Below are 57,315 nucleotides of genomic sequence, written 5' to 3'. Positions count from 1 at the left end.
CATCGGGCCGCCTCCTGCCCGGACCCGGACGCTGCCGTGGCGGCGGAGCTGGAACGGACCGCCGGCCGGGCCCGTCGGCGCGGCGGTTACGCGGCGGCGGCCAAGGCGCTGCAGCGCGCCGCGGAGCTGGCACCGGAGCGCGAGGGCGGTGCCCGGCTGCTGGTCGAAGCCGCTCGGGCGGCCGTGTTCACCGGGGATCTCGCCTGGGTCGAGGAACTGGCCGCCGCGGTACGGGCGCGCACGGACGACGCGTCGCTGCTGACCGCCGCGACGGTACAGGCCGGGCGGCTGGCGGCCCTGACCGTACGCCACACGGCCGTATTCTCCCGACTCGCCGACGCGGCCGACCAGTTGGCCGCCGCCCGCCCTACCACCGCTCTGGACCTCCTGGCCGGCGCCGCCGTGGTCCGCTTCTACTCCGGCGAGGACGCCCAGCGGCACCGTATCCAGGCCCTCCTGCGACGCCTCCCCGAAGACGCCGCGTACCTGGGCCTGCGCACCTGGGTACAGACCGTTTCCGACCCTTCTGGCAACCGTCCCCACCTCGCCTCCCTCCTCCCCCGGTTGTCTGCCGATGCGGAGACCCGCCCGGAACGGCTCGTCGCGGTCGGCATCATGGCGTGGCTCCTGGACGAAACCCCACAGGCCGTCCGCGCCTTCGACGCGGCCTTCGGCCGCTGGGAGTTGCGGGGGCCGCTGCCGGAGGGGCTGGGCGGCGCGGTGGCCTGGGCCTATGTCGAGCGGGGGCGGTGGGGGCAGGCCCGCGAGGGCTGCGCCCGTATCACCGCGGTCGGCCGGTCCGCCGGCCTCGACCACGCCGTGGCCTGCGCGGCCGCGGTGGACGCCACCGTACTGGCCTATCAGGGCGATTCGGCGGCAGCGCGCACCCGGGCCGAGGACGCGCTCGCCCTGATCGATCCACTGGAAAGCCGCTCGGTCGCCGTCTACGCCCGCCGCGCGCTCGGTGCCGCGTCGGCCGCGGAAGGTGCGTACGAGAGTGCGTACGGCCAACTGCGCATGGCCTTCACGGCGGACGGCGCGCCCCTGCACTACCACGCGTCCTACCCATCCCTCGCAGATCTGGCCGCCGCCGCTGTACGTACCGGCCGCCACAAGGAGGCCACGCACATCGTCGAACGAGCCGCCCGCGCGCTTGCGGGCAACGCCTCGCCCCGGCTGCGCGCGCTGATAAGCCGGGCCCGCGGCCTCCTGGCGGACCCCGAGGACGCCGAGCCGCACTTTCGGGCGGCCCTCGCGGACCCCGTACTTGAGAACTGGCCCTTTGAACGCGCGCAGACCTTGCTGGACTTCGCCGAATGGCTGCGCCGCCGCCGGCGCATCGCGGAGGCGCGGGCTCCGCTCACCGAGGCCCTGGAGACCTTCCGGCGCCTCGGCGCCCGCCCGTGGATCGAACGCGCCCGCGCCGAATCACGCGCCGCCGGTCTCCATGTGACGGACACACCCCCCGACGCGCTCGCCGAACTCACCCCGCAACAACAACAGATCATCCGGCTCGCCGCCCGCGGGCTCACCAACCGCGAGATCGCCGAGAAGCTCTTCCTCTCCCCCCGCACGGTCGGCTCCCACCTCTACCGCAGCTTCCCCAAACTGGGCATCACCGCCCGCTCCCAACTGCGCGACCTCCTCGAAGGATTCGCCACGCCATTGATTAGCCCCACGGAAACGGGCTGCTAAACAATGCGCGGTGCGGTGAAGTGGAGGTATCCGTGTCCCGGCCTGGTGCCCGCGTCACCGCGGGCGGCCGACGGCGCACGGACGCACCGGGGTGCGGACGGGCACCCTCACGGGGGTGGGGTGCCCGGCGCCCGTTCCCGGCTCCGGTGATCAGACGGTGAGTGAGGTCTGCGGAGGCGGCGCGGGAGCCAGAGTGTGGCGTACGTACCACTCGGTGGCCAACAGCCGCTCCCGGGCCTCCGGCGCGAGACCGGCGATCAGCCCCGGCAGGGCTCCCCGCTCCACTTCGCTGCGGTGCGCCAGTACGGCGGCGGTCTTCTGCCCGACCCAGGGGCCGACATCGACGGTCGCGGTGACCCGTTCGTCCGGAACGCTGTACACCGCTTTGCGCGCGCCGATCAGGTCCCTCAGCGCCGGCACCGCCGAGTGCGGGTGCGTGGCCAGGTAGAGGGCGCGCGGCTGCCAGGGGGCGCCGGCCTCGGGGTAGAGCTGTTCGAGCCCGGCCGCCTGGGCCGCCAGCGTGGTCACCCGGTGGGTGTGCACGTGGTCCGGATGGCCGGGCAGCCCGCCGTACGCGTCATGCGTGACGACGATGTCCGGACGGAACTCCCGGATGTGCGCCACCACGCGTCGCACCGCCTCGTCGAGCGGCGCGTCCAGAAACCGCGCGCTACCCGGAGCCGACCACGGCACCCGCGCGTCGGCGTACCCCAGCATCCGCGGCTCACCCGCCCCGAGAACGCGCAGCGCCTCGGCCAATTCCGCGGCACGCGGGGAGTCCGCGGCCCAGGTCGCCGTGACGACCGCGGTCCGCGCGCCCTCGGCGGCGTGCCGGGCGAGCACACCGCCCGCCGCCAGGGACTCGTCGTCCGGGTGGGCGAAGACTCCGAGCAGACTCGGCACGGACATGGCCGACTCACCTTCCGATAGGAGACGGCCCCACGATCACCCCCATGGGGCCGGGGGCCGCACACCCGCCCCCCATCACGTCAACCGCATCCCATGAGCCGTGACAACCACGTCGTAAGCCCCCTTGAGGCCCCCCTCGCCCACATAGCACCGGTAGCCGGAAGGCTTGTCGAGCGGGACCAGGCGGACCTTGGGGACCTTGTCGCAGCGCAGTGACCTGGCGGCCTTGCCGCCGTAGATCCCGTACTGCTTCCACGCCCGGGCGCGGACGCCCTCGTCGGTGACCACGCCGCCCTTCGTCGGGGTGGCCGTATACTGCATCAGAATGAAGCCGCCCTTGGTCTCGACGTTGAAGGGCACGTCGACGCCCAGGTATTTGACGGTGCACGTGAACTTCTGCGGCGTGTTGCCGACTTCGGCGGTGTCGCAGGAGGTGACGGTCTGCTGGGGCACGCCGCCGCCCATGGCCAGGACGCGGCTCTCCAGGTCGTACTTGATCTGGTCCAGCACCGGTGCCTTCTTGCCGGGCGCGGGATGCTGGGGCGCGGCCTTCCCGGACGGTGTGGCCGTCGGGCTCGGTACGGGGGTGCCGTTGGTGAGCAGCGGGTCCGGTGACGACCCGCACGCGCTCGCCGCCGCGACCACCAGGCCCACTGTTGCCGCCGTACGTATCCACTTGTTGCGCTGCACTGCTGCTGCCCCGTTTCCCCGTTATGCGTTGATCATCGAGCGTCGTCCTGCGGGGCTGCCCGCCGGACGTCGCCCGATCATAGGGTTCGGGGGCGGAAGCGGAGTGGGCGGGGCCTTGGCAGCAGGGCCTATGCCTTGAGGTGGCCGCTCATCCACTCCAAGGCGGCGGGTATCTCACGGCGCCAGGTGTCGAAATTGTGGCCGCCGCTGTCGAGGATGATCGACGCGATCCGGCCCGGGGATTTGGTCTGCCGGATGAACCGCAAGGTGTTCCGGTAATTCGACTCGCCCTGCTTGCTGGTGGTGACGAGGAGGTTCACCGGTGCCGCGGGGAGGTTTTTCTGCCGCCACATGAGGTCGTTCTCCCGCTCCAGTTGCTTGTCGCCGCCGAACAGTGCGCCGGTGTCGCGATCCAGCGGGGCCTTGTAGTCACCGGAGAGGGCCACGCCGGTGGAGAACGCCTTCGGGTAGCGCATCGGCATTTTCAGAGCGCAGTAGCCGCCCGTGGAGTCCCCTATGACACCCCAGTTCTTGGCGTCGGTGCCGACCCGGTAGTGGCTGGCTATGTCGTCGCGTACGTCATGGGTGAAGAACGTCTCGGTCTGGGGTCCGTTCGGGACGTCCACGCACTCGGTGTCCCTCGGCGGCGCCACGGTCGGGCTCATCATGACGAATATGGTCGGCTGCATCTTCTTCTTGCCGACCAGGTCGTGCTGCGTCTGCGGGTAGTCCAGCTTCTTGTAGAGGGCTTGCTTGGTACCCGGGTGGCCGGTCAGCACCACGGACACCGGGAAGCGTTTCTTCGCGTACTCCGACTGGAAGTACTGCGGCGGCAGATACACGAACGCCTCGCTATTGATCTTGGATTTTTCACCCTTGAGCGCGACCTTCTCGATCCGGCCGGCGTCCCGGGGCTTGGAACCGCCGGGGAGGCCCGCGCGCTCGATGCCGAGCACCTTCACCTTCGCGCCGCCGGGGCCGGCGCTCGCGAGATCCTGCTGGATGCCGAGCAATTCCCCCCAGGAACCGAAGAAAAGGTACGCATTGTTCGCGAGGAGGCCGATCAACGCGAAGATGGACACCTGGGTGGCCAGCAGCAGGCCGATGCGGCCGAGGACCGTGCGCCAGTTCTGCCTGGACAGGCGCGGCCACAGCCAGATGGTGAGGACAAAGAGTGCTACCGCGCAAAGGACGGCCAGGAGCAGCACTTTCTTGCTGGTCAGACCCATGTGGCGCTTTCTTACGGGCGGCCGGTCAGCCGGGCCGCGGGTGCCGCCCCGGGCCCTGATACACCGTCGTACAGGGCGCGGAAGCCGAGATACCGCGGCTCACACACACGCGTTCTCCCGACCGGGGCGGCGAGGCAGTGATGTCTTCAGGCTAGATGGAGAAAAGCCCGGGAGGGTTGCGTGGCGTCCGCACTGAAAAAGCGCCGGCCGTGCCGCGGACGGGAAAAGCCTCAGCCCGACCGGGCCAGCCGGAATCCGAGGTCGTCGATGCGCAGCGTCGGATGGCTTTTGCGGCGGCAGGCGGCGCGGCAGCCCCGGGGCCGGTCCAGCCAGCCGCCGCCGCGGAATGTGCGGTACGGGCCGTAGACCTGGGCGTCGTAGATGTCCCAGCACCACTCCCACACGTTGCCGATCATGTCGTACAGGCCCCAGGCGTTGGGGGTTCTGGTGGCCACGTCATGCACCTCGCCACCGGAGTTGTCCCGGTACCAGGCGATCTCGTCCAGCTCGCCGTAGCGGACACCGGAGGTCCCGGCCCGGCACGCGTACTCCCATTCCGCCTCGGTCGGCAGGCGGTAGCCGTCGGCCCGCCAGTCGCAGACGACATCCTGTGCGTCGGGGTCGGTGCCCGTCGTGTAGCAGGGCTGCCGGCCCGTCGCGCGGGAGAGCAGGTTGCAGAACCGTACGGCGTCCAGCCAGGAGACCTCGGTCACCGGCGTCCGGGGTCCCGCCGGGCCGGCGGGCGCCGCGCCCACCACGGCTCGGTACAGCTCACGGGTGACCGGGTACGGCGCCAGCCGGAAGGCCGCGACCTCGGCCCGCCGGTCCGTCTTCGCGGCCTCGTCCCGGAGGACGACCTCGCCCGCCGGTATCGCGGTCAGGGGCCCGGCCGTCAGCCGGGGTGTTGTCGTGTCGGAGCTTGTCACCAGGGTGTTCTACCGGACCGGGGGCGGTTGGCAAGGCCGCTCCGGAGCGGCGGCCCTACGGGGGCACGGGGCATGCCGTACGGCCGTCACGCGATCTTCATGCGCGGACACGGTGCGGACATGACACCGATACAACCGCATACCGCCGCCACCGCACCGAACCCGGATGGCGCAAAGCGCCGCGATGTGCGGCCCGGCGCGTGTAGGGCGACGCCGGAGGGTTACCCATGCGGTACCCCGGCGGGGTTCGCCGGGAGTCCTCCGAGTGAGGGGCCCTCGATGTCGCTGCTGTCCGGTGTGCCCGGCCTGTCCGGGATCCGCGTGCCCCACGTACCGAAGCCGTCGCTGCCGCTGCCCGGCCCGGTGGTACGGGGCGTGCGGGCAGGTGCCCGAGGGGCCCTGGAGGTGGTCTGGCAGCTGGCGGGAGTGCCCGGCCGGGCGGTGTGGTCGCGGCCGGGGCGCTGTTACATCGCGGTGCACGGGGTGCAGACGGCAGGCGGGGAGCGGGTCGCGCGGCGGGTGGAAGAGGTCCTGGAGCGGCAGCCGGGGGTGGAGTGGGCGCGGGTGAACAGCCCGTCCGGGCGGGTGGTGGTCGCGCTGGGGGCGGGGGCACCGCGGCAGCGGGAGCTGATCGCCCTGGTGGCGGAGGCCGAGGCGGGCGCGGAAGCGCGTACGGATGCGGAGTGCGACAAGCACGGCGAGTGGTGCCAGGAGCCGCACCACCCCTGCGAGGGGCCGCGGACCCGCCAGTCGATGACGGGGCTGGCCGCCGACACGATCGGCCTGGGCATCGTCACACTCGTCCGCCTGACCCCATGGGCCCCGCTGCCCGCCGAGCTGGCCTCGCTGGCAGGGCTGTTCGAGCACCACCCCCGGTTGCGTGCCTGGGTGGCGCGCGGCCTGGCCGGTCCGGCGCAGGCCGAGTCGCTGCTCCCGGCGGTCAGCGCGCTGGCGCAGGGCGTGGCCACCCGGGGTGGTGGGCTGATGCTGGACGCGGTGCAGCGGATCGCCCAGTGGCGGGAGGCCGGCGCGTACAAGAACGCCTGGGAGGCGGTGGAGCCGCAGTTGGTGCGCGGCCCGCAGGACGCCGCCGCGGAGCCGATCGTGGTCGAGCGCCCGGTACCGGCGCCGAAGGACTCGATGGACCGCTACACCGACCGGTCGCTGATCGCCGGGATGGCGGCCGGTGCGGCGGCCGTGCCGTTCGCCGGGCCGCGCCGCGGGCTGGCCGTGGCGCTGGCGGGCATGCCGAAGGCGCCGGAGGCCGGGCGGGAGGGGTTCGCCACGTACCTGGGCCGGTCCCTGGCGCTGCGCGGCGTGGTGGCCATGGACCGTGGTGTGCTGCGGCGGCTCGGTCAGGTGGACTGCGTGGTGCTGGACGGTACCGCGCTGCGCGGCGACCGGTACGACCTCGCCGACCTGGAGCTGCTCGCGGAGGCGGACCCGGACGGGACCACCGCCCGTCTCTTCGAGCTGTTCGACGCCGACGAGCCGCTGGAGACACACCGGTCGGCGGACGGCTGGGTGCTCGGCCCGGCGGCGGACCTGCCCGGCCGGAAGGACGGCGAGCCCGACGGCGCGGCGGAGGACGCCGTGCGCCGGCTGCGGAAGAAGGGCTACGACCATCTGCTGGGCCTGGCGCGGAACGGGAAACCGCAGGCGATCGCGGCGCTGGCGGCGCAGACCGCGCCGGGCGCGCAGGCCGTGGCGGCCGCCGCGCGCCGCGCCGGGGCGCGGATCGTGCTGGCCGCCGACCGCCCGGACACGGAATGCCGATACGCCGACGCCATCCTGCCCGGCGGCAAGCGGCTGGTGGCGTCCGTACGGGAACTCCAGGCCAACGGCGCGGTCGTCCTGCTCGTCTCGGGCAACCGCCGCGCCCTGGGCGCCGCCGACTGCGGCATCGGCGTACACCGCAAGGGGAAGGCGCCGCCCTGGGGCGCGCACCTGCTGGTCGGCGGCGATCTGAGTACGGCCGGGCTGATCGTGGACGCGGTGGCGGTGGCGGCGCAGGTGGACCGGGAGAGCGCGATGCTGGCCGCGGGCGGCAGCGGGGTGGGGGCGGTGGCCGCCGTACAGGCCCGCGCGTTCCGTGCCACCCGCCGCGCCGCGACCGCCGGGCACACCGCCGGATCGGCCGCCTTCTGCCTCGGCGCCTGGCGCGCCCGGCAGTTGCTGGCCCGCCCGCCGCTCCCGGCGGCGCAGAGCACGCCGTGGCATCTGATGCCGGCCTCCCAGGTGCTGGAGCGCCTGGCGGCGACTCCGGACGGGCTGTCGTCCCGCGAGGCCACGGCCCGTTCGTCGCCCGCGCGGCGCACCGACGGCCCGCGGCGCACCGGCCTCGCCACCGCGTTCGTCGAGGAGCTGGCCAACCCGCTCACCCCGGTCCTCGCGGCGGGCGCCGCGCTGTCCGCCGCCGTCGGCTCGCGCACCGACGCGGCGCTCGTGGCCGCGATCACCGGCACCTCGGCGCTCGTCGGCGGCGTCCAGCGGGTACGTACGGAACGGGCGCTGGCCGAGCTGTTCGAGCGCTCCGCGATCAACGCGCGGGTACGGCGGGACGGCGACGAGCGGCAGGTGAGCGCCGGTGACCTGGTCCCCGGGGACGTCATCGTGCTGGGAGGCACCGAGGACGTGGTCCCGGCCGACTGCCGTCTGCTGACGGCCGAGGGCCTGGAGGTGGACGAGTCGTCGCTGACCGGCGAGTCCCTGCCGGTCGCCAAGGACCCCGCACCGGTGGTGGCGGCGCAGCTCGCGGACCGGCGCTCGATGCTGTACGAGGGGACGACGGTGGCCGCGGGCCGGGCCACGGCCGTGGTCGTCGCCACCGGCCCGGCCACGGAGGTCGGGCGCAGTCTGGCCACCGCGCGGCAGGCCGCCCCCACGGCCGGTGTGGAGAAACGGCTGGCGTCGCTGACCAAGGCGAGCCTGCCGATCGCGCTCGGGTCGGCCGCCGCCGTGGCCGGGGCCGGGCTGCTGCACGGCAGGCGCCTGCACCACACGCTGGCCTCGGCGGTGAACCTTGCGGTCGCCTCCGTCCCCGAAGGGCTGCCGTTCCTGGTCAGCGCGGCCCAACTGGCCGCCGCCCGGCGCCTCGCCGAGCACGGGGCGCTGGTGCGCAACCCTCGTACGATCGAGGCGCTCGGCCGCGCCGACGTGCTGTGCTTCGACAAGACCGGCACGCTCACCGAAGGCACCCTGGAGCTCGCGGAGGTCAGCGACGGCGAACGGGCGCTGCCCGCCCGCCGGTTGGACGACGCGCGCCGGAAGATCCTGGCCGCGGCCCTGCGCGCCACCCCGTCCGAGCACTCCTCGGAACCGCTGGCGCACCAGACCGACCGGGCGGTGATGTCCGGGGCCCATCGGCGGCACGTCACCGTAGAGGACGGCGCGCCCGGCTGGCACCGTACCGACGACCTGCCGTTCGAGCCGTCCCGCGCCTATCACGCCACCACCGGGCGGTCCTCGCGCGGCGCGCTGCTCAGCGTGAAGGGCGCGCCCGAGAACGTTCTGGAACGCTGCGCCCGGCGCCGTACCGGCAGCACGGCCGACCGCCCGCTCGACGACCGGGAACGTGCCCGCCTGACCGCGACCGCCGAGGAACTGGCCGGCGCGGGCCGCCGGGTCCTGGCGGTCGCCGAACGCCCGATGGAGCCCGGCGAGTCCCTCGCCGAAGAAGCCGTGGACGGGCTCGTGCTGCTCGGCTTCCTCACCCTGTCCGATCCCGTACGGGCCGGAGCACCGCCCGCCGCCGAGCGGCTGCGCGAGGCCGGTGTTCAGATCGTCATGCTCACCGGGGACCACCCGGCCACCGCCGACGCGATCGCCTCCACCATCAACAACGGCGCCTCCCAGCGCGTGTGCGGCGCCGCCGAACTGGACGAACTGGACGACGACGCGCTCGACGCGCTGCTGCCCCGGGTCGATGTGATCGCCCGGTGCAGCCCGCACCACAAGGTCCGCATCGTGCAGGCGTACCAGCGCATCGGCCGGGTGGTGGCGATGACCGGCGACGGCGCCAACGACGCGCCCGCCATCCGGCTCGCGGACATCGGTATCGCGCTGGGCCGCCGGGGTACCCCGGCCGCCACCGCCGCCGCCGACCTCGTGGTCAGCGACGACCGGCTGGAGACGATCATCGCCGCGCTGATGGAGGGACGGGCGATGTGGACCTCGGTCCGCGCCGCGCTGGCCGTCCTCATCGGCGGCAACCTCGGCGAGATCGGCTTCAGTGTGCTCGCCGCGGCCCTCACCGGCCGCGCCCCGCTGACCGCCCGGCAGATCATGCTGGTCAACCTGCTCACCGACCTGGCACCGGCGCTGGCCATCGCGATCCGCGAACCGTCCGGCGACGGCGGCGAACGCCTGCTGCGTGAGGGCCCCGACCGCTCCCTGGGCACCGCGCTCACCCGGGAGCTGCTGCTGCGCGGCTTCACCACGACCCTCGGCGCGACGCTGGCCTGGGGCGCGGCCCGGCTCACCGGCCGGCGCCGCCGCGCGGGCACCGTCGCGCTGGCCGCGGTGGTCGGCACCCAGCTCGCGCAGACGGTGCTCATCGGTGGGCCGGACCGCAGGGTGCTGATCGCCGGCCTGGGGTCGGCCGCGGTGCTGGCGGCGGTCATCCAGACGCCGGGCGTCAGCCGGTTCTTCGGCTGCACCCCGATGGGCCCGGTGGCCTGGGGCATCACGCTCGGCGCCATCGCCGCGGCCACCCTCGCGGGCACGGCGCTCGCCCCCGTCGTACGACGGATGCCCGCCGCTCAGCCGAAGTCGTAGTCGAAGGTGTACGGAACGGACTCCTGGCCGGGCTCGTGGGTGAACGCGCCGGTGCCGCGCAGCCCGGCCAGTTCCCCGGTGCCCGAGCCCGGCACGACCTGGAAGGCGCAGCGCACGCTCCCCCGCTCGTCGAACGAGCCGCGCTCCTCCACGACGAACGTGCCCCTGTGCCCGTCCACACTCCCGTCCAGCAGTTCCATACCGGTGAACGTGCCGGTCTTCTCCGTGAGGTAGACGATCGTGTACGCGCAGGTCGTCTCCGCCGCCTCGATGCCGCCGGCGAAGGCGTTGGTGACGGCGGCGTGCGCGAGGCCCGGGTACGTGCCCTCCGGGCGGCTCCCGAGGGCGCGTTCCTCCCAGCCGGCATAGGTGAAGTGGCCGGTGAGCCGCGTACGGCGGGCGCTGGACTGCGTGGACATGGTGGTCCTTCCGGTCGTGCGTCGGCGCGGCACCCGTAACCGGTCCGCGCGGCGGTCGATCACAGCCTGACCCCCGTACCTGACACCTCCTGTCAGGTACGGCGCGACAATGACCGCATGCGCGTCGACCGTCTGCTCTCCCTCCTCCTGCTCCTCCAGAACCGCGGCCGGATGACCGCCACCGAACTGGCCGCCGAACTGGAGGTGTCGCCGCGCACGGTCTACCGGGACATCGAAGCCCTCAGCGCCGCGGGCATCCCGGTCCGCTCCGAACGCGGCCCGGACGGCGGCTACTCGCTCATGGACGGCTACCGCACCCGGCTGACCGGACTGTCCGACGCCGAGGCCGAGTCCCTGTTCCTCGCGGGCGTACCCGGTGCCGCCCGCGAACTGGGCCTGGGCGCCGTCCTGGCGACCGCCCAGCTCAAACTCCAGGCCGCACTCCCGCCCGGCCCGGCCGACCGGGCCCGCCGCCTCCAGGACCGCTTCCACCTGGACGCCCCCGCCTGGTTCCGGGACGCCGACCCGGTCCCCCACCTGGCGTCCGTGGCACACGCCGTATGGGAACAGCACACACTGCGCGTCCAGTACCGGGCCTGGGGCGGCACCGTCGCGGAACGGGAACTGCACCCGCTCGGCCTCGTCCTCAAGGGCGGCATCTGGTACGCGGTCGCCACCCCCGCCGGCACACCAACCCCCCGCACGTACCGCATCTCCCGCCTCCTGACCGCCGAAGCAACGCACACCCCCTTCGACCGACCCCCCGCCTTCGACCTGGCCGCCTACTGGACCGACTCCTCCCGCCGCCTCGAATCCCAACTCCACCAGGCCACAGCACGCCTGCGCATCTCCCCCCGCGCCCAACGCCTCCTGCCCATGCAATTCGGCACAGCAGGCACCCAGGCCCTCAAAACCGCCGGCCCACCGGACGACGACGGCTGGACAGAAGTGAACCTCCCGGTCGAAACCCCCTCCGTAGCCGTCGGCGACCTCCTCAGACTCGGCACGGAGGCGGAGGTGCTGGGGCCGGAGGAACTTCGGGGGGAAGTGGGGCGGGTGGCGGCCGAATTGGCGCGGCGGTACGGGGAGTTGACCCCCGACGCGTGAATTCTTCTTCGTCACCGACCGTTGAACGGGAACTCCGGCACCAGCTCCTTCGTCGTACGAGACATGAGCACCAGCACCACCCGGCCCACCGCTCCGGAGCCCGTCGCTCCTGCCCCCACCACGCCCGACGCGTGGCGGGACCTGCTGGACGACTGGGACGACATCCGCAACGGGTACCACCTCGGCGAAGCGGACGAAGCGGTCCTCCAGTGCGTGCATCGCCTCGACGCCGACCCGACGGGCCCGGACGCCCTTCTGTGGACCCTCGGGCTGGTCACGCTGGTTCCATACGTCGCCGCGGCCGCGCCGGGCCCTGGAGTCGAAGCCCGGACGGCCGAGGTGCTCTCCGTGGTGGCCCGCGCGCACGGCGACCGGATGTGCGAGCACGAGAAGCACCCCTTCGAGCCGTACGAAGACGACTTGGACACCCAGCTCGAAGAACTCCCCTCCGCTCTCTCGGCCCTGATATCCCAGGAGGCCGAGGTCCCGGACGAATACGCCCCGGGCCACTGGCACTGCCCGCGCAACATCGCCGGGTTCGCCCGCGCGGCTCTGAGCTACCTCACCATGTGAAGCAGCCCACCCCACCCCACCTTGACCTCAAGTCCGCTTGAGGACCCAGGCTCCTCAGGTGTCACGCACCCGCCTTACGGCGCTCACCACCCGAGGAGAACCAGCCATGACCACAACGGCCGTCGCCGCTTGGATACGGGACCACGCCCATCCGCTCACCATGGCGGACCCCGGCGCCCCGGCCGACGATCTCGCTCCGCTGGACGGCCTCGTCCGGGGCGCGCGGGTCGTCGCGGTCGGTGCGTCGACGCGGCTGTCGCATGAGTTGGCCGGGGTCTCCCACCGGATTCTCCGGTTTCTGGTCGAGCGTCACGGCTTTCGTTCGCTGGCGTTGGAGGGAGACGATGCCGTACGGGCCGGGCTGGACGCGTATGTCCGGACCGGCGCCGGGGATCCGCGGGCGATGCTGGCGCAGGCGCGGCCGTTCTGGCGGATCGAGGAGATCGCTGACGCGGTGGAGTGGATGCGGGCGTACAACGTCGCGCATCCGGATGATCCGGTGCGGTTCGCCGGTGCTCCCGAGGGGCAGCGGGTGCCACAGGGGCCGGGCGGGCTTGCGGACATCGAGCGGGTTCTGGCGGAGGACACCATCCGGTGGCAGCAGCACACCGGCGACAAGGTCGTCTACTGGGGCGGCCTCGCGCACACCGTCAAGGGCGATCCCCGGACCGTCTCCCCCTCGTCGCCCCCGGCGACACACCGCAACGCGGGCGGTTACCTGCGCGAACACTACGGCAGCGGGTACGTCTCGATCGGCCTGACCTTCCACCACGGCTCGGCTCCGATGGCCGTTCCCGCCCCGCCGGAGGAGTTCGCCGAAGCCACACTGGGACGCTCCGGCCTTCCGGACGCGTACCTCTGGAACCTGCGCGCACCGAGCCCGGCGGCCGTACGGGAGTGGCTCACCGCGCCGGTCAGGACGCGGCTGGTCGGGCCGCGCTACGACGCTCGTGACTATGCCGCGCACCATCTGTCCGGCGGCTCCCTCGCGGACTGGTTCGACGCGCTGGTGCACGTCCGGACCGTCTCGTCCGCGCGCTTCCTCTGAAACGCTCACCGCCCCGTCCGCACCACTCCCGCCTCCAGATGCTCCCCCACCACCCTGCCGACCCGCGCCAACGCCCCCGCCTGCGTCATCGCGTGATGGGTGCAGGCGATGTCGTGGCTTTCGATGTGGCCGGTGACCAGGTGGCGCCAGGATTCGGCGGTGGGGGCATGAGGGGGCTTGTTCTCGGTGGCGTGGAAGTAGAGGAGGTCGCCTTCGTAGATGCCTTCGGAGAAGGTCGGGAGGAGTTTGACCGAGTTGGTGAACACCTCGGTGACAGCGGTGAGGCGGTCCTCGCCGAGTGCGGGGTGTTCCTTGAGCGAGTCGAGGAGTTGGCCGCCGCCACTCTGGCTCCGCAGCACAGCTGCCACGCCGGGGACCGTCAGCGGGCGGGGGAACCGGTCCGGGTCGTGGCCCGCCGCCTCCAGAAGGAGGGCGAGGATGTCGTGTTCCGTCACCGCGGTGCCGGTCGCTCCGTGGGGGTCGATGGGGCGCGAGTCGAGCATGGCGAGCAGGCCGACCCGTTCTCCCCTGGCCTGGAGCCGGACGGCGATGGCGTGGGCGAGCGCGCCGCCGAGGGACCAGCCGAGCAGGTGGTAGGGGCCGGTGGGCTGGACGGCGCGGATCTGGCCGACGTAGTCGGCGACCATCTCCTCGAAGGTGGTGGGCAGCATCGTGCGCTGGGCCAGGCCGCGCGCCTGGAGTCCGTACACCGGCAGGTCGGGGCCGAGGTGGCGCAGCAGCCCCGCGTAGCACCAGCTGAGCCCGCCGGAGGGGTGGACGCAGAAGAGCGGAGGCCGGGTGCCCTGGGTGCGCAGCGGCAGCAGCACCTCGAAGCCGTCGGTGCCGTCGCCGGTCTCCAGCGCCTCGGCCAGGTCGGCGACGGTCGGCGCTTCGAACAGGGTGCGGATGGAGAGTTCGGCGCCCAGGGCGGAGCGGATACGGCTGATGAGTTTGGCCGCGAGCAGGGAGTGCCCGCCGAGGGCGAAGAAGTCGTCGTCGATGCCGACCTGCCGCACTCCGAGGGTTTCGGCGAACAGCGCGCACAGCACCTTTTCCCGAGAGCTGCGCGGCGCCCGGCCGTTGCGGGCGGCGGGGGCCTCGGGGACGGGCAACGCGGCGCGGTCGAGCTTGCCGTTCGAGGTCAGGGGCAGCTGGTCCAGGAGGGCGAAGGCGCCGGGGACCATGTATTCGGGCAGGCGGGCGGCGGCCCAGGCGCGCAGGGTCTCGTTGTCGACCTGCGTGGGATCGGGGGACGTACGGCCGTCGGCGCGGCGTGAGGCCGGGATGCGGGTGTGCGCGTCGCGGCCGGGGATTCCGGCGGCGGGGACCACGTACGCGGCCAGGCGCCGGTCGCCGGGGGTGTCCTCCCGTACGGTGACCACCGCGTGGGCGACGCCCGGGTGCCGGGCCAGCGCGGTCTCGATCTCGCCGGGTTCGATGCGGAAGCCGCGTACCTTGACCTGCCCGTCGGCGCGGCCGAGGTATTCGAGGATGCCGTCGGGCGTCCAGCGCGCCCGGTCGCCGGTGCGGTACATGCGTGAGCCCGGCGCACCGCAGGTGCAGGGCACTCCGGGGTCGCCGCAGGTGCCGCCGGCCGATCCGCTGCCCGCGTGGGCGAACGGGTTGGCGACGAACCGCTCCGCGGTCAGCGCGGGCCGGCCGAGGTAGCCGCGGGCGATCTGGTCGCCGGCCAGGTACAGCTCGCCCGGTACCCCGGCCGGCACCGGGTTGAGCGCGGCGTCCAGGACATACGCCTGGACGTTGCGCCCGGGGCGTCCGATGACGGGCTGTCCGTCCTGGTCGGCGATGCGGCAGTACACCGCGTCCACGGTGCACTCGGTCGGCCCGTAGTAGTTGTACGCGGTGGTGCCGGGCAGGGTGCGCAGCTTCTCCCACAGGGCGGTGTCGATGGCCTCGCCGCCCACCATGAGGATGCGCGGGCTGTGCCCTTCGCCGGTGCACAGCCCGGCGGCGAGCAGCTGGTGGAGGTAGGTGGGGGTGAGGTCGAGGAAGTCGATGCGCCGGTCGGTGATGTAGGCGACGAGGGCGGGCGGGTCGAGGCGTACGGCGTCCTCGACCAGGTGGAGTTCGTGGCCGGCGGCCAGGAACAGCGGGCCTTCCCAGGCGGTGTCGAAGGAGAACGCGGCGGTCAGCGCGGCCCGCAGGCGGCGCCGGGCCGCGGCCGTCTCCGGGTCGATCAGTTCGGCCTTGTGGTCGAAGAAGAGGTTCGTCAGCTGGCGGTGTTCCACGACGATGCCCTTGGGCTGCCCGGTGGATCCGGAGGTGTAGCTCACGTAGGCCGGGTGGCCGGGCGTCAGCGGGCTCCGGCGGTCGGCGTCCGTGGGGTCGGTGACCGGCCGGTTTCCCAAGTCCCGCACGGTGGCGGGGTCGTCGAGGCACAGCGCGGTGGCGGTGTCCGGCAGGCGCTCACCGGCCGCCGTCGTGGTGAGTACGCATGCGGGGCGGGTGTCGGCGAGCAGGAAGCGGATGCGCTCGGCGGGCAGCTCCGGGTCGACCGGCACATACGCGGCGCCGGTCTTGAGCACCGCCAGCAGGCCCGCGATGTGCTCGGCCGTGCGCGGCAGCGCCAGCGCCACGCATGTCTCGGGTCCGGCGCCGCGTGCGATCAGCGCGTGCGCCAGCCGGTTGGCGCGGGCATTCAGTTCGGCGTATGTCCAGTTGGTGGCGCCGCAGACGAGCGCGGTGGCGTCGGGTGTGCGGCGCGCCTGCTCCTGGAAGAGGTCGGGCAGGGTGGTGACCGGGACCGTACGGGCGGTGTCGTTCCAGCCGGTGGTCACCCGGCGGCGCTCGACCGCCGGCAGCAGGTCGATGCCGCCGACGGGCTGCTCCGGGTCGACCTCGGCGAGCGTGTCCAGCAGGGCCAGGAAGCGGCGCTGGTGGGCGGCGGTGACCTCGGCGTCGTACAGGCCGGGGTCGGCCTGGAAGTCGATGCGCAGGCTGCCGTCGTCGGTGCGCTCGTAGACGTTGACGCCGAGGCCGGTGACCGGCCCGTTGGAGAGATTGTGCAGGGTGGCCGGGTGCTGCCCGAAGCTCAGCTCCGGGTCGTAGCTCATGATGTTGATGCCCCAGTCGCCGAGGTGGCCGCCGGTGTGCGCGGCGCCCATTTCCTGGACGAGGTACGGCGACGGGTAGCGCTGGTGGCGCAGCAGCCCGCGGGCCCGCTCGGAGGTGTGGCGCACCAGCTCCCGTACGGTCGTGTACGGGCCCAGTCCGACGTGCAGCGGCAGCACGTTGGCGAGCATGCACGGCGTGTTGCGGGGTACGGCGCCGACGCGGCCGGTGACGGTGAGGTCCAGCGTCACGTCGGTGTTGCCGCTCATCCGGTGTACGTACAGCGCGAGGGCGGCCATCGCGACCACGGGCAGCCCGGACCGGGTCTGCCGGGCCAGGGAGCGCAGTCCGTCGGCGGCGGGCGCGGGCAGGTGGGCGGTCTCCCGCACGAAGCGGTGCGGCACGGAGGCCAGGCGGCTCGCGAGATCGGTGTCGGTGGTCCGGCCGGCGAACCGCTCGGCCCAGAACGCGCGGTCGCGGGTGAACCGTTCGGAGGCGTGGTACGCGGCTTCGTCGGCCAGCAGCTCTTCCAGCGTGTTCAGCCGGCACGGGGGAATGTCCTCGCCCGCCTCCAGCGCGGAGTAGACCTCGGCGACGCGCTGGATGAAGAGGGAGAAGCCGTAGCCGTCCAGGACGATGTGGTGCAGGGCCATGTACAGCACGCAGTGGTCGTCGGGCAGCCGCAGCACCGCGAAGCTGAACAGCGGGGAGCGCCGCAGGTCGACGGGCTCGCGCAGGTCGTCCCACATCCATGCCTCGGCCCGGGCGTACGGATCGCGCGGCCCGGCGGTGCCGGGGTCCCGCAGGTCCACGACGGGCAGCGGCCAGTCGTCCGCCAGGTCGGGCACCTGCCACACGCCGCCGTCCTCGTCGGTCTCGAAGCGGACCCGTACGGTGTCGACGCCGGCCACGGTGTGGCGCACCGCGGCGTCGAGCAGGACCAAGTCGACCGGGCCGTGGATGTCCACGTACTCGGCGGCACGGTAGCTCGGGTTCTCCGTGTCCAGCTCCTGGGAGAACCACACTCCCGTCTGCGCGACGGTCAGCGGCATTCGGCGACCGCGGTTGCCTGGCTTCCTGTTCATGCTTGCCGTCTCCTGACGAAGGTGCTGGTCTTCACGGCGGCCGGGCCGGTGGCGTGGCCACCCGACCGGTCGCACCTCACGCGCCATACAGGGCCAACGAGCACACATGACGGGTGTATCGGTTCGTCGGCAAATCTCTTTGGACAGGTGTGCGGAGACGGGTCCGGCGCACGGTGGGCGGACCGTCCGCACGGCCGCTCACCCGCAGCTCACCGGCGGAATTCGGGGTGGAGCGCGGGGCGGCGCCGGGGGCCGGGCGGCGGGCCGGCCCCCGGTCCGGCGGTCACGCGTACGTCGAATACGTGCGCCAAGGCGTGCCGCCGGGGTCACTCTCCGGGGCGTACGAGGTCCGACGGGTCGGTGTTCGCGCCGCACACGACGACGCACACCCGCTCGCCCGGCGCGGGCCGGTACGCGCCCGAGCGGAGCGCGGCGTAGGCGGCCGCCGTACCGTGCTCGACCGCCAGTCTGCGGTCGTCCCACAGGGCGCGGCGCGCGTCGAGGATCGCCTCGTCCGGTACGAGCAGCGAGACCGCCTCGGCGCGCCGGGCCCAGTCCAGGGCCATGTGCGTGACGCGGCGGGCGCCCAGCGAGTCGGCGGCGACGGACCGCACCGGCACGTCGACCACCCGGCCCGCCTCGATCGCCGCGTTCAGCGCCCGGCAGTTCTCCGGTTCGACGGCCACGACCCGTACGCCGTGGTGGTGCGCGGCCGCCGCGACCCCGCTGAACAGGCCACCGCCGCCGACCGCGACCACCACCGTGTCCAGACCGGGCAGCGCGGCGCGGATCTCCTCCAGCAGGGTGCCGGCGCCGGCCGCGATCAGCGGGTGGTCGTACGCATGCGACTCCAGCGCCCCGGTCCGCGCGATGTGTTCGCGGGACGCCTCCAGGGCGGCGGCGTACTCGGTGCCCACCTGGCGTACTTCGGCGCCGAGGCGCCGCAGTTTGGCTACCTTGACCGGCGGCGCGGTCTCCGGCACGAACACGGTCGCCGGGATGCCGTGCCGGGCCGCGGCCCAGGCGCAGGCCAGTCCGGCGTTGCCTCCGGAGGCGATGACCACGCCGGCCTCGGGCATGGTGCCGGCCGCGCGGTGCGCCGCGGTGAAGTTCGCCGCGCCGCGGGCCTTGAAGGAGCCGGTGTGCTGGGTGAACTCGTAGGCGAGCCAGCCGTCGGCGGGCCCGAAGGTGCCGGGGTCGACCGGCGCGACGGTCACCGGGCGCACGTCCCCGGCGATCCGGCCGGCCGCCGCCCGCACGTCCTCGTAGCTGATGCTGCTCATCGCGGACCACTCTCCCGGGTCGAACGTCGTGAACGGTGGTGCCGGCCGGAGGTCCGCCTCGCGCCCGGACCGGTCCAGTTGATCACGCGTCCCCGTGGGCCCCCGCTCGGGCCAGGGGGCGAAAGTCCCGTCCCGTCAGGACTTTCCGCCCATGGCGCACGGGACCGTACGGCGAAATGATCTTGATACGCCGGGCCGGCGGCGCGTCCTGGCCGCCGGCCGACCGAAGGGAAACCTCCGCACGTCATGACATTACGCAAGCCCGCCGTGCTCGCCCCGGCCGCCGCGACAGCCCTGTTCGTGGGGCTGCTCCAGGCACCTGCCGCCCAGGCCGCAGGCGGTCCGCCGTCCTCCGGTGCCCGCGCCCTGGACAACGTGCTGTGCATCTACAGCACCGAGATCACCGACCGCACCACCGGCGGTTACGTATGGGACGTCGCCAAGCGGGCCCACGCGCTGTGGAAGAGCGAGGACTTCCAGCGCACGTACGGGAAGCTCTCCTACGCCGAGCAGATGAACAAGCTGCTGTACGAATTGAACGTGAGTCAGCACGTGTTCGGCCACAGCTGGCTCGTGCACTTCAACTCCGGCGGCGCGCTGCACCGGAAACTCGACGGGGGCGAAGAGGCCCGCTACGACACCTATTCGTTCCAGCCTAACGACCCGGACGGCACCAACGGCGACGGTTCGCCGGTCGACGGCATGTCCGTCAATTACACCGGCTACGACATCAACGTCCCGGGCAAGCCCCTGGTCGAATGGGACCGGCCGAGCCGCAAGCAGGACCAGGGCCAGGCGTATTCGCCGCGCGCCGCACACTGCAAGAAGCTGACCGGCACCCAGCAGAAGGCATTCGACCAGGAAATCCGGCGGCGGGCGGACATCAACGAGAAATACACGCTCCTGCCGAGCTGGAACTTCGTCCTCACCGGTGGCTGGGCGGGCACGTCGGCGCGCAACTGCACCACCTTCGCCCTCCAGGTCTGGGACGCGACGATGAAGGACGCCCCGTCCGAGCGTCTCGACGCGTCCGGCGGCCTGCCCGCGGCCGACATCAACAAGCTGGGCGGCGAGGTGCCGGGCGACCTGACACAGAGCGAGTTCTCGGCGTGGATTCCAGCCCTGGCCGGCAAGTGGATCCGCGAGAAGAACGGCGGGCAGAACGAGAACGCGGAGGTTCCGCGCTTCGCGGACGACGTACTGGCACCGGCCGACGCGCGGTAGACGCCGGGGCGCGGCGGGCGTGGGGCCGAGCGATCGGATGGCCGGTTGCCTCGCCCCTCCCCCAACCGCGCCCCTCCCGTGCCATCGTCGTGGCACACCGCCCCACCCCAGGGAGCCACCGTGCCCGACCGCACCCCGCACACCCCCTCCCGCCCCGGCGCCGCCGACCTGGTGATCGAGGGCGGCACCGTCCTCGTCCACGACGACCACGACGGCATCGGCTTCGCCGAGGACGCCGCGGTCGTCGTACGGAACGGCCGGATCGACGCGGTCACCACGGCCGCGGCGGTGGCGGACCTGCCCGCCGCCGAACGCCTCGACGCCCGCGGCCGGGCCGTGCTGTCCGGCCTGATCAACTGCCATACACACGCGCCGATGGTGCTCTTCCGGGGCAGCGCCGAGGACCTGCCCATCGAGGAGTGGTTCAACGAGCGGATCTGGCCGGCCGAGACCCGCCTCACCGACCACGACGTACGGCTCGGCGCGCTGCTCGCCTGCGCCGAGATGATCAGCCGCGGTGTCACCACGTTCGCCGACCACTACTTCGCGATGGACGAGGTGGCGCACGCCGTGGAGGTGAGCGGACTGCGGGCGAACCTCGGGTGGGCGTACTTCTCCTCGATGGGCCCGGCGGGCCGCGAACGCTCGCTGGACTTCGCGCTGCGCCGCCGCGGCGGGGCCGGCGGCCGGATCACCACCTCGCTCGCGCCGCATGCGCCGTACACCGTCTCCGACGCCGACCTGCGCGCGACCGCCGGGCTCGCCCGCGACCACGGCCTGCCCGTCCACCTGCACGCCGCCGAGAACCGCGAACAGACCGAGCACAGCCTCGCCCGCCACGGCCGCACCCCGATCGAGACGCCGCACCGCACCGGCCTGCTGGACGTGGACGTCCTGATCGCCCACGGCACCGGCATCCTGGAGCGGGACCTCCCGGTGCTCGGCAGCGCCACCGCACGGGTCGGCGTGGCCACCGCCCCCAGGAGCCACCTGAAGTTCGCGTGGGACACGACGCCCGTACGGCTGCTGCGCTCGATCGGCGTCCCGGTCGGCCTGGCGACGGACGGGGCCGCGTCGAACAACACTTTGGACGTCTGGGAGAGCATGACGCTCACGGCCCTGATGCAGAAGGCGGCGGAACGGGACCCGCGGTGGCTGACCGCCCGCCAGGCGCTCGATCACGCGACGACGCAGAGCGCCCGCGCACTCGGCCTCGACGGGCAGGTGGGGCGGCTGGCGCCGGGCGGACATCGTGCTGGTGGACCTCACCGGGCCGCACGTCCAGCCGGTGCACGACCTGGCCACCGCCCTCGTGCACAGCGTCCGCTCCGGCGACGTACGCACCACCGTCGTCGACGGCCGCGTCCTCATGCGCGACCGCCGCCTGCTGACCCTCGACGTGCCCGCGATCACCGCGGAGATCCGCGGCCGGCTGCCCGCCCTGCTCGATCGCGGCCACGGCGACCGCGTTCAGCACTACGACGGCTGAGCGCCCGCTGTCACTGCCCGGCCGTCGCGTCCAGATAGGTGCCCAGCGGCTGGAGCGGGGTCCACAGCTGCTCGAAGTAGGCGGCGAAGTAGGACATGTAGGTGCGGTCCTGGACGCTGAAGCCGTTCAGCTTCTGGCGGGAGCCGCCGGAGAAGGCGAGGAAGACGACGCTGTCGTCGATCAGGGCCATGTTCAGGCCGTCCGCTGCGGCCGTCCACCGCAGCACACTGGCCTCGTAGTTGAGGATGTCGCCGGTCTCCTCGCGGTGCCGCCGGGCCCAGGCCAGGACGTCCTTGTCGGGCACGCCGTCGGTCTCCGGGATGCCGATGATGCGACGGACGCTGCGCTGGTCCTCGGTGTCCTCGCGGGCCCAGGCCAGGATGTCCGCGAAGTAGTCGGCGGACGCCTTGGTCGTGTACTGGTCGGGCGGGTAGCGGCGGGTGTAGGTGACGCGGATCTCCGAACGCGCCGACCGGACGCTGCGCGCCGCGGCGGAGTAGAACTCGGGGTTGCTGCGGTACCAGGTCGCGGCGAGCAGCGCGTCGCCGCCGACGTCCGGCAGCGCGGCCGGGCGCGCCGGCGCGGCGCGGCCGTCCGGGTCCCTGCGCAGCGCGTCCAGGCGGCGCTTCGCGTCCCGCCACCGGTCCAGCCAGTCCCCCGGCTCCTCCCCGCACGCGGTCACGAACGCGCAGGTCAGCTCCCAGCTGGGGAAGCGGCGGCCGTTGAGCATCGCGGACACCGAGCTGCGTCCGCACTTCATCTGGAGGGCGAGGCGCGCCTCCGTGGGCTCGAAGCACCGCAGGCGCAGTTCGCGCAGCTGCTCGGCGAAGGCCGCCACGGGTTCCGGTACGGGCTGGGGTGCGGGTGAGGACGGGGACCGGCCGGTCAATGGATCTTCCCCCCGGATGCGCGGTGGCGGCGGTGGCACGGACGGGGTGACACAGATGTTCCGCGCCTGTCCGTCATTGTCCGCCCGTGTCACGGGTGTTCGCCAGTGTCCGTGCGCGCCGTCCTGGTGCTCATGTATTCCGCCGCCCGTCGCTCAGGCATGGGCGCAGGTGAGCGCGGGGCCGAGACTGCCGTTAGGGGCCGCGCCGCCGCGCACGGCATCCGACGGGGCGGAAGGAGCGCGCCATGTGACCTGACCGATGACCGCGACCGGGCGGAGGGCGGAAGCGTCCCCCATCGCCGCAGCGCAACACAGAGGCCGCTCCCTGGAGCTTCTGGCGGGAAGCAGGGAACGGCCTTCTGCCGGAATCAGGAGACCCCATGTACGTCACGCACAAGGAGACCTCATGTTCGTCCATTGCAGGATAGCCCTTCGCTGTACGGGCACCGCCTTCCTGGCGGTGCTCATCGTGGGCGTCACGCTGGTGACGCCCGCCCCCACCGGATTCCCCCTCTCGCAGGACGCCCTCTGGGTCCTGCTGGCGGCGTCGGCGCTGACGCCGGCCGCCGCGGCGGGCGGAACGAGGTGGGGGCGGTGAGCGGATCGCCGGGGGCGGCGGTGTGCCGGCGATGCGGCGCGCCGGAGCCGCGCGTCTTCACCACCCCTGTCGTCGACTGCTCCGGCCGGCTGCGGATCGCCACGTCCGTGATCTGCGCGTGCGGCGAAGCCACTCTGATCGGCGTACGGCCGGCCCGTACGGACGGCGGCCGGGACACGCGGGCGGACGAGGCCCGGCGGCTGTTCCCGTTCTCCGTGTACTGACGGGGACAGGGCCGGGACCAGGTACGGAACGGGCGGGGCCGCCCCGGGCCCCGCCCGCGCCACGGCACCGGACCGGCGTACGACGCCACGGCGCCCGTCTGGGTATCGTCGGCCGTCGGACCGGTGATCCAGCCGGTGACCGGATGACGCGATGCGAAAGGTGCAGGCGCTGTGCGACGCCCTCAAGGCCGTGACCACGACCGAGGCCGCGAATACGGCCGAGGCCACGAATACCGGCGGGGCCGCGGCCACGGCCGTCCCTCCGACGGGCGTCCGGCCGGACGCCCGCAGGGCATCCGTGACGGCCTGGCCGGGGAGCTGCGCCGGATGGACGGTGCCTCGTACGGCGGGTACAAATCGCTCCTCGGCTCCTGGGCCATGCCCGGCTTCACCCTGGAGGTGATCCGCGGGCAGTCCGACCCGTACGCGCCGCCCGCGCGGGTCGCGCTGCGCGTACCGGCCGAGGAGGCGGGCTTCCCGGCGGACCTGTGGGAGTCGCCGGTACGGCGGCGGGCACTGGCGAGCTATCTGGCCCGGCGGGCCGCCGAGGCGGCGGACCACCGGTCGCTGCGCGTGGACGCGGGCGGCCAGGAGGTGCTGGAGCGCAGCTCGTGCCTGGTGGACGCGCGGGACGGCGCGGTGACGCTGCGGCTGGGCGTGGACCTGCCGGGGCACGGCCGCCGCATCGACGGGCACGCGGCGGAGCACGTTCTGTGCGGCCTGCTGCCGAAGGTCGTCGAGCGCGCGCTGCGCTACACCGCGCTGGACGCCGACGATGTACGCGCCTTCGCGGACGTCGTCGAGGACTCGGACGCGTTGCGTGCCGCGCTGCCCGGTCTCGGCCTGGTGGCGTTCGTCGCGGACGGCGCGGTGCTGCCGCGGCGCAGCGGCGTGGACGACCGCCCGGCGGCCGGCGGCGGGGTCGTCCCCTTCGCCTCGCCCGAGGAGCTGCGGGTCTCGGTGGACCTGCCGCACGCCGGGAGGGTCACCGGCATGGGTGTCCGCCAGGGCGTCACCCTGATCGTCGGCGGCGGCTTCCACGGCAAGTCGACGCTGCTGCGCGCCCTGGAGACCGGCATCTGGGACCACGTGCCGGGCGACGGCCGGGAGCTGGTGGTGGCCCGGCCCGACACCGTCAAGATCCGTTCCGAGGACGGCCGGCGGGTCGAGCGGGTGGACGTGCACGCCTTCGTCGACCACCTGCCGAGCGGCGCGGACACCACCGACTTCCGTACGGACAACGCCTCCGGATCCACCTCGCAGGCCGCCTCCCTGTGCGAGGCCGTCGAGGCGGGCGCCCGGGTGCTGCTCATCGACGAGGACACCGCGGCCACCAACCTCATGATCCGCGACGCGCGGATGCAGGCACTGGTGGCCAAGGAGCGCGAACCGCTGACGCCGTTCGTGGACCTGGTGCGCTCGCTGCACCGGGACCACGGCGTCTCCACCGTGCTGGTGATGGGCGGCTCCGGCGACTACATGGAGGTCGCGGACCAGGTGCTCATGATGGACGCGTACCTGCCGTCCGATGTCACCGCGCGGGCACGGCAGTTGGCGGCGGTGCCGACCGGCCGGACCGCGGAGGCGGAGTCCTTCCCCGGCATCGCGCACCGCCGCCCGGACCCCGGCTCGCTCGACACGTCGGTACGCGGCCGCTCCCGTATCCGCGCCCGCGGAGACGACGCGCTGACCTTCGGCGAGCACGACGTCGACCTGCGGGCCGTCGAGCAGATCGCGGACGCCCGCCAGGTGGTGGGCATCGGTCTGGCCCTGGAACTGATGGTGCGGCGCGGGTACGTGGACGGCGACCGCACGCTGGCCGAGGCGCTCGACCTGCTCGACGGCGACCTGGCGGACGGCGCGCACCGCCTCCTCGCCGTCCGCGACGAGGACTTCGCGCTGCCCCGCCGCCATGAGGTCGCCGCGGCACTGAACCGGCTGCGGGGACTGCGGGTGCTGGGGCGGCCGGCCACCCCGTAGCCGGCCGCCGGCCCGGCTCAGAGCTCCCCGAGCCGGGCCCATACCCGGTCGAACACCGCGTCGACCGAGGAGCCGCTCGCGTGCCGCGCGTTCGCGGCGCCGGCCCGGGCGGTCAGGCCGGGGTCCTCCAGGCCGCGGAGCGCGGCGGCGCCGCGGCGTACGGTCTCGGCGCGGCCGTCCGGGCCGGTGGGGTCCAGGCCCCGTACGTCGAAGCCGAACTCCCGCAGATTCTCCGGCGCCACGCTCTCGGCCACGCCCCCGGCGGCCGCGATGGGCAGGACGACGGGCTTGCCGTGGAAGGCCGCCGACGTCACCGACGACGGGCGTGCGTCGACGAAGGTCGCCGAGGGCAGCGAGGTCTGGAGATAGGCGTCGGAGACCTGGAAGACGGCGTGCACGATGCGCGGCGGCACCTCCAGCACGCAGGCCGATCCCTTCGCCACGAGTTCCGCCAGAGCGCCGGTCGCGAGGCCGTCGAGACCGGTGCCCACCCCGGAGAGGACGAGTTGCCAGCCGTCCAGTCCGGCCGAGGCGAAGATGTCGGCCGCCAGGTCCAGGTGCTTGTCCGGGTGGATCCGCCCGGCCGACAGCACCCACTTCTTCGACACGTCCAGGTTCCCGAGCCTGCGGACCACACCCGGATCGGCGCTGAAACGGGCCTTGTCCCAGGACGGCTCGGGCCCGGCGCCCAGCCACATCGCGGCGGGCGACTCCACCACGGCGTGCCAGCGCACCCCGTGTCCCGCCACAACGTCGCCGAGCCACTTCGAGGCCACGCCGACGAAGTCCGCCGCCGCCAGCGATTCCTTGTACAGGCCGCACACCTGGTGCGCGTGACCGGCGTCGCCGAGGGTTTCGGCGACCCATCGCGGGTCCGGCCACTGGGAGCCGTCGCCGCCGCGCAGGAAGAGGGCGAGCCGGTAGCCGTACTTCTCCTTCAGCGCGGCCGGCAGCGGTGCGAGCGGGAACGCGTACGGGAGGAAGACCCAGTCGATGCCGCCCTGCCGTTCCACGGCCTGGCGCAGGGACGCCTCCACCGAGAGCCAGCCGATGTGCAGGGGCGCCTTCTGCGCGGACAGGTCGTTGAACGGGACCTCCACCACCCCGTCGGGCACCGCGTCCCGCGGATCGAGCATCAGGCACCCCGAGGGGCGCAGCGGGTAGGCGTACGACACCGCCATGCCGTGGGCGAGCGCGTACGAGATGAGCGGCCGCATGAACTGGGCGGTGTGCCCGGCGATCGTGATGGGCACCGGGGTCTTGTCGATCACCCGGCTGTAGGCGGACTTTCCCATGACGAGCAGATGCACGGTTGCCTCCGGCTGGTCGTGGACGGCCGTGCGGCCGTCCGGCTCAGGCCGCCCACCGGCGGACCCAGGCGCCGGCGGACACGACCGCCGTCGCGGTGAAGACGCAGGTGATCAGGACGCTGATCGCGAGGTGCGGGTGGTCGCCCGGCAGCAGGACCCCGCGCAGGGCGTCGGCGATATAGGTCGCGGGGTTGAAGTCGCCGACCGCTTGCAGGGCCGGCGGGAGGAGGGGGGCGGGCAGGACGACCGCGCCTGCCCCCAGCGAGGCGAGGGAGACCAGCAGGCTGAGCGGCGAGGCCAGTTCGGGTGTGGGGGTGAGGCCGCCGATGAGCGCGCCGATGCCGACGTAGGCGAAGACCGCGACCGGGACGACCAGGACGGCGAGCGGCGAGACGGCCAGTTCGACGTCGAGCAGCCAGGCGTCGAGCACAATGGTGGCCACGATGCCGGGCAGCGCGAACGCGCAGAAGGCCGCGCCGGTCGAGACGATCAGCAGCGCGGGCCGGACGGGCAGCCGCAGCAGGTGATCGAGGCCGCCGGTCTGCCGCAGGTTGACGAAGTGGGCGGACGTCTTGCCCATGGAGTCCACGGAGGCGGACAGCAACACCGCCCCGATCAGGGCGTGGCTGACCGCGCCGGGAGTCGAGTGGCGCAGCGCGGTGCCCAGCATCAGCCCGTAGAGGACCGGCAGGATCGTGCCGAGGACCAGGAAGGTGCGCCAGGTCCACCGCCAGTTGAGGATCTGCAGGCTGATCAGCTGGCCGAGTTCGGTGCGGATGCCGGGCCGGGACCGGGCGTCCGGCGGCCGCATGACGGACAGGACACCGGCCGTATCGGCGGTTTCAGTGGTGTTCGGCATGGTGGAAGTACAGATCCTCCAGATTCGCGGAACGTACCCGGACGTCGGCGATGCGGTCGTTGTCCCCCATCCGCTGGAACAGCCCCATGACGGCCTCCGGCTCGGCGAGGGTGCGCCACAGGCCGGACCCGGCCCGGTCCCATGCGTACTCCGGCGGCAGATCCGGCCCCAGTGCGCCGTCACCGACCACCTCGACGCGCAGCGCGCTGCCGAGGCGGCGTTTCAGTTCGGCCGGGCGGCCCGCCGCGGCGACCCGGCCCGCGACCAGGATGACGACCTTGCCCAGGACCCGTTCCGCCTCCAGGGGGTCGTGGGTCACCAGCACGATCGTGCGTCCGAGGCTCCGGTTGAGTTCGCCGAGCCTGCTCCAGACCTCGGCGCGGCGGCCCGGGTCCAGGCCGGCGGTCGGCTCGTCCAGAATCACCAGGGACACCGCGCCCGCGCAGGCCATCGCGATCAGGGCGAGCTGCCGCCGGCCCCCGGACAGGTGGTTCAGCCGCCGGCGGGCGAAGGCGCCGAGCCCCCACCAGTCGATGAGCGCGTCCCGCTCGTCGCGCGCCGCGGCCCTCGGCAGCCCGCGCAGCCGTACCGCCTCGGCGGGGGTGAGGAGGCACATGGGCGTGGCGTCCTGGGCGAGGTAGCCGGTGGACGACCGGGCCGCCCCGGCCTCGGCCGCCGGAGCCCCCCACCCGCGCCGTCGCTCCGTGACAGGTCCCCGTGTTCACGGGGCGCCTCCCTCAACGGACGCGCAATCCACAGCCGCCTGGCCCGTGAGCGGAACGGGCAGCAGCACCACGTGGGCCGGGAGCGTGCGCGCCTGCGCGGTGATGGCCGCGGCCCAGCGCGCGCCCTGGTCCGGGTCCAGGTGCCACGGTCCGGTGCTTTCCAGCCGCTGCGTGCACGGAAGTTCGTCCGTACCGGTGTGGTCCCGGGCTGGCCAGGCGACGCACTGCGCCGGGACGCCCCGGCGTTCCGCTCGGAGCCTGGCGACGGCGGTGGCCAGGTACTCGTCACCGGCTGCGACCATAGCGATAGGGGCCCTCATCACTGGTCCATTACCTGAATTGTCGCCCATATGAGGAGCGCCCTTAACAGGACAGAAGTGCGCCGGGGCGGCGCGGCGGCCCGCCCATACACCGCCCGTACACGGCCCTTGGCAAGATCCACCCATGACTTCACCCAGCTCCTCCCCCACGACTTCCCCGATCCCTCCCGTCGTTCCCGCCGGCCGGCTGCGCGACAGTGAGCAGCCCACCCTCACGCTGTCCACGGACGCCGAGTTACGTCCGTGGCGGCCCGCCGACGCGCAGGTGCTGGTCGCCGCCTGCCAGGACCCGGACATCGTCCACTGGAACCGGCCCGCGCGGGTCTCGCCGAACGGCGCCCGGGACAAGATCGCCCACTGGCACCGGCGGTGGCACGACGAACAGGCCGCCATCTGGGCCGTGGCGGGTGCGGGTGGCGGCGCGGCGGTGGGGCTGGCCGGGATCGGGGACATGGATCTCCGCGGCGGCAGCGCCGAGTTCCTCTACTGGCTGCTGCCGGCCGGACGCGGACGCGGGCTGGCCGTGTCGGCGACCGTACGGATCAGCCGGTGGGCCGTACATGAACTGGGCCTGCACCGGCTGCGGCTCTCGCACTCCGTCGCCAACCCGGCGTCCTGCCGTGTGGCGGAAAGGGCCGGCTTCCGGCTCGAAGGCACCATGCGCAGCGCGCTGTTGCACGCCGATGGCTGGCACGACGAGCACTTGCACGCCCGTATCGCGGGCGACGACTGGCCGGACCCGGCATGACGGGCGTGGGGCGCGAGCCGTAGGGGTCCGGCTACGGGTGTGCCCGAGCCACCGTCGCGGGTTGCGGGCGCGGCGGTGGCTCGGGCGGTCCTCGTACGGTACGGGCCGGACTCAGCCGGTGGTGTGGCCGGAGAGGCGTTCGACGCCGCGTAGGAGGGCGGAGTGGTCGAGGCCGCCGTCGCCCTGTGCGCGCAGGGCGGCGACCAGGGAGGCGACCAGGGTGCCGACGGGCAGGGCGGCGCCGACCGTGCGGGCGGCGTCGGTGACGATGCCCATGTCCTTGTGGTGCAGATCGATGCGGAAGCCCGGGGTGAAGTCGCGGTTCAGGAAGTTGGTCTTCTTGCGGGTCAGGACGGTGGAGCCGGCCAGCCCGCCGCCCAGGACTTCCAGGGCGGCGGTCAGGTCGACGCCGGACTTCTCCAGGAAGACCACGGCTTCGGCGCAGGCCTGGAGGTTGACGGCGACGATGAGCTGGTTGGCGGCCTTGACGGTCTGCCCCGCTCCGTGCGGGCCGCAGCGCACGATGGTCGTGCCGAGCGCTTCGAACAGGGGGCGGGCGGCGTCGAAGTCCTCCTGGGGGCCGCCGACCATGATGGACAGCACCGCCTCGATGGCGCCGGCCTCGCCGCCGGAGACCGGGGCGTCCAGCACCCGCAGGCCCCGCTCTGCTGCGGCGGCGGCCAGGTCGACGGACGTCTGCGGGGTGATCGAGGACATGTCGATCAGCAGTGCCCCGCGCCGGGCGTTGGCCAGGATGCCGTCGGGCCCGTAGGCGATGGCCTCGACCTGGGGGGAGGCAGGCACCATGGTGACGATGACATCGGCCCCGGCCACGGCTTCGGCGATCGAGGCGGCGGGGGTGCCGCCGGCGGTCGCCAGCCGGTCGAGCTTGTCCGGTTCGAGGGTGTGGCCGGTGACCGGGTAGCCGGCCTTGAGCAGGTTCTCGGCCATGGGCGCGCCCATGATGCCCAGCCCGATCCACGCGATCTTCGGAAGAGTGCTCATGTACGGGGTGCCTTTCGTGCGGCGGGTCAGGGGGCGGTGGTGGCGCGCTGGGGGCGGGGCAGCCAGGCGAACGCGTCCGCGCTGGGGGTGTTGCCGGGCTTGTACTCCAGGCCCGTCCAGCCGGCGTAGCCGTTGGTGTGCAGCCGGTCCAGGAGGTCTTCGAGGGGGAGGGTGCCGGTGCCGGGGGCGCCGCGGCCGGGGTTGTCGGCGATCTGGACGTGGCCGGTCAGCGGGGTGTAGCGGTCGATGACCGCTTCCAGGTCCTCGCCGTTCCTCGCCAGGTGGTAGAGGTCCATCAGGAAGCGGGCGTTGTCCAGGCCGGTGGCCGCGTTGACCGCGTCCACCACCTCGATCGCCTTGGGCGCCGAGACGATCGGGCAGGCGGGTGACTCCGGCGCGTTGAGTGCCTCGATCAGCAGCGTGGCGCCCACCCGGTGGGCGGCGCGGGCGGCCAGGGTCAGGTTCTCCAGCGCCAGGGCGTCCTGGGCGGCCGGGTCCACGCCCTGGACGCGGTTGCCGTACAGGGCGTTGAGCGCGGTGCAGCCCAGCGACTGCGCGAAGTCCGCGGCCACCTCCACGTTGGCGCGGAAGCGCTCGGACTCCTCCCCGGGGACGGACAGGGCGCCGCGGTCGGGGCCGGGCAGCTGCCCGGCGTAGAAGTTCAGGCCGACCAGCTGCGTACCCGCATCGCGCAGCGCGTTGCGCAGGGCGTCCAGCTGCCGTTGTGCGGGGACGGGGGCGTCGGTCCAGGGCCACCACAGCTCGACCGCGGTGAACCCGGCCGCGGCGGCCGCCGCCGGGCGTTCCAGCAGCGGCAGCTCGGTGAACAGGATCGAGAGGTTGACATCGAAACGCGCGTCGGAGAAGCCCACGACGGAGCCGTCCTTTCGTGATGCGGGGTGCGGAAGCGGCAGGGCGGGGGCGGCGGCCCCCACCCGCCCGGCTCAGCTCATCGGCACGACGGCGGTCGGCGCGTGGCCCGGCTCGGTGGCCAGGTCCTCGAACTCGTTGACGCTGCCGATGTCGGTGCCGCTCATCGCAATGTTGGTGACCCGTTCCAGGATGGCCTCGACGACCACCGGGACCCGGTGCTCGGCGGCCAGCTTCTTGGCCTCCTCGAAGGCGGGCAGCAGTTGGTCCGGCTCGGTGACGCGGATGGCCTTGCAGCCCAGCCCCTCGGCGACCTTGACGTGGTCCACGCCGTACACACCGAGTTCGGGGGTGTTGATGTTCTCGAACTCCAGGGTGACCTGGTAGTCCATGTCGAAGTTGCGCTGTGCCTGGCGGATCAGGCCCAGGTAGGAGTTGTTGACCAGCACGTGCACATACGGGATGCGGTGCTGCGCGCCGACCGCCAGCTCCTCCAGCATGAACTGGAAGTCGTAGTCCCCGGAGAGCGCGACGACGCTGCCGTCGGGGTCGGCGGTGGCCACGCCCAGCGCGGCCGGGATGGTCCAGCCGAGCGGCCCGGCCTGGCCGCAGTTGATCCAGTGGCGCGGCTTGTAGACGTGCAGCATCTGGGCGCCGGCGATCTGGGAGAGGCCGATGGTGGTGACGTACCGGGTCTCGGGGCCGAAGGCGCGGTTCATCTCCTCGTACACCCGCTGCGGCTTGAGCGGCACGTTGTCGAAGTGGGTACGGCGCTGGAGCGTGGCCCGGCGGTGCTGCGCCGCGGCGGCCCACTCGCCGCGGTCGGGCAGCTCGCCCGCGGCCCGCTGCTCCTTGGCGACCTCGATGAACAGTTCCAGCGCGGCCCTGGCGTCGGAGGCGATGCCGTAGTCGGGGGCGAAGATTTTGCCGATCTGGGTGGGCTCGATGTCGACGTGCACGAAGGTGCGGCCCTGGGTGTAGACGTCCAGCTTGCCGGTGTGGCGGTTGGCCCAGCGGTTGCCGATGCCGAGGACGAAGTCGGACTCCAGGAACGTGGCGTTGCCGTAGCGGTGCGAGGTCTGCAGGCCCACCATGCCGGCGTTCAGGCGGTGGTCGTCGGGGAGGGTGCCCCAGCCCATCAGCGTCGGGACGACCGGGACGCCGGTCAGCTCGGCGAACTCGGCCAGCAGGTCCGAGGCGTCGGCGTTGATGATGCCGCCGCCCGCGACGATCAGGGGCCGTTCGGCCGCGTTGAGCATGGCGAGGGCCTTCTCGATCTGCTTGCGCGTCGCCTTCGGCCGGTGCACCGGCAGCGGCTCGTACGTCTCCGGGTCGAACTCGATCTCCGTCATCTGGACGTCGATCGGCAGGTCGATCAGGACCGGTCCGGGGCGGCCGGAGCGCATCAGGTGGAACGCCTGCTGGAAGACGCCGGGGACCTGGGCGGCCTCCAGGACGGTGGTGGCGGCCTTGGTGACCGGGGTGGCGATCGAGGCGATGTCGACGGCCTGGAAGTCCTCCTTGTGGATCACCGCGGTCGGTGCCTGGCCGGTGATGCACAGGATCGGGATCGAGTCGCCGGTCGCGGAGTAGAGGCCGGTGATCATGTCGGTGCCGGCCGGGCCCGAGGTGCCGATGCAGACGCCGATATTGCCGGGGCGGGCGCGGGTGTAGCCCTCGGCCATGTGGGAGGCGCCCTCGACATGGCGGGCGAGCGTGTGATGGATGCCGCCGTCGGCCCGCAGCGCCGCGTAGAACGGGTTGATCGCCGCGCCCGGCACACCGAACGCGTTGGTCACGCCCTCGCGCTTGAGGATCTCCACAGCCGCACGAGCGGCGGTCATTCGAGGCATCGAGTACTCCTGCGTCGGCCTGTCGGGATCGCGCTCCGGCCCGGGGGCGGAGGCGTGAGCTGCACTGTTTCCGCATAATGGAATTGCTGTTTTGCTGTGCGGAAGTACGAAGAAAGTAGAGCGCACCCCTCCAGCCGTCAAGAGAGCGCTCGGGGAGTGAGCGGCGGTACGGGGAGCCGGGGTCCGGGCAGCGGAGCGGGCCGGGGCGGGGGATCACAGCCGGCAGCGTCCAGGGCTTTCGGTCCGCCCGCCCACACCCGCACACACCAGGACCGTCATGACCTGCGCGTTAAGCTGCCCGTCACGCCACCACCGCCCCGGCCACCCCGAGGAGACCGCCCCATGCCCGCCCGTACCGTCCTGTTCCTCCAGCACATCGAGGTCGAGAAGCCCGGCCTGATCCTGGACGCGTTGGACGGCAGCGGCCTCCACGCCGACATCCGCAACCTGATCGACACGCCGGGCGCCTCGGCGGACGATCTGCCGCCGGTGTCCGACCTGGCGGGGCTGGTCGTCATGGGCGGCCCCATGAACGCGGACGACCTGGCGGGCCACCCGGCGCTGAAGCTGGAGCGGGACCTCCTGGCCGACGCGCTGCGCGCCGGGATACCGACGCTGGGCGTGTGCCTGGGCGCTCAGCTCCTCGCCCGTGTCCAGGGTCTGGCCGTACGGACGAGCACCGAGATGGGCCGCCCCGGCGAGATCGGCTGGGCGCCGCTGCGGGACGTGGACCGCGACGACCCGGTCGTCGGCCCGCTGGCGGAGGCTCCGGCCGTGCTCCACTGGCACGGCGACCGCATCGTCCCGGCCGCGGACACCCGTGTCCTGGCGAGCACCGGGTCGACCGAGTGCCAGGCGTTCCGCGCCGGACCGGCCGCCTGGGGCCTCCAGTTCCACCTGGAGGTCACCCCCGGCCTCCAGGACAACTGGCTCGCCGAGCCGTCCTTCACCGCCGAGGCCGAGGAAGCCCTCGGCCCCGACGCCACGACCCGGCTGCGGGCCGACGCCCTCGCCGCCGCCCCGGCCCTGCGCCCCCTGGCCGAGCGGAGCCTGTCCCACCTGCGGACCCTCTTCATGGAGCGCGCCGGCCTCTGACCGGCACGGGCCGGCGGATCCGCCCTATCCCGCTCCCCCGCCCAGCCACACCCCGACCACCTCGGCCGCGACCGACGCCACGGTCCGGCCGGTGGTGTCGATCACCGTGGTGCCCGGCGGCTCCGGGCGCCGGAGGTCGGCGTACTGGCGCAGGGTGCGGGCGAGTTGGCCGTCCGCCCCGGAGCCGATCTCCCGGCGGCGGACCCGTTGCTCCAGGGCGGATACGTCGGCGGTCAGCCGTACGGACACGATGTCGGCGCCCGGTACGGCGTCGGCGATCCACGCCAGCTCCCGTTCCAGCGTGACGAACACGCCCGTCAGGAGCAGCCGGGTGTGGCCCACCTCGGCCAGGTTCGCCCAGACCGCGGCGAGGTTGCGGCGGGACAGTTCGCCGGGCGCGAGGCCGGGCGGCGGCCAGGGGTGGACCTGGTCCAGCTGGTCGGTGTCGATGACGGCGTGCGGGATGTCCGCGCGGCCGAGCTGGTGGGCGATCTCGTACGCCGTCGTGGACTTGCCGACCCCGGCGGCGCCGCACAGGACCAGAACCTTCGTCGTAGGCTGCATCACCGCCCATGGTCGGCCCACCGCACCCGCCTCGCCAGCGAATTTACGCGCCTGGCAAGCTGTCCAGCGCCCGTGGGCGCCCGTGCCCGGACGGGCCCGCGTCCGCAGCCATCCCGGGCCACCGCCCGGTTCCCAGGAGCAGGAGAGACGACCGTGCGCAACGCCGTGGTGACGCCTGAGGGCGACCGTATCCGCTGGGCCGAACTGCCGGGCGAGGAACCGGTCCGCGTCTATCTGCACGGCCTCGGCGCCACCTCGCCCGCCTACTTCGCCGAGACGGCCGCGCACCCGCGCCTGGCGGGCCACCGCTCGCTGCTCCTGGATCTGCTGGGCTTCGGCATCAGCGACCGGCCGACCAGCTTCCCGTACACCCTGGAGGCACACGCCGACGCCGTCGCCGAGGCGCTGCGGGCCGCCGGGGTGAATGCGGCGGACGTGATCGCCCACAGCATGGGCGGCTCGGTGGCGATCCTGCTCGCCGCCCGGCACCCGGACCTGGTGGCGCGGCTCGTCCTCATCGACGCCAACCTCGACCCGATCACCCCGGAGCGGGGCCGGCCGGGCAGCGGCGGCATCGCCGCGCTCTCCGAGGAGGAGTTCCTCGCGGGCGGCTGGGAGCGGATACGGGACGTGGCGGGCGCGCACTGGTGGTCCACGATGCGGTTGGCCGGGCTGGAGGCGCTGCACCGCAGCGCGGTGCACCTCACCCGGGGCAGCGAACCGGTCATGCGCGAGGTGCTGTTGAAGCTGGCGATTCCGCGTACGTACCTGCTGCCCGAGGCCGATGTCCCGCTGCCGGGCGCCGGGGAGCTGACGGCGGCCGGGGTACGGGTGGTGCCGGTGCCCGACTGCGGGCACAACATCATGCTGGACAACCCGGAGGGGTACGTCCGCGCGGTCGCGGCGGCGCTGGCGCCGCAAGCCACCGGCTGAACCGGCCCGGACCGCCCCCGGCCTGCGCGGATTGACGCCGTCGCGCAGGCGTTGAGCTTCCGTTCATCGGGCTGCCGGATGCTGGCCATGCCGTCGGCACGCTGGTGCCGGCGGATGGGGGAAGTTCCGTGCCGAGATGGGGACATCTGTGATGAACGTCGTTGAAGAACCGCTTCGCGTGCCCGCCGTGTCGTTACCGCGCCAGCTGCCCGCGGGCAGCGCCCGGTCGCTGCCGATGCTGGACGCGGTGGTGGAGGTGCTGCGCGCCGCCGGTGAGGATGTGCACGTGGTGTACTCCGCGCACGGCGACGTGTTCAAGGTGGTGCCGCGGCAGGACATGGCCGCCTGACGGACCGGGGATGCCCCGGTCAGCTGTCGCCCTGCCGCAGCAGTACGTTGCGGCAGGCGGCGGAGAAGTTGCTCAGGCAGGCGTGCACATCTGCCTGCGGCCCGCGACGCGCTCCCGTACGGCGTCGAGCCGCACCGGTTCGTCGGCCCGCGGCAGCACGGCCAGTTCGCGGTACGCCGCCACGAACGCCTCGGTCGCGCCGATCAGCGCACATGCGACGTCGTCAACCTCCTCGGGCCCCGGCATGGCCGTGGGACCGACGGCGACCGACAGCCGCAGCCGCCGTTCCTCCACCCGCTCGACCAGTTCCTGTACGGGCCTGCGCTCGGCGAGCGCGGCGTGCAGGGCGGAGAGGGCGGTGGCCAGTTCGCCGTAGGCGCGGTTGATGTCGCCGTAGACCTGGCGCTGCTCCTGACGCACCCATTGCTCCCGCTCGTACCGGGCCTGCCCGGCGACCTGCTCGGCGAGAGCCCGCGCCGCCACCTCCGCGCTCTGCTTCGCCGCGCGAAAGCCGGCCGGCCCGCCGGCCGCGGCACCGAGCACCGCCCCGGATACGGGGCGCCAAGGTACTCCCGGCCGGCGGTGCCCGGTACGGGCCGTGCCTACCGGATCGGCACCCCCGCCACCGTCCTGGCGATGACCAGCCGCTGGATCTCGCTCGTGCCCTCGAAGATGCTGTAAATCGCGGCGTCCCTGTGCATCCGCTCGACCGGGTACTCGCGGGTGTAGCCGTTGCCGCCGAGGATCTGCATCGCCTGGGCGGTGACCTTCTTGGCGGTCTCGCCGGCGAAGAGCTTGGACATGGAGCCCTCGGCGGAGGTGAACGGCTTGCCGGTGGTGGCCATCCAGGAGGCGCGCCAGACCAGGAGGCGGGCGGCGTCGATCTGGGTGCGCATATCGGCCAGCTGGAAGGCGACGCCCTGGTTGTCGATGATCGGGCGGCCGAACTGGACGCGGGTCTTGGCGTAGTCGAGCGCCACCTCGTACGCGGCGCGGGCGATGCCGACGGCCTGGGCGCCGACGGCCGGGCGGGACGCCTCGAAGGTGGCCATCGCGGCGTTCTTCACGCGTTCTCCGCCGGGGTTCTTCGCGCGCTCCCGCGCCCGCGCCAGCCGCTCGTCCAGCTTCTCCTTGCCGCCGAGCAGGCAGTGGCCGGGCACGCGTACGTCCTCCAGGACGACCTCGGCGGTGTGCGAGGCGCGGATGCCGTGCTTCTTGAACTTCTGACCCTGGGAGAGGCCGGGGGTGTCCGGCGGGATGATGAAGGAGGCGTGGCCCTTGGGGCCGAGGTCGGGGTCGACGACCGCGACGACGACGTGGACGCTCGCGATACCGCCGTTGGTCGCCCAGGTCTTGGTGCCGTTGAGCACCCATTCGTCCTTGGCCTCGTCGTAGACGGCGCGGGTGCGCATCGCGGACACGTCGGAGCCCGCGTCCGGTTCGGAGGAGCAGAAGGCGGCCACCTTCACGTCGTCGGCGTCGCCGTACATCTGGGGGATCCAGGTGCCGATCTGCTCCTCGGTGCCGTTGGCCAGCACGCCGACGGCGGCCAGGCCGGTGCCGACGATCGACAGCCCGATGCCGGCGTCGCCCCAGAACAGCTCCTCCATGGCCATGGGGATGCCGAGGCCGGTCGGGTCGAAGAACTGCTGGGCGTAGAAGTCGAGCGAGTACAGGCCGATTTTGGCCGCTTCCTGGATGACGGGCCAGGGGGTCTCCTCGCGCTCGTCCCACTCGGCGGCCGCGGGGCGCATCACGTCGGCGGCGAAGCCGTGGATCCAGTCCCGGACCTCCTTCTGCTCGTCGCTCAGCTCCATGGTGAACTCGGCCATGACCCCTCCAGCGCTGCGTTCCCGGGTGCGGACCCAGGAATGTTACTTGCGGTAACACGAGTCTGTTACCCGTCAGTAAGGGATGTCAACTCCCCCAGCCGCGCATTCACCCCGCGGTGAGGGTGTTACGTTGCGCGAGCGTCACGGATTCACAGGGCGGGGAGTGGGACATGGAGAACACGCAGTACAACGGCCGGCAGCGGGCCACCGCGGTGGAGCAGCCCGCCGCGGGGCACGACGCCGCGGCGGCCCCGCCGGACCCGGCCCGGCGGCAGCAGACGGCGACCGAGCGCCGGCGCCGCGAACTGCTGGAGGCCGCCGACCGGGTGGTGCTGCGCGACGGCCCGGACGCCTCGATGAACGCCATCGCGGCGGAGGCCGGCATCACCAAGCCGATCCTCTACCGGCACTTCGGCGACAAGGGCGGCCTCTATCGGGCCTTGGCGGTACGGCACACCGACGCCCTGCTGGACGGGCTGCGGGCCGCGCTGGACTCCCCCGTACCGCGCCGGGACCGCGTGGAGGCGACGCTCGACACGTACCTGACGGCGATCGAGACCCGTCCGCAGGTCTACCGGTTCCTGATGCACCCCGCCGAAGAGAAACCGGACGAGAAACCGGGGGCCGACAAGGACACCGGCTTCGACGTCGGCCGGCACTCCGCGCCGCTGCTGCGCCGGCTCGGCGAGGAACTGGCCGAGGTCATAGGCGAGCGGCTGGACCTGGGACCGGGCGGCGAGGAGCTGGCCCGCGTCTGGGGCCACGGCATCGTCGGCATGATGCACGCGGCCGGCGACTGGTGGCTGCGCGAACGCCCGTGCTCGCGGGCGCAGTTGGTCCAGCACCTGGCCGACCTGCTGTGGGGACGGCTGGCGGCGGCCGGGGACCGGCTGGGCGGGCCGGGGTTCTGAGGACGGACGGTTTCCGCGAGCCGGTCACCGTACGGCCCGGTCGCCGCCCCGCTAAGCCTCCGCCGCCCGCTCCCCCGCCCACGGCGCCCGGGCCGCCGCCCGCAGGGCACGGCGGCGGCGCAGACCGGTGAGGTGGTCGAGGTAGAGACCGCCCGCCAGGTGGTCGCACTCGTGCTGGAGGCAGCGGGCGAAGAAGCCGGTGCCGGAGACGGTGCGCGGCTCGCCCGTCACACTGAACCCCTCCACCACCGCATGGTCGTGACGCGGCGTACCGGCCTCGATGCCGGGCACCGACAGACAGCCCTCGGGACCGCGTACGACGACGCCGTCGGCCTCCACCAGCCGCGGGTTGACGAGGTGTCCGAGGTGCCGGCGGTCCTCGTCGTCCGGGCAGTCGTAGACGAACACCCGCAGCGGCACCCCGATCTGGTTGGCCGCCAGGCCGACACCGCGGGCCGCGTACATCGTCGCGAACATGTCCTCGACGAGTTCGGCGAGGCCGGCGTCGAAGGCGGTGACCTCCTCGCAGGCGCCGGTCAGGGCCGGGTCGCCGAGGAGGCGCAAGGGACGCGGGCGGCCGGAGCTGCCGGGGATCGAGCGGGAACGCATGCGGGTAAGCGTACGTTCTGGAACGTGCGACGTCGCAGGTCGTCGCACGGTGCCGGGGTCGCGGCACGGGTAGCGGGATTCGGGGCCGCCGCCGGATCTCGATAGGCTGATCCCCGACCGAAGCCTCCGGCCGGTCATCGGCTCCGGAGGAGGCGTTCCACCGGCAGCCCCAAGGGCGGGAGGGCGCCGGATGCAAGGAGGATCAAGGACGATGGCAGGCAACACGGAGCCGCTGTCGCCGCGGGCCAAGCTGGCCGTGACGGCGGGCAAAGCCGCGGCGGCGGTGTCGCGCGCGGCGGGGCGCGGCAGCGGATCGGTGATCGGCGGCAAGGTGGCGCTCCGGCTCGACCCCGACCTGCTGGCCCGGCTCGCCCGGCACCTGGACGTGGTGCTGGTGTCGGCGACCAACGGAAAGACGACGACGACCCGGCTGATCGCGGAGGCGCTGCGGGCCAGCGGCCCGGTGGTCTCCAACGCGCTCGGCGCCAACATGCCGGCGGGCATCACCTCCGCCCTGGCCGGCGGTTCCGACGCCCGCTTCGGCGTCATCGAGGTGGACGAGAAGTACCTGGCGGGCGTGGCGCGGGACGTGGCGCCCAAGGCCATAGCGCTGCTGAACCTCTCGCGCGACCAGCTCGACCGGGCCGCGGAGACGCGCATGCTGGCCGAGCGCTGGCGCGAGGGCCTGGTCGGCTCCAAGGCGCTGATCATCGCCAACTGCGACGACCCGCTGATCGTGTGGGCGGCCTCGTCGTCGACGAACGTGGTGTGGGTCGCGGCGGGCCAGGAGTGGAAGGACGACGCCTGGTCCTGCCCATCGTGCGGCGGCGTGATGCAGCGCCCCGGCGACGACTGGTTCTGCGCCGAGTGCGGCTTCCGGCGGCCCACGCCGAGCTGGGCGCTGTCCGGCGACCACGTACTCGACCCGCACGGCAGCGCCTGGCCGATCCGGCTCCAGCTGCCGGGCCGGGCCAACAAGGCCAACGCCGCCACGTCGGCGGCGGTCGCCGCGGCGTTCGGCGTACCCCCGCAGGTGGCCCTGGAGCGGATGTACTCCGTGCAGGCCGTCGCCGGCCGCTACGACGTCGTCTCGTTCCAGCAGCGCGATCTGCGCCTGCTGCTGGCGAAGAACCCGGCGGGCTGGCTGGAGACGTTCTCGCTGATCGACCCGCCGCCCACCCCGGTGATCCTGTCGGTGAACGCGCGCGGCGCGGACGGCACGGACACCTCCTGGCTGTGGGACGTGGACTACACCCGGCTGGCCGGGCACCCGATCTTCGTGCTCGGTGACCGCAAGCTCGACCTGGCGGTCCGCCTGGAGGTCGCGAACCTGGACTTCCGGGTCTGTGACACGCTGGACGAGGCGGTACAGATGGCGCCTCCGGGCCGTATCGAAGTGATCGCCAACTACACGGCCTTCCAGGACCTCCGCAGGCGCGTGGGCAACTGACGTGAACCAGCGACCTTCACGACAAGGACGAGCGAGCATGAGTGACAACAGCCTGCGGCTGGTGTGGATCTACCCGGACCTGCTGAGCACCTACGGGGACCAGGGCAACGCCCTGGTGGTGGAGCGCCGGGCCCGCCAGCGCGGGCTGGACGTCCAGCGCCTCGACGTCCGCTCCGACCAGCAGATCCCCACCTCCGGCGACATCTACCTGATCGGCGGTGGCGAGGACCGGCCGCAGCGGCTGGCGGCCGAGCGGCTGCGCCGCGACGGCGGTCTGAACCGCGCGGTCGCCAATGGCGCGATCGTCTTCTCGGTGTGCGCCGGCTACCAGATCCTGGGCCACGAGTTCATCAACGACCTCGGGGAGCGGGAGCAGGGCCTGGGCCTGCTGGACGTGGTGAGCACGCGCGGCGAGGGCGAGCGGTGCGTCGGTGACGTGCTGGCCGACATCGACCCGCAGCTGAACCTGCCGCCGCTGACCGGTTTCGAGAACCACCAGGGCGTGACCCACCTGGGGCAGACGGCCCGCCCGTTCGCCCGGGTCCGCTTCGGCAAGGGCAACGGCGTCGGCGACGGCTACGAGGGCGCGTACAACGACACCGTCTTCGGTACGTACATGCACGGCCCGGTCATGGCGCGCAACCCGCACATCGCCGACCTGCTGATCAAGCTGGCGCTGGACGTCAACGCGCTGCCGCCGGCCGACGACCACTGGTACGAGGCGCTGCGGCAGGAACGCATCGCCGCGGCCACGCAGCCCGCTTAATCGGTTCGCCGCACCCCGTACGCCCGCAGTGTCCGCACTGCGGGCGTACGTGTGCGCAGGGCCACCGCGCTTGTAGGGTGAGCGCAATCCAACCGGACGACGGGGTCCGGGCGTCCGGCTGAGAGTCGTGCCCGCGCCCGGCCAGGGCCCGGCGGGCAGGCTCTGAAGTGCTAAGGGTCTGCGAGAACCATGCGTATTGGTGTGCTCACCTCCGGGGGCGACTGCCCCGGGCTGAACGCCGTCATCCGCTCCGTCGTCCACCGAGCCACCGCCGACCACGGCGACGAGGTGATCGGGTTCCGGGACGGCTGGAAGGGCCTGCTGGAGTGCGACTACCGCAAGCTCGACCTGGACGCCGTGAACGGCATCCTGGCGCGCGGCGGCACCATCCTGGGCTCGTCCCGGGTGCAGCCCGCACACCTGCGGGACGGTGTGGAGCGGGCCCGCGGCCATGTGGCCGACCTGGGCCTGGACGCGATCATCCCGATCGGCGGCGAGGGGACGCTCAAGGCGGCCCGGCTGCTGTCCGACGCGGGCCTGCCGATCGTGGGCGTGCCCAAGACGATCGACAACGACATCGCCGCGACCGACGTCACCTTCGGCTTCGACACGGCGGTGGGCGTGGCCACCGACGCGCTGGACCGCCTGAAGACCACCGCGGAGTCGCACCAGCGGGTACTGATCGTCGAGGTCATGGGCCGGCACACGGGCTGGATCGCGCTGCACTCCGGGATGGCGGCGGGCGCGCACGCCATCGTGGTGCCGGAGCGCCCGTTCGACGTGGCGGAGCTGACCCGCAAGGTCGGTGAGCGTTTCGAGGCGGGCAAGAAGTTCGCGATCGTGGTGGTCGCCGAGGGCGCGAAGCCGCGCGAGGGCTCGATGGCCTTCGACGAGGGCGGCACCGACATCTACGGGCACGAGCGGTTCGCCGGGGTGGCCCGGCAGCTGTCCCTGGAGCTGGAGCGGCGGCTCGGCAAGGAGGCCCGCGCGGTGATCCTGGGCCACGTCCAGCGGGGCGGCACGCCGACCGCGTACGACCGGGTGCTGGCGACCCGCTTCGGGTGGCACGCGGTGGAGGCGGCGCACGACGGCGCGTTCGGCATGATGACGGCGCTGCGCGGCACGGACATCACGCTGGTGCCGCTGGCCGAGGCAGTGGAGTCGCTCAAGACCGTGCCCGGGGAACGCTACGCCGAGGTGGACTGCGTGCTGTAGCCCGCCATGACCGCTTCGTGACCGGCCCGTGACTGCTCCGTGCGGGCCGCCACGCGGCCTGTTCCACCGCCCCCGGCCGAGGCCCCGGCCGGGGGCGGTTCTAGGCTGGTCGCGGAGTATCGGTACGAATCAGGAGCGAGCGGATGGATCACGGCGGGCACGGCATGAACATGGATCTGCCGCCGTTCACGCTGGGGCGCGGCATGGAGTTCGGCGGGGACCCGTTCTTCCTGATCGGCTGCCTGGTGGGGCTGGGGCTGTACGGCTGGGCCGTGCTGCGGCTGCGGCGGCGCGGCGACCACTGGCCGGTGGCCCGGACGGTCGCCTGGGTCATCGGTGTGCTGACCGTGGCGCTGGTGATGTGCACCAAGCTGAACGACTACGGCATGGTCATGTTCAGCGTGCACATGGTGCAGCACATGGTGATCAGCATGCTGTCGCCGATCCTGCTGCTGCTCGGTGGGCCGGTGACGCTGGCGCTGCGCGCGCTGCCGGCCGCCGGCCGGGGCCGCAAGGGGCCCCGCGAGCTGCTGGTGGCGCTGCTGCACAGCCGGTACATGCGGGTGATCACCCATGCGGCGTTCACCATCCCGATGTTCATCGCGAGCCTGTACGCGCTGTACTTCACGCCGCTCTTCGACTTCCTGATGCAGTCCCGGGCCGGGCACATCGCGATGATGGTGCACTTCCTGGCGGTGGGCCTGGTCTTCTTCTGGCCGATCATGGGCGTGGACCCGGGTCCGCACCGGCCCGGCTACGTGATGCGGATGCTGGAGCTGTTCGCGGGCATGCCCTTCCACGCGTTCTTCGGCATCGCCCTGATGATGGGCACCGAGACAATGATCAAGACGTTCGAGAACCCGCCGGCCTCCCTGGGCATCGACGCGCTCAGCGACCAGAGCGCGGCCGGCGGCATCGCCTGGGCCTTCAGCGAGATCCCGTCGGTGCTGGTGCTCGTGGCGCTGCTGTACCAGTGGTACAAGTCCGAGGAGCGCCAGAACCAGCGCAAGGACCGCGCGGCGGCGCGCGACGGCGACCAGGAGCTCGCGGCGTACAACGCCTACCTCGCCTCCCTCCAGGCCCGCGGCCAGCAGGGCGGCGCGAGGTGACCGAAGGCTGACCGCGGGTCACGCACGACAGCTGGCGGTACGGGCCGCGGCCGGGGACCATGTCCCCAAGGCCGCGGCCCGCGGCGTTGGGCCACCGGGCCGCCGTGAGGAGGTTGCGGGGATGCCCGGATCCGCTAAGGCGATGGCGGCGTGCACGGTGGGCGGACTGGTCGTGACGACGGCCTACACCGTGGCGCTGGGCAGCAGTGGCTGGCTCTGGTTTGCCTGGGTGGTGCTGGCCCTGGTGACGGTGGGGGTGGTGGCGGCACGGCCGTCGTGAGGGTGGCGAGCGCTCCCCTCCGTCGTCCCGGGCCCCGGAGGGGCCGTTCTAAGCTGCGAGGATGTGGAAAGAAGCGGCCCGCGCCGCGTGGCCCGACGCCGAATTCGCGCCCCCTGTGGCCCCGGGTGACCTGACGGACGCGGAGCACCGCCTCGGGTGCGGCCTGCCGGCCGAGCTGACCGGGCTGCTCCGGGAGACGGACGGGGTCGTGGGGCCGTACGGGATCGATGCCGTATGGCCCCTGGAGCGCATCGTCGAGCAGAACCTCCGCTTCCGGTCCGACCACTCGCTCGCCGAGCTGTACATGCCCTTCGACGCGTTGCTGTTCTTCGGCGACAACGGGGGCGGTGACCAGTTCGCCTTCGTCCGCACTCCCCCGCGGCCGGACGTCTTCGTGTGGGAGCACGAGGACGACAGCCGGCGGTGGGCCGCCCGGGACCTGCGCGACTATCTGCGACGGTGCCTCGCGGCGGACGGCGAGGACTGGTACCGGTAGCCACGGCGTGGCTGCTACCGGGGGGGCCGGGGTCAGCGCTGCCGGACGTACTTGCGCACCAGAACGCCGTTGTCGAACGTGCGGACCCAGTCCAGCGTGAAGTCCGTGACCGTGAAGTCCGTGCCGAACATCGGCATGCCGGAGCCGTAGATCTGCGGGTAGGTCTTGATGACCAGCTCGTCGACCTCGTCGAGCAGTGCGCCGGCCACCTGTGAGCCACCGCAGAGCCAGATGCCCAGGCCGCCCTCCTCGGCCTTGAGGGCGCGGACGGCGCCGACCAGGTCCTCGGTGATCAGGTGTACGTTCGGGTCGGGCGACTCGCCGAGGCCGCGGGAGGCCACGTACTCGCGGAGGTGGCCGTACGGGCTGGTGACGCCGGCGTCCAGTCCCACCCGGTAGCTGCCGCGCCCCTGGATCACCGTGTCGAACTTCTGGTTCGGCGCGTCGTGGAAGTCCAGTACGCGGCGGCCCTCGGCCGAGACGGTCTCCGGGTATTCCGTCTTCAGGAACTCCAGGAACTCCTCGTCGACATACCGCATCATCGACGACGCGTCACCGTTCGGGTCGCCGATGAAGCCGTCGATCGAGCAGGCCACGAAGTAGGTGAGCTTGCGCAAAGGGTCCTCTTTTCCGCCGGTGACGCGCGGTCGCGTCGCAGTCAGGGTCGGTGCGGTGGCGGACGGGCACACCTCTTCGCCGTAACCACTTCACTCATAGTGCTTCAGGTGTAGTGGTTGCGCAAGCCTTTTTCTCCGGCGCGCCTGCCAGGGGCGGTGGTACGCCCCTGGCAGGCACTCAGCAGCGGCTCACCGGGCGGCAGTCACCGCTCAGGAGTGGGCGACATCCACGACGAGCTGGTTGTTCTGCTGGGTGACCCGGAACGGGAGCCGCTTGGCGACTCCCAGACCTATCTGCGTGTCCCCCTCGAAGCTGGCCGCGAACCGGGTGTCCTTGAAGGAGCGGTAGCCCGCGATGTTCACGCCCGGCAGCGGCTTGCCGGCCTTGCCCGGGTACGTCGTCCTGCCCGTGCCCGGGTCGTAGCTCGGCGCCGCCACCCGGATCTCCAGGATCGCCCCGCCGCCGACCTTGATGAGGTCGCCGGAACCGTCCTGGTGCAGCTCCTTCACATAACCGATCCGGTAGCCGACCGGCTTGCCGCCGGCGGTCGGCACCTCGAAGACCATCCGGTCGAAGCAGTCGTGCTGCCCGGTCCGGATCGCCGTCAGCGGCTTGTGGGCGTCCGCGTCGGCGGACTTCAGGGCGCTCCCCCAGCCGGCGGTGTCACACGCGGCCGCCGGTGCGGCCCCCGTCGCGGACGCCGCCGTCGCCGTGACCGCCGTCGCCGACACCGCCGCGCCTGCCAGCACGACCGCGGTCACCGCAGTGCCCAATCGTCGCATTGCCTACCCCGTATCTCGTCGCGTCCCATCGGATGCCGATGGTTCGTCCATGGCGTGGCCCGGCCGGTCGGATCCGGCCGGTCCATACGTGCGATCATCGCGTACGGGTCTGACAACGCGGCCCCGGGAGCGACGGGTTTCAGCCGCCGCCCGCCGACCGGAGGCCAAGGCGCCCTTGGCGGCCAAAACGCCCTGTGCGACGCTCGCGTCACGGCGGGGGGCCGCCCGCGCACACCGCCCCCGCCGGCACCGGTTCGTACGAATGCCGATACGGCCGCCTGTTACGGACAGCCCGGCGCGGTGTCCCGCGGCACCGCCCGACGGGCCGACAGGCCGGCCGTGAAGCCAAGGAGAGCCAGAAGATGACCACTTCTGATCACGTCGGCCAGCCCCCTCTCACCGACCCCACCGGCCACGCCCACCGAACCGATCAGGCCAACCCTTCCGGCCACACCGACCCGACCCTCTACCGGACCCCCGCCGACGCCATCGCCGCTCCCCCGGAAAAGCTCGCCTACCTTGTCGGCTTCGACCGCTCCGCACAGCGCCCGGACGCGCTGATCACCGTGGACACGGACCCGGAATCGAGTTCCTACGGACGGGTGCTGCACATGGCCGACGTGCCCGGACTGGGCGACGAACTGCACCACTTCGGCTGGAACGCCTGCTCCAGCGCCCTTGCCCATGAGGGCCACCACCAGCCCGAACGGCGGTACTTACTGACGCCGGGACTCCGCTCCTCCCGGCTGCACGTCTTCGACACCCACCCGGACCCGGCCCGCCCCCGCCTGGTGAAGGTGATCGAACCCGCCGAACTGGCCGACAAAGCAGGCTACTCACGGCCGCACACCCTCCACTGCGGCCCCGGCGGCGTCCTGCTGTCCTGCCTCGGCGGCGCGCACGGCAACGACGGGCCGGGCGGCGTGGCGCTCCTCGACCACGAGACCTTCGACGTACTGCGCGCCTGGGAGACGGACCGCGGCCCGCAGCGCCTGGCCTACGACGTCTGGTGGCACCTCCAGCACAACATCGCCGTGACCAGCGAATGGGGCACACCGTCGATGGTCGAGAACGGCGTGGACCCGGAGTTGCTGCTCGGCCGCTCGTACGGGCACGCGCTGCACTTCTGGGAGCTGGATTCCGGCCGCCACCTGCAACGCCTCGACCTGGGCGACGAGCACCAAATGGTCCTGGAACTGCGGCCTGCTCACGACCCGGCCGCGACCTGGGGCTTCGCGGGTGTCGTGGTGAGCGTGGCGGACCTGTCGGCCTCGGTGTGGCGGTGGCAGCGCGAGGACGACGGGCGGTTCACGGCCCGCAAGGTGATCACGATTCCCGCGGAGCCCGCCAAGGAGGACGAACTGCCGCCGGCGCTCAAGCCGTTCGGCGCGGTGCCGCCGCTGGTCACCGACATCAATCTGTCGGTGGACGACCGCTGGCTGTACGTCTCGGCGTGGGGCACCGGCGAACTCCACCAGTACGACGTGAGCGACCCGGCCCACCCCCGTAGGACCGCGTCCGTACGGCTCGGCGGCATCACCGCCCGGCAGCCGCACCCGGCGGCGCCCGGCCTGCCGCTCACCGGCGGCCCGCAAATGGTCGAACTCAGCCGCGACGGACGCCGGGTGTACCTCACCAATTCCTTGTACGGCGCGTGGGACGACCAGTTCTACCCCGACGGCATCCACCCCTGGCTCGCCAAACTCGACGCCGACACCGAGAACGGCGGCCTCACCCCCGACCTGCGTTTCTTCCCGCACGGCGAGGACTTCCGCGGACTGCGCGTCCACCAGACGCGTTTGCAGGGCGGCGATGCGTCGTCCGATTCGTACTGCTATCGCTGACCGTGCACAAGGAACCGGAACTTACGGTGCACCCATCGGTGAAAGCCGTCGCGCACGACTTCCTCTCCCACGCGGACCGGCTGTGTCCCGGCCTGGTCGAAGGGCTGTATCTGACGGGGTCGGTCGCGCTGGGGGATTTCCGGCCGGGGCGCAGCGACATCGATTACGTGGCGGTCTCCGGGCGCCGCCCCTCGGAGGCGGACGTGGCGGCTCTGGAGCGGGCCCATGCCGCGACGCGCGCCCGGCACCGTCGCCCGTACTTCGACGGAGTCCACGTCACCTGGAGCGATCTCGCGGGCAGTTCCGCCGACTGCGCCGGGGCTGCGCGCACGCATATGGGCCGGTTCCGCGCGGGCGGCGGTTTCGAGGTCAATCCGGTGACGTGGTCGGTGCTCGCGAAGCACGCCGTGCCGGTACGCGGCCCCGCTCCGGGAGAGTTCGACGTGGCCGTGGACGCGGCCGCCCTGCGCGACTGGACGCGGGAAAACCTCGACACCTACTGGTGCGGCTGGCAGCAAGCGCACGGCAAACCGCTGTCGGTCAGGGGCGTGTGGGCGCTCGGTGGCCGGGCCATCGCCTGGGGCGTGCTCGGTGTCACCCGGCTCCACTACACACTGGCCACCGGGGAGATCACGTCCAAGGGCGGTGCGGGCCACTACGCCTTGCGGACGTTCGGCGCCGACCGGCATCCCGTGATCCACGAGGCGTTGCGCCTCCATGGTTCCGCCGCCCGTCCCGCGACTCCCCACGCCGCCGCTGCCCGCCTGCGCAACCCGTTCGTCCGCCGCAGGGCCGCCCTGGACTACATGGCCATGGTGATCGACGCAGCGCCGGCGGGCCGTTGACGTTCGCCGGCCCGAGCGGACCGCCACATCGCCGGCCGGCGGAATCCCCGTAGTGTTCCATGATCTTCTGCCACGGCCGCGCTCTGCTGTCTCCTCCTGCCCCGAGCCCGGCCGCTTCCTCTCAAGCCAAGGAGCGCCCACATGCCCACCACTCCCCCGCCCTCCTTCCTCCTCGTGCACGGCGCCTGGCACCGGCCCGCGTGCTGGAAGCCTCTTCAGGACGCCCTCGCCGTCGAGGGCCTGCGGTCCCACACGGTCGCACTGCCCAGTTCCGGTCCGCAGGGCACGCCTGCCGCCGGTGTGTACGACGACGCCGAGGCGATATCCGCGCGGCTGCGCGAGATCGACGGGCCGGTGGTCGTCGTCGGCCATTCGTACGGCGGCATCCCCGTCACCGAGGCGGCCGCCGCGCATCCGGGCGTCGTCCACCTCGTCTATCTCGCCGCCTACATGCCCGCCGAGGGGGAATCGCTCGGCAGTCTGCACGGCCGCGAGCCGTCCAAGCCCGTGGACCTCGACGGTGTGCAGCCGCCCATCTTCGAGGATCCGCGTACGTCGCTGTACACGGATGTGCCCGACGACCTGGCCGAGCGGGCCGTCGGTGAACTCGTCGAGCAGAGCCGGCGGTCGTTCCAGGAACCGGTGACGCGCGCGGCGTGGCGGACCGTTCCTGCCACGTACGTCGTCTGCGAGGGCGACCAGGCGCTGCGGCCCGCGATGCAGACGAAGATGTCCGCGAACGCCGCCCACGTCGAATGGCTCGGCACCGGCCACTCCGCCTTCCTCTCCGCACCCGCCGAACTGGCCGCCCTCCTCGGACGGATCGCCTCCAGGGCCACTGCGAGCTGACGTACGACGGCCCGGCCCCCCTCCTCGTACGAGAAGGGGCCGGGCCGTACGGTACGCGCGCTCGGCGCCGGTCACTCGTGCGCTTCGGCTTCCACCGGCTTCGGGATCAGGAACGAGGTCGCCACGGCCACCGCCATGATGATCACGCCCGCGATCATTCCCGCGGTGTAGCCCGAGGCGGACGTCGGATCGTCGGCCGGGGCGGCGGTCTTGACCGCGTACAGGACGGCGAAGCTGAGGCCGGAGCCGAGATTGAAGGCACCGGCGTTCAGGCCGGGCAGGAAGCCCGGGTTCTCCTTCGGCGACAGGACGATGCCGAGTCCGTTGAGGACGATGTTCGCCACGCCCGCGTACGTGATGCCCACCAGGATGGAGGCCGCGAGCAGCAGCCCCCGGGAGTGGGCGGAGAGCGTGACGATCATCAGCACGACGGTCGCCGCCGCCCCGATCAGCCCCAGGCGCAGCACCCGGCCGTACCCGAAGGTGGCCGCCAGCCGGCCGGCGAGCGGGCCCATCGCGAGCCCGGCGATGGCGTACGGGGTCAGCGTCCACCACGCGGACTGCTCGGCCGACATGCCGAGCCCGGCCTGGGCGTCCTGCGCGAACGCCGGGATGAGCCCGTTCATGACGGCGAACACGCCGGTCATCGTCAGCATCGTGGTCAGCAGCGTCGCCCAGGTCGAGCGCTGCCGCAGGTGCCTGGTGGCGACCAGGGGATGCCCGGAGCGGTCCTCGGTGCGCCAGAACAGCCAGAACGCGGCCGCGGCCACGACCACCAGGACCGCGATCAGCGGCCAGTTGGCGGCGGCCAGCTTGCCCGCCTCGTTGAGCGCGACGAGCAGCGAGCCGACGGAGATCACCAGCAGCACGACGCCCGGCCAGTCCATGCGGTGGCTGTCGGGCACCTTGGACTCGGGGGCCATGGTGGCGACGAGGGCGGTGGCGATCGCGGCGACGACGGCCATCGCCCAGAAGACCGCCGCGAAGCCGTGCCGGTCGGCGAGGTAGCCGCCGGCGAGCGAGTCGACGCCGGCGATGCCGCCGTTGACCGCGGTGATCACGCCGAGCAGGGTGCCGTACCGCTTGGGCTCGGTGACCTCGACCCGCAGCATGATCAGGCACAGCGGTACGGTCGGGCCCGAGACGCCCTGGATGATGCGGCCGGCGAACAGCATCGGCACGCTCTGCGCCAGCGCCGCGACGACACAGCCGACGACCATCAGGGCCATCATCCCGGCGAGCACCTTGCGGCGGCCGACGATGTCCCCGAGCCGGGGCAGGAACAGCGAGAACAGCGCCGCCGAGGTGAAGAACGCGGTCTGGGTCAGCCCGATCTCGGCGGAGGTGGCGCCGAGGCTGTCCTCGATGTTCTTCAGCGCGGGGCTGAGCATGCTGGCGTTGAGCTGGAAGGCGATACAGGCCGTCAGCAGCGCCGTGACCAGCACGCCGACCCGTACGGTGCGCCCCGGGCCGGACGTTTCGGCGGCCCGTGCGGTGTGCGGTGCGCTCATGCCCGGACGTCACCGATGCGTTCGAGGGCGTCCACCACCAGGTTCCAGAACCGTTCGTGGTCGAGCTGGACGGCGACCTGGGTGCGGCAGTCCTCGGGGAGCGGCCAGCGGAAGTCGGTGACCGTCATGCCCATCGTCAGACCGCCGGTCAGCTCGATGTCCACCGGGGCCTTGCGGACGGTCATCACGTCCGGGTCGATGACGTACGCGACGGCGCAGGGGTCGTGCACCGGCGGGTACTCGAAGCCCTGGTTCTCCCGGTAGGCGTCGCGGAAGAAGTCCAGCAGTTCCAGGACGAACCGGGCGGGCTTGGTGCCGACGTCGGCGATCTTCTTGGTGACCTCGGGGGTGGCCAGCGCCTGGTGGGTGAGGTCCAGGCCGACCATGGTGACGGGCCAGCGCTCGTTGAAGACGATGTGCGCGGCGTGCGGGTCGATGACGATGTTGAACTCGGCGACCGCGCTCCAGTTGCCCTCGTGGTAGCCGCCGCCCATCAGCACGACCTCGCGGACGCGCTCGGCGATCCGGGGCTCCTTGCGCACGGCCATCGCGATGTTCGTCAGGCCCGCGGTGGGGACGATGGTGATCTCGCCCGGCTCGTGCGACATCACCGTGTCGATGATGAGGTCGACGGCGTGCCGGCGGTCGAGCTCGATATTCGGCTCGGGCAGGTCCGGGCCGTCCAGGCCGGTGTCGCCGTGGATCTCCGGTGCGTTCTCGATGGTCCGTACGAGGGGCCGGGGGCAGCCGGCCGCGAACGGCACGCCGGTGATGCCGGCGATGCGGGCGACGGACAGCGCGTTACGGGTGACCTTCTCCAGGGTCTGGTTCCCGACCACGGTCGTCACGGCGACCAGGTCGATGTCGGGATTGCCGTGCGCCAGGAGCATGGCGATGGCGTCGTCGTGCCCGGGGTCGCAGTCGAGAATGATCTTTCTGGCCAACGGAAGAGCCCCTTTGCTCAGCTGAAGGTGTTGAAGTGGATCTCTTGGTGCACAGCAGAAGGGCTGTTACCGAAAGAGCACGGACGGACGGCGGCGCACCGGCCCGGCGAACGGGACCGACCACGGCTGGTGCTACCGGGCACCTCCCCTTCGACACGGGTCGGGTAATCGATTTCACGGCGGCGGTGCCTCCGTCCAGGGCCCTGACCAGCGATCGAGGCCCCGTCCCGTCATAGTGCCAGAGCAAACGGGCAGGGCGGACATCCGGGGCTCCGGCGGGCCGCATACGCCTGGGGGCCTCCGGATCAGCCGTCGCGACCCGGCTCCTTGGAGGTGTCCGGCGGACCCACGTCGGCCGGGCCGTCCGACACCGGCCGGTCATGAGCAGCAAGCACCGTCCCGATCGTGTCCGCCTCGCCCGCCACCTCGCCTTCGCGATAGCGAAACGCAGCGTGATGCCCGCCAGGTAGCGGGGGAAGGTCTGCAGGCCCTGGATCACCCCTCGCGCCCCGGCTCCCCGGAAGCCTCCGGCCCCTCCCCCGGACCCGCATCGGCAAGCGCGTCCGGCACCGGCCGATCATGCGCGGAAAGCACCGTCTCAACCGTGTCCGCCTCGGCCGCCGCCTTGTCTTCGCGATAGCGCACCACCCGCGCGAACCGCAGCGTCACACCCGCCGGGTAGCGGGTCGAGGTCTGCAGGCCGTCGTACGCGATCTCCACGACCAGCTCGGGGCGTACGGTCACGACGTAGCCGGTCTCGTCCACGGCCAGCTCGCGCAAACGTTCCGTCTGCCAGGTCAGCATGACGTCGGTGAGGCCCTTGAAGGTCTTGCCGAGCATCACGAACGTGCCGTTCGGGCCGCGGGCGCCGAGGTGGAGGTTGGAGAGCTTGCCGGTGCGGCGGCCGTGGCCCCATTCGGCGGCCAGCACCACCAGGTCGAGCGTGTGCACCGGCTTCACCTTCAGCCAGGCGGCGCCGCGGCGGCCCGCGCTGTACGGCGCGTCCAGCGCCTTGACCATGACGCCTTCGTGGCCCCGTCGCAGCGTCTCGGTCCAGAACGCCTCGGCGGCCTCACGTGCGGTGGTGTCGGTCGGGTCCTCGACCACCATGCGCCGTACCCGCCGCTCTTCCGGGACCAGCCGGACCAGTTCCGCGTGCCGCCGGTCGCCGGGCAGGTCCAGAAGGTCTTGATCGCCCACGGCGAGTACGTCGAAGAAGACCGGGGACAGCGGCAGCGCGGCCCGGGCGGCGGCCACGTCCACGCGGGAGCCGAAGCGGCCCGCGATCTGCTGGAACGGCAGCGGGCGGCCGTCGTCGCCGAGGGCGATGACCTCGCCGTCCAGGATGAAGCACGGCGCGTCGAGGGCCAGCGCGGCCTCGGTGATCTCGGGAAGCCGGTCGGTCACATCGTCGAGGGTGCGGGTGTAGATCCGTACGTACGAGCCGTCCCGGTGCACCTGTACCCGGATGCCGTCCAGCTTCTCCTCCACGGCGCACCGGCCGGCCTTGTCGACCGCCTCGGCCAGGGACTTCGCGCCGTGCGCCAGCATGGGCCCGACGGGCCGCCCCACCGTCAGCCGGAACTCGGCGAGCGCCGAGGGGCCCTCGGCGAGCAGGCCGCGGGCGACCTCCTCCAGGGACCCGGCCAGCATCACGGCCCGCCGTACGTCCGCGACCGGCACCTCGGCCGCCGCGGCGATCGCCTCGGCGGCGATGGCGTCGAGCGCGCCCTGCCGTACCTCGCCGGTCAGCAGGCCGACGAGAAACCGCTGCTCCTCCTCGGTCGCCGCGCCCAGCAGTTCCTGGACGAGGCGGAGCCGCTCGGCCTGCGAGCCGGGTCCGGCGACGGCGGCCAGGGCGGTCAGGGCCGCGTCCGTACCGAGGACGGTCAGCGTGGCGGTGTCCGCGGGCGGTACGGGGTGGCGCAGCACGCTCCAGCCGACCCCGATCCGCCCCTGGGGCAGCCGCCCGGCGAGATACGCGATGGCCACCGGCGCGTCGTCCGGTTCGGCCTGGCGGAACAGCTCGGCCAGCAGCTTGATCTTCTGGGACCGCGCCGAGGTGGCGGCGACCTCCCCGGACACACGTGCGAGTCGGGCCAGCAGCATGGCAACATCCTGCAACGGTGACGCCGCGATCGCACGATCACCGGCGCCGGTGCGCCGCACCACCGTCACCAGGGCACCGCCGCACCGGGCCCCCGTCGCTCACTTGCCGAACCCCTCGGACAGGCCGCGGACGAAGTGCCGCTGCGCGACCAGAAAGATCACGATCATGGGCAACGCGGCGATGGTCAGACCGGCGAAGAGCATCGGCCAGTCCGAGTTCAGGCGCCCGGCCATGTCGGCGAGCCCCACGGGCAGCGTCTTGAGGTGGTCGTCGGTGATGAAGACGAGCGCGAAGGCGTACTCGTTCCAGGAGAACAGCGCCTGGAGGAGCGCGGCGGAGACCAGGATCGGGCGGGCCATCGGGACGACCACGCGCCAGAAGGTCTGCCAGCGGCTCGCCCCGTCGATCAGCGCCGCCTCCTCGACCTCCACCGGCTGCCCCAGCAGGTAGGCGCGGATGAGGAAGGTGGTGAAGGGCACTTTGAAGGCGGTGTAGAGGACGATCAGCGCCCAGTACGTGTCGTAGATGTGCAGCGCCTGGAGGAGCTGCGTCAGCGGGACCAGCGCCACGGTCGGCGAGAGCATCATGGCGCCGAGGACGAGCAGCAGCGCGGGCTGGGAGCAGGGGATGGCGAGGCGGGTCAGTCCGTACGCGGCCCAGGCGCTGATCAGGACGACGGCGAGGACGCTGGCGGCGGTGACCAGCGCGCTGTTGAGCAGGTAGCCGAACACGCCCTGGTGCCACGCGTCGGCGTAGGTGCCCCAGTCGGGGTGCGCGGGCAGCCCCCACGGGTCGGAGAAGATCTCCCCGTTCGTCTTCAGGCCGGACAGGGCCATCCAGCACAGCGGGTAGACGACGGCGACGGCGAGCGCGGCGAGTCCGCAGTACGTGAGGACGCGCAGCACGGCCGAACCGGAGCGGGCGGGCCCGCGGCGCGTGGCGGGAGCGGTCGGCGGGGCGTCCGCGGGCGTGGGCTTGTGCAGGGTCAGGGTCATGCCGCTACCGCCTTCCGGCGCGAGTGGAGGAGCTGGACGGCGCCGGCCACGAAGGTGATGACGAACATGACGGTGCCGACGGCTGCGGCGTACCCCATGTCGTCGCCAGTGAAGGCACTGGCGTACAGCCACGTGCCCAGTGTCTGGCTGGAGTTGGAGGGCCCGCCGCCGGTCATCACCATCACCTCGTTGAACACGAGGAAGGCGCCGGAGACGGTGAGGATGACGAGCAGGGTCGTCATCTCGCGGACCATCGGGACGGTGACGGCGAAGAACGTGCGGATACGGCCCGCGCCGTCCACCGTCGCCGCCTCGTACAGCTCGCGCGGGATGCGCTGGACGGCGACCGTCAGCAGCATCGTGGTGTAGCCGAAGGACTGCCACTGGCTCATGTTGATGACGCCCCAGATGGAGGTGTCCGGGTCGCCCAGCCAGTCGTGTGCGAAGCGGCCGAGGCCGAGGGTGTCCAGCGCGCTGTTGATGAGCCCGGCGTCGGGCTGGTAGAGGAACTGGAAGAGCAGGCCGGCGACAGTCATGGAGACGGCCGCGGGGATGAAGTAGACCGTACGCAGCAGCCCGCGGAGCCGCCGTCCGATGACCGCCTCCAGGATGGCGGCCAGTACGAGCGCCGCGCCGACCTGGAAAATGACCGACGTGACGGCGTAACAGAGGTTGTTGGCGAGGGCCTTCCAGAAGACGGGGTCCTGGAGGGCTTGCCGGTAGTTCTCCAGGCCGACGTAGCGCATGCCGGGCTGGAAGACGCTGAACTTGAACAGGCTGAGGCGGATGTTCTCCACGATCGGGTAGTAGACGAACAGAGCGATCAGGGCGAGCGCTGGGGCGGCGTACAGGGCGTGGCGGAATCGGCGTCGCTGCATGACGGCGGCACCTCCTTCGGGACGTCGGGGTGTACGGGGAGCGGTCACGGGGGTCAGTCGCGGACGCGGAAGCGGTGCGCCTGCCGGGCGCCCTCGCGTACCTGGCGCACCGCCTGCGCGGCGGTGGCCCGGCCGCCGAGGACCGCTTCGGCCGCCGAGAGATACGGATTGACGATCTTGTCGTCGGCCCGGGTGTCGAGCCACAGCGCCATGTCCTTGCTCGCGAGCGTGCGCTGCGCCTCGGACAGCCCCTTGAGGCGCGCGGCGTCCGCCGTACCCTTGACCGCACTCAGCCAGCCCAGGTCGCGGACCACTTTGCGGGCCTGGTCAGGGCTGGTCAGGAACTTGAGGAAGTCAACGGCGAGCGCCTTGTTGGGCGAGGAGTTGGCGACCAGCAGGCCGTCCGCTCCCCCGGCGACGGCGCGCGCGGAGCCCGCGGCGCCCGGGATGGCGGGCATGGTGAAGAAGTCCCAGTTCTTCGCGAACTTCTCCGGGGCGCCGCCCTTCGTACTGAGGTAGGAGAATTCCAGCGTCTCCAGATACTGCATCGCGGCCTTGCCGTACAACAGGCGGTTCTGCGCGGACTCGTGGCTCATGCTCGTACCGGACGGCCCCATGCAGCGCTTCTTGAGCTGCGCCAGGTCGTTGAAGGCGCGTTCGTAGCCGGGGTGGGTGAAGGCACCGTCGCCCCCGTCGCCGTCGTAGTCCCTGGCCAGGACGGCGGGCGGCACCTCCATGGCGTTGAACTGGGTGAGCAGGTGCCCGGCGGGCCAGCCGTACTGGTTGCCGAAGGCGAGCGGGGTGTGGCCCGCCGCGGCGATGCGGTCGCAGGCCGCGAGCAGTTCGGGGAAGGTTCGCGGCTTCCGCCCGACCCCGGCCGCGGCGAAGATCTCCTTGTTGTACGCGAAGACCTTGGCGTCCATGTCGAGCGGCACCCCGTACCGGTGCCCGTCGAAGGTGAAGGCGTTCAGCGCGCCCGGCTCGAACGTGCGGCCCCACGCGGTGCCGTTGAGGGGCTCCGACAGGTCGGCGGCCAGCTTGCCGTCGGCGAACTTGCGCGCGTACCGGCCGGGCCAGGTGAAGTAGATGTCCGGCATCTCCCGGGAGGCGGCGAGCACCGCGATGCGGTCCTTGTACGGCTGGTCGCCGACGGCCTGGAGGTCGATGGTGACACCCGGGTTCCGGCGCTCGTACGCGCGGACCGCGCTCTGGAAATACGGCGCGTACTCGGGGTCGGCCCACTTCTCCAGGATGGTGAGGTGCCCGCGCGGGGGCCCGTCGAGGGCGAAGTCGTTCGGGGTGACGCGGACGGGGACCTGCCCGCACCCGCTGACCAGCAGGGTCAGCAGGGCGACGAGCAGGCGGCCGGCGACGGCGGTGGAGGTGCGGCGCATCGGCTCTCCTGGCGGGGAACTCCGGGCGGG

Annotated in this window: 49 protein-coding genes and 2 pseudogenes (1 of these 51 running past the window's edge); 24 read left to right on the top strand and 27 right to left on the bottom strand. The window is 72.6% G+C overall.

All coding sequences use genetic code 11. From position 1 onward, the window contains the following. On the top strand, positions 1–1,695 hold the 3' portion of the coding sequence (locus CP984_RS37850; RefSeq protein ID WP_003983455.1) for a helix-turn-helix transcriptional regulator. The gene continues 1,116 nt to the left of window position 1, outside the view; the window shows 1,695 of its 2,811 coding nt (coding positions 1,117–2,811); its start codon lies beyond the left edge, outside the window; it ends in the stop codon at positions 1,693–1,695. A gap of 150 nt (positions 1,696–1,845) precedes the next feature. Here the strand turns inward: CP984_RS37850 and CP984_RS37845 are convergent, their stop codons facing one another. The 4 genes from CP984_RS37845 to CP984_RS37830 form a co-directional block, all read right to left on the bottom strand. Next, a complete protein-coding gene (locus CP984_RS37845) occupies positions 1,846–2,604 on the bottom strand; it encodes a PIG-L family deacetylase (RefSeq protein ID WP_003983454.1) in 759 nt (252 codons plus the stop codon). Positions 2,605–2,679: 75 nt separating this feature from the next. Continuing rightward, a complete protein-coding gene (locus tag CP984_RS37840; protein ID WP_129820757.1) occupies positions 2,680–3,294 on the bottom strand; it encodes a hypothetical protein in 615 nt (204 codons plus the stop codon). A 128-nt stretch (positions 3,295–3,422) separates the two neighbouring features. After that, on the bottom strand, positions 3,423–4,523 hold the full coding sequence (locus CP984_RS37835; protein WP_003983452.1) for an alpha/beta hydrolase: 1,101 nt from the start codon (positions 4,521–4,523) through the stop codon (positions 3,423–3,425). A 230-nt stretch (positions 4,524–4,753) separates the two neighbouring features. Next, positions 4,754–5,449, bottom strand: a complete 696-nt coding sequence (locus CP984_RS37830; protein WP_003983451.1) for a formylglycine-generating enzyme family protein — start codon at positions 5,447–5,449, stop codon at positions 4,754–4,756. 279 nt (positions 5,450–5,728) lie between these two features. Between CP984_RS37830 and CP984_RS37825 the strand changes: the two genes are divergently transcribed. Continuing rightward, positions 5,729–10,225, top strand: a complete 4,497-nt coding sequence (locus CP984_RS37825) for a cation-translocating P-type ATPase (RefSeq protein WP_030179151.1) — start codon at positions 5,729–5,731, stop codon at positions 10,223–10,225. On the opposite strand, the gene CP984_RS37820 is transcribed toward CP984_RS37825, so the two are convergent. Further along, entirely contained in the window at positions 10,210–10,644 is a 435-nt protein-coding gene (locus tag CP984_RS37820; protein ID WP_003986065.1) for a DUF3224 domain-containing protein, read from the bottom strand. The genes CP984_RS37825 and CP984_RS37820 overlap by 16 nt on opposite strands. Before the next feature lie 117 nt (positions 10,645–10,761). Here CP984_RS37820 and CP984_RS37815 point away from each other — a divergent pair, with 117 nt between their 5' ends. The 3 genes from CP984_RS37815 (at position 10,762) to CP984_RS37805 (ending at position 13,372) form a co-directional block, all read left to right on the top strand. Beyond that, positions 10,762–11,751, top strand: a complete 990-nt coding sequence (locus tag CP984_RS37815; protein WP_003986064.1) for a helix-turn-helix transcriptional regulator — start codon at positions 10,762–10,764, stop codon at positions 11,749–11,751. Positions 11,752–11,814: 63 nt separating this feature from the next. Beyond that, positions 11,815–12,324: a hypothetical protein gene (locus tag CP984_RS37810; RefSeq protein ID WP_003986062.1), complete on the top strand. Its 510-nt coding sequence runs from the start codon at positions 11,815–11,817 to the stop codon at positions 12,322–12,324. Between the two features lie 106 nt (positions 12,325–12,430). Next, positions 12,431–13,372 carry an erythromycin esterase family protein gene (locus CP984_RS37805; protein ID WP_003986061.1) on the top strand — a complete coding sequence of 314 codons (942 nt, stop codon included), beginning with the start codon at positions 12,431–12,433 and terminating at the stop codon, positions 13,370–13,372. A 5-nt stretch (positions 13,373–13,377) separates the two neighbouring features. On the opposite strand, the gene CP984_RS37800 is transcribed toward CP984_RS37805, so the two are convergent. After that, positions 13,378–17,529 (bottom strand): non-ribosomal peptide synthetase, encoded by a 4,152-nt coding sequence (locus tag CP984_RS37800; protein WP_032922036.1) that lies wholly within the window; start codon positions 17,527–17,529, stop codon positions 13,378–13,380. A 326-nt stretch (positions 17,530–17,855) separates the two neighbouring features. Next, positions 17,856–18,812: a threonine/serine dehydratase gene (locus tag CP984_RS37795; protein ID WP_003986058.1), complete on the bottom strand. Its 957-nt coding sequence runs from the start codon at positions 18,810–18,812 to the stop codon at positions 17,856–17,858. Between the two features lie 246 nt (positions 18,813–19,058). Here CP984_RS37795 and CP984_RS37790 point away from each other — a divergent pair, with 246 nt between their 5' ends. Both CP984_RS37790 and CP984_RS37785 read left to right on the top strand, forming a co-directional pair. Then, on the top strand, positions 19,059–20,036 hold the full coding sequence (locus CP984_RS37790; protein WP_003986057.1) for a hypothetical protein: 978 nt from the start codon (positions 19,059–19,061) through the stop codon (positions 20,034–20,036). Positions 20,037–20,156: 120 nt separating this feature from the next. Beyond that, a pseudogene (locus CP984_RS37785) lies at positions 20,157–21,525 on the top strand (amidohydrolase). 10 nt (positions 21,526–21,535) lie between these two features. Here CP984_RS37785 and CP984_RS37780 read toward each other — a convergent pair. Next, the gene (locus CP984_RS37780; protein ID WP_129820756.1) at positions 21,536–22,414 is read right to left on the bottom strand and encodes a helix-turn-helix domain-containing protein; all 879 of its coding nucleotides are present in this window, start codon (positions 22,412–22,414) and stop codon (positions 21,536–21,538) included. Positions 22,415–22,820: 406 nt separating this feature from the next. Between CP984_RS37780 and CP984_RS37775 the strand changes: the two genes are divergently transcribed. From CP984_RS37775 to CP984_RS37765, 3 genes are all read left to right on the top strand, one after another. Continuing rightward, positions 22,821–23,012, top strand: coding sequence for a hypothetical protein (locus tag CP984_RS37775; RefSeq protein ID WP_003986876.1), 192 nt, complete (start codon positions 22,821–22,823; stop codon positions 23,010–23,012). Beyond that, entirely contained in the window at positions 23,009–23,236 is a 228-nt protein-coding gene (locus CP984_RS37770) for a hypothetical protein (protein ID WP_003986875.1), read from the top strand. Before CP984_RS37775 ends, CP984_RS37770 begins: the two co-directional genes overlap by 4 nt. Before the next feature lie 171 nt (positions 23,237–23,407). Next, positions 23,408–25,216 carry an ABC-ATPase domain-containing protein gene (locus CP984_RS37765; RefSeq protein WP_030417422.1) on the top strand — a complete coding sequence of 603 codons (1,809 nt, stop codon included), beginning with the start codon at positions 23,408–23,410 and terminating at the stop codon, positions 25,214–25,216. A gap of 17 nt (positions 25,217–25,233) precedes the next feature. Here the strand turns inward: CP984_RS37765 and CP984_RS37760 are convergent, their stop codons facing one another. From CP984_RS37760 to CP984_RS37745, 4 genes and pseudogenes are all read right to left on the bottom strand, one after another. Next, a complete protein-coding gene (locus tag CP984_RS37760) occupies positions 25,234–26,526 on the bottom strand; it encodes a glycosyltransferase family protein (protein WP_003986873.1) in 1,293 nt (430 codons plus the stop codon). A gap of 43 nt (positions 26,527–26,569) precedes the next feature. Beyond that, the gene (locus tag CP984_RS37755) at positions 26,570–27,385 is read right to left on the bottom strand and encodes an ABC transporter permease (protein WP_003986872.1); all 816 of its coding nucleotides are present in this window, start codon (positions 27,383–27,385) and stop codon (positions 26,570–26,572) included. Next, positions 27,369–28,037, bottom strand: a pseudogene (locus tag CP984_RS37750) (ATP-binding cassette domain-containing protein); the annotation flags it as partial. The pseudogene CP984_RS37750 and the gene CP984_RS37755, both read right to left, overlap by 17 nt. A 69-nt stretch (positions 28,038–28,106) precedes the next feature. After that, on the bottom strand, positions 28,107–28,412 hold the full coding sequence (locus CP984_RS37745; RefSeq protein ID WP_003986870.1) for a hypothetical protein: 306 nt from the start codon (positions 28,410–28,412) through the stop codon (positions 28,107–28,109). Between the two features lie 142 nt (positions 28,413–28,554). Between CP984_RS37745 and CP984_RS37740 the strand changes: the two genes are divergently transcribed. Further along, complete coding sequence (locus CP984_RS37740) at positions 28,555–29,178, top strand: GNAT family N-acetyltransferase (RefSeq protein WP_003986869.1); 624 nt, start codon at positions 28,555–28,557, stop codon at positions 29,176–29,178. Between the two features lie 111 nt (positions 29,179–29,289). Here the strand turns inward: CP984_RS37740 and CP984_RS37735 are convergent, their stop codons facing one another. The 3 genes from CP984_RS37735 to gcl all read right to left on the bottom strand — a co-directional run bounded on the left by CP984_RS37735 (position 29,290) and on the right by gcl (position 32,906). After that, on the bottom strand, positions 29,290–30,183 hold the full coding sequence (locus CP984_RS37735; protein ID WP_151416129.1) for a 2-hydroxy-3-oxopropionate reductase: 894 nt from the start codon (positions 30,181–30,183) through the stop codon (positions 29,290–29,292). A gap of 26 nt (positions 30,184–30,209) precedes the next feature. After that, on the bottom strand, positions 30,210–31,055 hold the full coding sequence (locus CP984_RS37730; RefSeq protein ID WP_151416128.1) for a TIM barrel protein: 846 nt from the start codon (positions 31,053–31,055) through the stop codon (positions 30,210–30,212). A 72-nt stretch (positions 31,056–31,127) separates the two neighbouring features. Next, positions 31,128–32,906 carry a glyoxylate carboligase gene (gcl, locus tag CP984_RS37725; protein WP_003986976.1) on the bottom strand — a complete coding sequence of 593 codons (1,779 nt, stop codon included), beginning with the start codon at positions 32,904–32,906 and terminating at the stop codon, positions 31,128–31,130. 342 nt (positions 32,907–33,248) lie between these two features. Between gcl and CP984_RS37720 the strand changes: the two genes are divergently transcribed. Continuing rightward, on the top strand, positions 33,249–34,001 hold the full coding sequence (locus CP984_RS37720; protein WP_003986975.1) for a type 1 glutamine amidotransferase: 753 nt from the start codon (positions 33,249–33,251) through the stop codon (positions 33,999–34,001). A 24-nt stretch (positions 34,002–34,025) separates the two neighbouring features. On the opposite strand, the gene CP984_RS37715 is transcribed toward CP984_RS37720, so the two are convergent. Then, the gene (locus CP984_RS37715) at positions 34,026–34,565 is read right to left on the bottom strand and encodes an ATP-binding protein (protein WP_003986974.1); all 540 of its coding nucleotides are present in this window, start codon (positions 34,563–34,565) and stop codon (positions 34,026–34,028) included. Positions 34,566–34,718: 153 nt separating this feature from the next. On the opposite strand from CP984_RS37715, the gene CP984_RS37710 reads away from it, so the two are divergent. Both CP984_RS37710 and CP984_RS37705 read left to right on the top strand, forming a co-directional pair. Beyond that, a complete protein-coding gene (locus CP984_RS37710; protein WP_003986973.1) occupies positions 34,719–35,498 on the top strand; it encodes an alpha/beta fold hydrolase in 780 nt (259 codons plus the stop codon). Between the two features lie 187 nt (positions 35,499–35,685). Then, the gene (locus CP984_RS37705; protein WP_226048747.1) at positions 35,686–35,847 is read left to right on the top strand and encodes a hypothetical protein; all 162 of its coding nucleotides are present in this window, start codon (positions 35,686–35,688) and stop codon (positions 35,845–35,847) included. 72 nt (positions 35,848–35,919) lie between these two features. Here the strand turns inward: CP984_RS37705 and CP984_RS37700 are convergent, their stop codons facing one another. Continuing rightward, positions 35,920–36,330: a hypothetical protein gene (locus CP984_RS37700; RefSeq protein ID WP_129820918.1), complete on the bottom strand. Its 411-nt coding sequence runs from the start codon at positions 36,328–36,330 to the stop codon at positions 35,920–35,922. A gap of 119 nt (positions 36,331–36,449) precedes the next feature. Further along, positions 36,450–37,679 carry an acyl-CoA dehydrogenase family protein gene (locus tag CP984_RS37695; RefSeq protein ID WP_003986970.1) on the bottom strand — a complete coding sequence of 410 codons (1,230 nt, stop codon included), beginning with the start codon at positions 37,677–37,679 and terminating at the stop codon, positions 36,450–36,452. 170 nt (positions 37,680–37,849) lie between these two features. Between CP984_RS37695 and CP984_RS37690 the strand changes: the two genes are divergently transcribed. Further along, positions 37,850–38,590 (top strand): TetR family transcriptional regulator, encoded by a 741-nt coding sequence (locus CP984_RS37690; RefSeq protein WP_078575225.1) that lies wholly within the window; start codon positions 37,850–37,852, stop codon positions 38,588–38,590. 51 nt (positions 38,591–38,641) lie between these two features. On the opposite strand, the gene def is transcribed toward CP984_RS37690, so the two are convergent. After that, positions 38,642–39,199: a peptide deformylase gene (gene def, locus CP984_RS37685; RefSeq protein ID WP_003985155.1), complete on the bottom strand. Its 558-nt coding sequence runs from the start codon at positions 39,197–39,199 to the stop codon at positions 38,642–38,644. Positions 39,200–39,410: 211 nt separating this feature from the next. Between def and CP984_RS37680 the strand changes: the two genes are divergently transcribed. From CP984_RS37680 to CP984_RS37660, 6 genes are all read left to right on the top strand, one after another. Beyond that, positions 39,411–40,649, top strand: coding sequence for a MurT ligase domain-containing protein (locus CP984_RS37680; protein WP_003985156.1), 1,239 nt, complete (start codon positions 39,411–39,413; stop codon positions 40,647–40,649). Between the two features lie 37 nt (positions 40,650–40,686). Then, positions 40,687–41,415 carry a type 1 glutamine amidotransferase gene (locus CP984_RS37675; protein ID WP_003985157.1) on the top strand — a complete coding sequence of 243 codons (729 nt, stop codon included), beginning with the start codon at positions 40,687–40,689 and terminating at the stop codon, positions 41,413–41,415. 189 nt (positions 41,416–41,604) lie between these two features. Then, positions 41,605–42,630, top strand: a complete 1,026-nt coding sequence (locus CP984_RS37670) for a 6-phosphofructokinase (RefSeq protein ID WP_003985158.1) — start codon at positions 41,605–41,607, stop codon at positions 42,628–42,630. A gap of 143 nt (positions 42,631–42,773) precedes the next feature. Further along, positions 42,774–43,739: a cytochrome c oxidase assembly protein gene (locus CP984_RS37665; protein ID WP_003985159.1), complete on the top strand. Its 966-nt coding sequence runs from the start codon at positions 42,774–42,776 to the stop codon at positions 43,737–43,739. 121 nt (positions 43,740–43,860) lie between these two features. After that, entirely contained in the window at positions 43,861–44,019 is a 159-nt protein-coding gene (locus tag CP984_RS41650; protein WP_003985160.1) for a hypothetical protein, read from the top strand. Between the two features lie 61 nt (positions 44,020–44,080). Continuing rightward, positions 44,081–44,515, top strand: a complete 435-nt coding sequence (locus tag CP984_RS37660) for an SMI1/KNR4 family protein (RefSeq protein ID WP_003985161.1) — start codon at positions 44,081–44,083, stop codon at positions 44,513–44,515. 32 nt (positions 44,516–44,547) lie between these two features. Here the strand turns inward: CP984_RS37660 and CP984_RS37655 are convergent, their stop codons facing one another. Beyond that, positions 44,548–45,132 carry a dihydrofolate reductase family protein gene (locus CP984_RS37655; protein WP_003985162.1) on the bottom strand — a complete coding sequence of 195 codons (585 nt, stop codon included), beginning with the start codon at positions 45,130–45,132 and terminating at the stop codon, positions 44,548–44,550. A gap of 210 nt (positions 45,133–45,342) precedes the next feature. Beyond that, complete coding sequence (locus CP984_RS37650) at positions 45,343–45,915, bottom strand: AMIN-like domain-containing (lipo)protein (RefSeq protein WP_030177629.1); 573 nt, start codon at positions 45,913–45,915, stop codon at positions 45,343–45,345. A gap of 362 nt (positions 45,916–46,277) precedes the next feature. On the opposite strand from CP984_RS37650, the gene CP984_RS37645 reads away from it, so the two are divergent. From CP984_RS37645 to CP984_RS37635, 3 genes are all read left to right on the top strand, one after another. Continuing rightward, positions 46,278–47,759: a selenium-binding protein SBP56-related protein gene (locus CP984_RS37645; protein ID WP_003985164.1), complete on the top strand. Its 1,482-nt coding sequence runs from the start codon at positions 46,278–46,280 to the stop codon at positions 47,757–47,759. Positions 47,760–47,785: 26 nt separating this feature from the next. After that, entirely contained in the window at positions 47,786–48,604 is an 819-nt protein-coding gene (locus CP984_RS37640; RefSeq protein WP_197049380.1) for a nucleotidyltransferase domain-containing protein, read from the top strand. A gap of 141 nt (positions 48,605–48,745) precedes the next feature. After that, positions 48,746–49,453, top strand: a complete 708-nt coding sequence (locus CP984_RS37635; RefSeq protein ID WP_003985166.1) for an alpha/beta hydrolase — start codon at positions 48,746–48,748, stop codon at positions 49,451–49,453. Between the two features lie 71 nt (positions 49,454–49,524). On the opposite strand, the gene uriT is transcribed toward CP984_RS37635, so the two are convergent. From uriT to CP984_RS37605, 6 genes are all read right to left on the bottom strand, one after another. Then, positions 49,525–50,964: a uridine transporter UriT gene (uriT, locus tag CP984_RS37630; protein WP_003985167.1), complete on the bottom strand. Its 1,440-nt coding sequence runs from the start codon at positions 50,962–50,964 to the stop codon at positions 49,525–49,527. Continuing rightward, a complete protein-coding gene (gene uriH / locus CP984_RS37625; protein ID WP_003985168.1) occupies positions 50,961–51,908 on the bottom strand; it encodes a uridine-preferring nucleoside hydrolase UriH in 948 nt (315 codons plus the stop codon). Before uriH ends, uriT begins: the two co-directional genes overlap by 4 nt. A 495-nt stretch (positions 51,909–52,403) precedes the next feature. Beyond that, on the bottom strand, positions 52,404–54,017 hold the full coding sequence (locus CP984_RS37620) for an ATP-dependent DNA ligase (protein ID WP_003985169.1): 1,614 nt from the start codon (positions 54,015–54,017) through the stop codon (positions 52,404–52,406). 99 nt (positions 54,018–54,116) lie between these two features. Next, entirely contained in the window at positions 54,117–55,013 is an 897-nt protein-coding gene (locus tag CP984_RS37615) for a carbohydrate ABC transporter permease (RefSeq protein ID WP_003985170.1), read from the bottom strand. Next, the gene (locus CP984_RS37610) at positions 55,010–55,891 is read right to left on the bottom strand and encodes a carbohydrate ABC transporter permease (protein WP_003985171.1); all 882 of its coding nucleotides are present in this window, start codon (positions 55,889–55,891) and stop codon (positions 55,010–55,012) included. The genes CP984_RS37615 and CP984_RS37610 overlap by 4 nt, the downstream gene beginning before the upstream one ends. Before the next feature lie 53 nt (positions 55,892–55,944). Then, on the bottom strand, positions 55,945–57,285 hold the full coding sequence (locus CP984_RS37605; protein WP_003985172.1) for an ABC transporter substrate-binding protein: 1,341 nt from the start codon (positions 57,283–57,285) through the stop codon (positions 55,945–55,947). Positions 57,286–57,315: the final 30 nt, after the last annotated feature.

Origin of the sequence: Streptomyces rimosus (assembly GCF_008704655.1) — a bacterium.
In the GTDB taxonomy this organism is placed as follows: domain Bacteria; phylum Actinomycetota; class Actinomycetes; order Streptomycetales; family Streptomycetaceae; genus Streptomyces; species Streptomyces rimosus.
The sequence above is the reverse complement of the archived record's forward strand: the minus strand, read 5'-3'. Positions and strand labels throughout refer to the sequence as shown.

Excerpts from the sequence above, each read along its gene's own strand:
- CP984_RS37845 (WP_003983454.1), bottom strand. The coding sequence starts at position 2,604 with ATGTCCGTGCCGAGTCTGCTCGGAGTCTTCGCCCACCCGGACGACGAG.
- CP984_RS37835 (WP_003983452.1), bottom strand. The coding sequence starts at position 4,523 with ATGGGTCTGACCAGCAAGAAAGTGCTGCTCCTGGCCGTCCTTTGCGCG.
- CP984_RS37825 (WP_030179151.1), top strand. The coding sequence starts at position 5,729 with ATGTCGCTGCTGTCCGGTGTGCCCGGCCTGTCCGGGATCCGCGTGCCC.
- CP984_RS37820 (WP_003986065.1), bottom strand. The coding sequence starts at position 10,644 with ATGTCCACGCAGTCCAGCGCCCGCCGTACGCGGCTCACCGGCCACTTC.
- CP984_RS37815 (WP_003986064.1), top strand. The coding sequence starts at position 10,762 with ATGCGCGTCGACCGTCTGCTCTCCCTCCTCCTGCTCCTCCAGAACCGC.
- CP984_RS37810 (WP_003986062.1), top strand. The coding sequence starts at position 11,815 with ATGAGCACCAGCACCACCCGGCCCACCGCTCCGGAGCCCGTCGCTCCT.
- CP984_RS37805 (WP_003986061.1), top strand. The coding sequence starts at position 12,431 with ATGACCACAACGGCCGTCGCCGCTTGGATACGGGACCACGCCCATCCG.
- CP984_RS37800 (WP_032922036.1), bottom strand. The coding sequence starts at position 17,529 with ATGAACAGGAAGCCAGGCAACCGCGGTCGCCGAATGCCGCTGACCGTC.
- CP984_RS37795 (WP_003986058.1), bottom strand. The coding sequence starts at position 18,812 with ATGAGCAGCATCAGCTACGAGGACGTGCGGGCGGCGGCCGGCCGGATC.
- CP984_RS37790 (WP_003986057.1), top strand. The coding sequence starts at position 19,059 with ATGACATTACGCAAGCCCGCCGTGCTCGCCCCGGCCGCCGCGACAGCC.
- CP984_RS37775 (WP_003986876.1), top strand. The coding sequence starts at position 22,821 with ATGTTCGTCCATTGCAGGATAGCCCTTCGCTGTACGGGCACCGCCTTC.
- CP984_RS37755 (WP_003986872.1), bottom strand. The coding sequence starts at position 27,385 with ATGCCGAACACCACTGAAACCGCCGATACGGCCGGTGTCCTGTCCGTC.
- CP984_RS37745 (WP_003986870.1), bottom strand. The coding sequence starts at position 28,412 with ATGGTCGCAGCCGGTGACGAGTACCTGGCCACCGCCGTCGCCAGGCTC.
- CP984_RS37740 (WP_003986869.1), top strand. The coding sequence starts at position 28,555 with ATGACTTCACCCAGCTCCTCCCCCACGACTTCCCCGATCCCTCCCGTC.
- CP984_RS37735 (WP_151416129.1), bottom strand. The coding sequence starts at position 30,183 with ATGAGCACTCTTCCGAAGATCGCGTGGATCGGGCTGGGCATCATGGGC.
- gcl (WP_003986976.1), bottom strand. The coding sequence starts at position 32,906 with ATGCCTCGAATGACCGCCGCTCGTGCGGCTGTGGAGATCCTCAAGCGC.
- CP984_RS37720 (WP_003986975.1), top strand. The coding sequence starts at position 33,249 with ATGCCCGCCCGTACCGTCCTGTTCCTCCAGCACATCGAGGTCGAGAAG.
- CP984_RS37715 (WP_003986974.1), bottom strand. The coding sequence starts at position 34,565 with ATGCAGCCTACGACGAAGGTTCTGGTCCTGTGCGGCGCCGCCGGGGTC.
- CP984_RS37695 (WP_003986970.1), bottom strand. The coding sequence starts at position 37,679 with ATGGCCGAGTTCACCATGGAGCTGAGCGACGAGCAGAAGGAGGTCCGG.
- CP984_RS37690 (WP_078575225.1), top strand. The coding sequence starts at position 37,850 with ATGGAGAACACGCAGTACAACGGCCGGCAGCGGGCCACCGCGGTGGAG.
- def (WP_003985155.1), bottom strand. The coding sequence starts at position 39,199 with ATGCGTTCCCGCTCGATCCCCGGCAGCTCCGGCCGCCCGCGTCCCTTG.
- CP984_RS37680 (WP_003985156.1), top strand. The coding sequence starts at position 39,411 with ATGGCAGGCAACACGGAGCCGCTGTCGCCGCGGGCCAAGCTGGCCGTG.
- CP984_RS37675 (WP_003985157.1), top strand. The coding sequence starts at position 40,687 with ATGAGTGACAACAGCCTGCGGCTGGTGTGGATCTACCCGGACCTGCTG.
- CP984_RS37670 (WP_003985158.1), top strand. The coding sequence starts at position 41,605 with ATGCGTATTGGTGTGCTCACCTCCGGGGGCGACTGCCCCGGGCTGAAC.
- CP984_RS37665 (WP_003985159.1), top strand. The coding sequence starts at position 42,774 with ATGGATCACGGCGGGCACGGCATGAACATGGATCTGCCGCCGTTCACG.
- CP984_RS41650 (WP_003985160.1), top strand. The coding sequence starts at position 43,861 with ATGCCCGGATCCGCTAAGGCGATGGCGGCGTGCACGGTGGGCGGACTG.
- CP984_RS37660 (WP_003985161.1), top strand. The coding sequence starts at position 44,081 with ATGTGGAAAGAAGCGGCCCGCGCCGCGTGGCCCGACGCCGAATTCGCG.
- CP984_RS37650 (WP_030177629.1), bottom strand. The coding sequence starts at position 45,915 with ATGCGACGATTGGGCACTGCGGTGACCGCGGTCGTGCTGGCAGGCGCG.
- CP984_RS37645 (WP_003985164.1), top strand. The coding sequence starts at position 46,278 with ATGACCACTTCTGATCACGTCGGCCAGCCCCCTCTCACCGACCCCACC.
- CP984_RS37635 (WP_003985166.1), top strand. The coding sequence starts at position 48,746 with ATGCCCACCACTCCCCCGCCCTCCTTCCTCCTCGTGCACGGCGCCTGG.
- uriT (WP_003985167.1), bottom strand. The coding sequence starts at position 50,964 with ATGAGCGCACCGCACACCGCACGGGCCGCCGAAACGTCCGGCCCGGGG.
- CP984_RS37620 (WP_003985169.1), bottom strand. The coding sequence starts at position 54,017 with ATGCTGCTGGCCCGACTCGCACGTGTGTCCGGGGAGGTCGCCGCCACC.
- CP984_RS37615 (WP_003985170.1), bottom strand. The coding sequence starts at position 55,013 with ATGACCCTGACCCTGCACAAGCCCACGCCCGCGGACGCCCCGCCGACC.
- CP984_RS37610 (WP_003985171.1), bottom strand. The coding sequence starts at position 55,891 with ATGCAGCGACGCCGATTCCGCCACGCCCTGTACGCCGCCCCAGCGCTC.
- CP984_RS37605 (WP_003985172.1), bottom strand. The coding sequence starts at position 57,285 with ATGCGCCGCACCTCCACCGCCGTCGCCGGCCGCCTGCTCGTCGCCCTG.